This is a genomic window from Arcticibacterium sp. GJ41-1, assembly GCF_055808875.1.
This window is the reverse complement of sequence record NZ_CM147888.1, coordinates 5,223,358-5,281,028: the sequence shown is the minus strand read 5'-3', so window position 1 is coordinate 5,281,028 and position 57,671 is coordinate 5,223,358. Positions and strand designations below refer to the sequence as shown.

The window sequence follows — 57,671 nt, the reverse complement described above, 5'->3', positions numbered from 1 at the left end:
GGGCTGCACTTTTGTCGTAAGATTTTGCTTGTGGTAAATACAAAGGGTTTTCCCCTTCAATATCTCTACTACTAACATCGTTTCCTACGGTATATCCTGAAATTTGACCGGAGGTATTAATGAAAAGTGTCAATTCTGGCTCAGGAACATTCCATTTGGAATCTCTTCTAATTCGGATGTTTTCTCCATTACCTACCACACGGCCAGCAGTAGCTTTGAAAAACAACTCAGGTCTGTCGGCATCATAAACTCTGTCATAGAAGTCTCCTCCTCCAGAATCTTTTGATTCTTCCATTCTAGCCCTTTTGCTTCTTAAGTACGTAACTCCTGAAGCCCAGACTTCTTGATTTTGGATAGGGGCTAAATTATCTTCCGAGGCTACTTTTTTTAGTTCGGGAGAAGCTGTTAAGCTCTGAATCTCTTTTTGAAGCTCTTGGAATAAGTTATCTCTATTGATAAAAGAATCCCAGTTAGTATGTTTTGACGAATAATACTGACCTTCGTTTTCAATAATGAAGGCTTTGGTAGTTTTGTAAATTTTCATGCGATTAAGGGTTGAGTAATTTTAAGGTTGAAATTTAGGACATTTGTTCAAAAATAGCGTATATATTTAAAAGTAACTTCTTATTAAGTGTCAAACATACAAGTAATGATAAATATAACCTTAGTTAATGACGAAGATGAAATCATTGGCTACGATGAAAAAATAAAAGTTCATAGAGAGGGCAAACTGCATAGAGCGTTTTCTGTTCTTATTTTTAATAAGGAGGGTAAAATGCTGATTCACCAGAGAGCTTTTGGGAAATACCATTCTCCTGGATTATGGACAAATGCCTGCTGCGGACACCCAAATAAAGGAGAAGAAATTAAGCAAGCAGCCAATAGAAGGCTGGAAGAAGAAATGGGCTTTAACTGCGAAATAGACTATAAATTTACTTTTAGATATCACGCTGCATTTGATAATGGCTTAATAGAGCATGAGATTGACCATGTGTTTTTTGGTGAATACAATGACTCTTTTGTGGCTAACCCTGAAGAAGTGGCAAACTTTAAATGGGTAGATGTGGAAGAGGTAAAAGCTGACCTTCTTAAAAACGAAGGAAACTATACGGTTTGGTTTAAGGAGATTTTAGAGCGGATTTAATGAGTCAATTTGAGTCCGATGCTCTTGCTGTTTCGTATCTCCTTTATGTAAAAAAAACATGAGTTATGGCGTTTAAAAGTATAAATCCTTACAATAATGAAGAATTAGCATCTTTCCCAGAACACCGTGCTTCAGAACTAGATGCTATGCTAAAAAAAGCAGACGAGAGTTTTGCTGAATGGCGAACGAGGTCGTTTGCTGAAAGGGCTAAAGTTTTAAATAAGGCTGCGGCTTTGCTGATAGAAAATCTTGAAAAATATGCTGAAACCATTTCTTTAGAAATGGGCAAACCAATTTCAGAAGCTAAAGCTGAGGTGAAAAAGTGTGCTTGGGTTTGTGAGTATTATGCTGAAAATGGGGAAGCTTTTTTAAGTCCAAAGTCCATTAGTACAGATGCTCATGAGAGTTTTGTGACTTATGAGCCTATGGGTGCTATTTTGGCTATTATGCCTTGGAATTTCCCATTTTGGCAGGTGTTTAGATTTGCCGCACCTACGCTTATGGCGGGAAATGTTGGTTTGTTAAAACATGCTTCTAATGTTTTAGGCTCTGCCAAACATATAGCCGATATATTTTTAGAAGCAGGTGCTCCCGAAGGGGCTTTTCAGCATCTTTTGGTTTCTCATGATAGTATTGAGACACTTTTAGAAAATGATATAGTCAAAGCGGTTACACTGACCGGAAGCGAAAAAGCTGGTGCCTCGGTAGCGAGTTTGGCAGGAAAAAACATCAAGAAATCTCTTTTAGAACTGGGAGGAAGCAATGCCTTTGTGGTTTTAGAAGATGCCGATATTGACAAAGCCTTTGAAATAGGTGTGAAAGCACGTTTTATGAATACGGGTCAAAGCTGCATAGCCGCGAAACGTTTTATAGTGGTAGAAAAAGTCTATGACAAATTTGTAGATGGGTTTGTCGAAAAGGTAAAAGCCTTAAAGTCTGGCGACCCGATGTCGGATAGTTCTGAAATTGGTGTTTTGGCTAGAGAAGATTTAGCCGATATTTTGGCAGAACAAGTTGATAAATCTGTGGAGATGGGTGCTAAAGTGCTTATTGGTCAAAAACAAAAAGGAGCTTACTATGAGCCAACAGTTTTGACAGATATAAGTGCCGATATGCCGGTTTTTAAAGAAGAGACTTTTGGTCCAGTGGCTCCTATTATCAAAGTAAAAGATGCCAAAGAAGCTTTTGAAGTAGCGGCCAATACGGAATTTGGTTTAGGAATTAGTGTTTTTACCCAAGATTTGAAACAGGTAAAAGAGTATATCAATCTAGTGCCAGATGGAGCCTTTTTCGTGAACGATTTGGTTAAATCTGACCCACGGTTACCCTTTGGCGGTACCAAGAAATCTGGTTATGGGCGTGAGTTGGCAAAAGACGGCATGATGGAGTTTGTGAATGTGAAGACGGTTTATATTCAGAAGTAATTTCTCAAAAGAAAATATCATTCGCCAACCTAAAAGTATTGGCGTGTGCTTCTACAATATGTCTTATGGCAGGAGAATATCCGCCACCCATGCTAATGCAGAGGGGTAAGTTCAAATCTTGACATGTTTGCATTACAAAGCGGTCTCTTTCTTTGCAGCCTTCTATAGAGACAGAGAGTCTACCTAATTTATCGGTTTCCAAAATATCTACTCCAGAAAGATAGAAAACCATTTGCGGTTTTACTTGCTCTATAAGGTTTGGTAATGTGTCTTTAAGTGTACTGAGATAAAGTTCGTCTTTTGTGTGATCGGCTAGGCCAATATCTAAATCACTTTGCTCTTTTCTGACAGGATAATTTTTGGCTCCGTGCATACTGAAAGTGAACACACGTGGTTCAATTTCAAAAATTTTCGCGGTACCATTTCCTTGATGCACGTCTAAGTCTACAATCAGTATTTTATTGAAAACTCCTTCTTTAAGAAGGATGTTAGATGCTATGGCAATATCATTATAAATGCAAAAGCCTTCGCCATGGTCAGCAAAGCTGTGGTGGGTGCCACCTGCTATATTCATGGCCACGCCATGTTTAATAGCATATCTGGCACATTGAAGAGTGCCGTTTGCTATATACCTTCCTCTTTCAATGAGTTTAGAAGACATAGGGAAACCGATAGCTCTTATTTCTTTTCTTGAAAGATTTTGAGTCTTTAGTTTGTCAAGGTATTCGGCAGTATGCGTTAAGAGTATCTCCTCGTCATTAAGTGCTGTTGGGTGAAAAAAGTTTTCTTGACTAACAGTACCTTCATGCAGAAGCTGAGCCGGAATAAGCTCATACTTTTCCATAGGAAAACGATGACCGTCTGGCAGCTCATAAATGTAAATAGGCGAGTAGGCTATCTTTAGCATGGGGTGCAAAATTAGTAAAGGGTCGGTGTAGATGAAATTTATGAGATAAGGAATTGCCAGTTTATTTAACCGTTTTGTCATTTTAGTTTTAATAGAATTTCTAGTTTTCAAGGGTAAGTATAAAACTCTCAATTATCTTGAATCATTGTTGATTTCTCATTAACTAGAATCTTCTTTTCTATTTGAGGAAATGGTATTTTTTAAAATGCTTGTGGTAAAATATTTAAACATTAAGGTGAATTTTTTAATACAATGTTGAATCAACTTTTTGTAGATGAAATCTTAGAAAGGTTTCAAAGTATTGGTGTAAGTGATTCAAAAACTTATAAGGTAGGTGAAATTCTTTTTACTGTTGATTATTGTGGTTTTTGTGAGCAGGATAACTTTAGTAAAGCCATTAGCCATTTGATTTCAGATGAAACAAATGGTGAATATTGTATTTATGTTTCTGATATAGAGAATGGTGGCCTTAATTTACCAAAACCCAGTTGGGATTGGGATGAATTAGACCAAAATGGGTTTATACCGACGGTAGATAGCAGCAGGTTTATTGCCCGTTTTATGTCTTGGCAAAATTGTTTTTATTTAGTTGATTTGGTTGAGAGAAAAGCTTTTTTCTGGATTAAAGATTTTGGAGAAATGCCAGAGTGGGAGCGGAGTTTTCCTTTTCGGGATATTTTTCATCACGTCTTTAATAGCCTTGATGATTATGCTATAGTTCATGCTGCAGCTGTAGGGAATGGATTAGGTGGTGTACTTATGCCAGGAAGAGGAGGTTCAGGGAAGTCAACGGCAGCTTTATCATGTTTAGACTCAGATTTGCTATATGCAGGGGATGATTTAGTTTTAGTAAATTTTAAGACACAGTATATTTACAATCTCTATAATGTTGCTAAGCTCGAAGAGAGTCAGGTATCTCTTTTTCCTAGACTAAAACCACATATTTATAATGCAGAGGTACTTCCAAAAGAAAAGGCTCAGATTTTTTTAAATGATTTTTGGCCTGAAAAAATGGCAATCAAAATGCCTTTTTTGGGAGTGATACTTCCAAAGTATTTAGGAGAAGAGAATACATTTTTTAAAGAAAGTAATACTGCTAAAGCATTAATGGCACTTGCCCCAAGTAGTATGGCCTTGCTGAAAACAGATGTTTCCTATTTTAATAAGCTATCTCGTTTACTAAAGGGTAAGAAGGTTATAGAGCTCAGTACGGGAAAAGACTTAAAGCAAATTCCGAAAAAAATAGACATAATAATTAAGTTTTTAAATGATTAAAACAGACTTTTCAGTTTACGATAAGGGAGGGCATTTTCCTACAGAATCGCATGAACTACTGTTGAAGGCAGCTCTATTTCCAAGGGAAGAGGCTTTAATGTTTTTTCAAAAATGGTTGGTAAAAGAGAATTTGGATAACTTAAAGGCAGAGGAACCAAACTTTCTTTCTAAGTTTTTAGATCCTCTAGATATGGCGTGTCATAGGTTATTGCCATTAATTGTTCACAATTTAGGTATAGAAAACCATTCATATCTTAAAAAGCTAAAAGGCCATCAAAAGAATGTCTGGGTTAAAAATCAACGGATTTCCCTATCTGTAAAAGAGTTAATAAAAGCACTGAATGAGTATCAAATAGACCATATTGTTTTTAAAGGAATAAGCCTGGCAACCAATTACTATGATCGTATTGAGCATAGACCGATGAACGATGGAGATTTACTGATTCCCATGAAGGATAAAGAGCAGGTTCTTGAACTTATAGCGAAGTCTAAGTTGGGTGTTGATTTTAATGAAGCGGATATGCAAATACTTGACTTTGTACACGCCACTCATTTAGAAGGCAAGGGGAGGATGGATATAGACCTTCATTGGCATGTATTTAGTGAATATTCTCAAATAAGTAAGTCTTGTGATTTTATTTGGGAGAAAGCATGTGAATTTGAATGGGATGAGATAAACACAAAAAGGTTAGATACAACCCATGAGTTTTTTGTTGCCTTAGTTCATGGTAGAGACTTTGACCCAGTACCTCCTATAAGATGGGTGGCTGATTGTCTAATGATCTTAAGAAAAGATGTAGATGCTGTTGATTGGAGTGAATTTATAAGATTAAGTAAGTCGTTTTGTTATTCTCCGTTTATAAAAAAGGCTATCCCATATTTACAAGAACGTTTTAACGCTCAAATTCCTCAAGAAGTTTTAACTGAATTGGAAGGGTTAACACCGACATGGGATGAGATGTCTTATTATAACTCAATATCGTCTAATATTAGAGAAAAGGGCACTTTGGCAATGGTTTACTTAGGAACTAAGCGTAGGTTTATTTATTACCGAATGTTTTTAAAAGAAAGGTGGCCAAGTGTATGGGTCTATTTATTCAATTGGTATCTTACGAGGTGGAAAAGAGAACAAAAAAGAATAGTTTAAGTGGTAGATAGTAGTCTTTTTGTTATTGGGTTTTTAACAATATCCATTCATTTCTTGAGCACTTTGAGCCTTTCAGTAAAAATGGTTGGCATTGAAACAAAAAAAATGGCTGCCACTTATTCTGTTTATAATATTATCTTTCTTTTTACTCGTTTTGCAAACACACTTCAGGCTCCACTTTTATCTAAAACTGTGGAGTTGGAAATAATTGAGCAAAAATCCCCAAACGACTTTCTGTTTATTTTTCTTATTGCTCTTTCTTTTATTGGGGCATTTGCAGGTCTTTTTGCTATTAATTTTACAATTAATAGTATTTCAAGCGTAGTCCAAAAAGCACATCATCAAAATTCAATTACTAGAGTATTTAAGGAAATAAAGCTTGAAAGGATAAAGTTAATTTTTCGTTCATCTTTGGCTTCTGAAAAGGTTTTGAATCTCAAAAAGGGTTATAACCTTAAAGGTATGCCAATTAGTATGATTGGGGCTAACCTTGCTATTCAGGCTATTTTGACTGTAAGCGTACTTTCATGTTTATACGCGGGCTATTTAAATCCATCACTTCGAGGAACATGTATTTCATTAAATGGATTTATTGTAGGTTTTGCTACAGTATTGTCCATATTAATTACAGAACCTCATATCGGAATACTAGCAGACAAAGTAGCGTTTGAAGGAATGGATAAAAAATACTTTAAGAGGTATTTAAAGTGGGTTATTGTGGCTAGAGTGGCAGGAACAGGTTTAGGGGTATTTCTTTTAATACCTACAGCTCATGTAGTTGTTTTTCTAGCCGAAAACCTATTTTAATGGATTATTTTTTAAATAATCATATAGGGCATTTCCGACTTTGGCGTGGCCTTTAATATTTATATGGTTGTCTAAAAAAAAATGGTCTTCTTTCTTCAAAAGATGGCTTGTTCTTAGAATATCAATATTGGATAATCCAGAACTAATGATTTTTTTGTGAAGGATATTTTCAAAAGCTGGGTCTAACCTTTCATAGCTATTTGAAAGACTAATAACTAAAATTCTATTTTTAAATCGTTTTTGTATTATTTCTAAACCCTTAATGAATAAATCAGCATGTTCAGGCATGTCATTTGTTGCCACTTTAGGGAGGGAGAAGTTTTTAGAGAAAAGTCTTTTACCGATGGTTAAAAGGTATGCATGCAAGTACCTAAAAGGAGTGTAGTGACTTATTATTTCATTACCATTGACACGTAATAAATACTGAGCTTTGTTAAAAGAGGGTTTGAATGTTTCTCCTTTTGACATTCTGTCAAGCCAAGTATGATTTTCAAGATAGTCATTCATGCAATATTGGATAATTATCATTTTACAAGAGTCTAAATCTATCCTATCTAACAATAATGCTTCTCTAGCAGTACCGAAAGAGGAAACGCCTGCATTCAGCACCATCAATTTGCTTTTTCTTTCAAGTATTTCAGTGAACCTTTCAGAGCTTTCTACTCCCCAACCAGCAGTATAGGAATCTCCTAAAGCTATAATTTGAGGGTTTTTAAATGAGGCTTCATCATCTCTAGTGCCTAAACTATTAGTAGAAATTTTTGTTTTAAACTCTAGATTACTGAACATGGCAGTGGATGAGGGTTTAAACATGTATCCAATTATACTATCAAACTCACTAATTGTAGGTTCGTATTGCATAATACTTGCCATTTCATTATAAAACATATTCTGTAAAGGCAAGGAGGAAATTAGGGCTTCTTGATTTTTGGCTGAAAAATGTAGGTTGGCGAATAAAATGAATTCTATTAAGAAAAGTGTAACTAGGCCGTAAGTGCCCTTGAGGTTGATTATTTTAAATCCGTAAAAAAAAACAAGTAGCATGCCTAAAAAAAGGCAGATAGGATACAGGAGTCTTAGCCATCCACTGTATTGAAAAAACCAGTGGCTTTTAAAAGCGATTAAAAGCAATAAAATACACCCCACCAAGAAGAATGCGAAATACTCAAAGATTTTAGCTGTTATCTTCATTTGTCAGATTGATATTGACTAGTTTTTTTATATATCCAGAACTTAGATCAGAAAAATAAATTTCGCCTTTGTTGTTCGTGGCAAAGCATGAGATGTTTCCTGAATTTTCGGCAATTAATGTTTTTGTTAGATTATCTGTTGATAATGCCCAAATAGCACCTCTTACATAGTCTGCATATAACAAAAGACCATGTAAACTTGGTATTTCTTCGCCTCTGTAAACTGGGCCGCAGGTTATAGAAAAACCAGAAAGTCCATGTTCATACTCAAAAATTGGTGGAATTGTTTTGATTGAAGAAGAGCTCGTGTCTTGTCTATAAACGTGATTTCCTTCTTTTATACTCCATCCGTAGTTGCCACCTTTTATAACTAAATTTATTTCTTCAAAATTATCCTCACCTACATCACCGAGATACATTTTTCCTGTTAAGGGGTCTAATGTATATCTATAAGGATTCCTGAAGCCATAGGCATAGATTTCTTCTTTGTAGCCAAACTGGTTATCAGTAAAAGGATTATTATTTGGGATGCTATATTTAGAAGGGTTATTTAAGTCTGGTTTAATTCGGAGGAGCTTTCCTTGAAGTCTTCTTAAATCTTGACTGGATTGTTCACTGTCAAACCTTTTAGAGTCCCCTATTGAAATAAAGAGGTTTCCAGTACTATCTAGTTTTAAAGTGCCTCCACTATGGTATACAGGGTTTACTGTTAAGATATGGTTTTCCTTTTTAAATGCATTCTTCTTTTCAAAAGCGGAAATTTGAATAGTCTCTTTGTCAGAGTTATAGTGGAGGTATATTCTATCATGTGCGTTGTCAATTTCAAAGCCAATTAAGCCATTGTTCATATAGCTATTTATTTGACTTGAAATATCTATTATAAGTTTCTTAACTGGTGTCTTACTTTTAAGGCTAATAGAGAAGAGCCTTCCAGCTTTTTCAGCAACATATAATACCTCGTCTTCTTCGTTATTTATAATTTTCAAACAAGTTGGTTGATCAAATTTAATATTAGAGAAGATTGTTTGAAATGCTACAATAGACTCAGGGGTTTCAATTAGATCAGCTATTCCTTTGTGTATTTTTTGAATACTAATAGTTAATTGTCTATCAAGGAAATATCTTTTTTTATATGTTAGTAGGAGTATTAGTACTGTTACCATTACTCCAAGTGACCACTTATATATTTTTACTTTTTCTCTCACGATCAAGTTTGTTTTTTATCAGCATGGCAAAATCTTTTAGGTGCTCTTTTTTACTGGTCAAACTATTTGGATGGAGTCGTCTTTTATGAAACAGTTCGTCTTGTACTAAGTAAGGTATATTATGCTCTTTTAGCTTTGTAAACCAATCTATAAATTCACCAAAGACTAATGTAGTGTCAAATAACGAGGTCTTCTCGAATATAGAGCGGTGAACCAGCATGGTTGACCTCAATATACCTTTTTGTGGATTTGATATTAGTGCAATTTTACTTTTTTGTTCTTCTGTAAGTTCATCGCTCAAAAACTGTTCACTAAGCCCGAAAAATACTTTTACTATGGGGTTAGCTAATGCAAATTCGTATTGCTTTTCTAGTTTATTATTGGTCCATAAATCATCAGCATCAAGAAAGCAGAGCCAGTCGTTTTTTGATAAAGAAATGCCCTCGTTAACAGTAAAGGCCGGGCCTTTATTTTCTCTGTTTATTATCTTTATATGATTAGCATATCCATTTAATATTTGGAGGGTATTGTCAGTTGACCCATCATTTATTACTATTATTTCTGATGCTGATTGGCTTTGATTCAATACCGAATCTAAAGCTTGTCGAAGGTGTTTTTCGGCATTGAAAACAGGGATAATTACACTAATTGGTAGCATTTCTTCGGTCTAATTTCTTTTTTAAGAGTTTAATAGTATATGCATTTCTAAGCGATATGTTATTTGTGGAGTTGTTTTGATGTAGTCTATAATGTAAGCCAATCTCGTTTTCAATGTTTAGTAGAAGACCAGCCTCTTTGGCTCTTAAATACCAATCTATATCTTCTCCAAACAATAGTTGTTCATCAAAGTTTCCCACTTTATCAAAGGCGGATTTTCTAAACAAGCCAGCACCTAGATAAGCACTAAAAACAGGCTTCTCCTCTCGAATATTAATACCAAAAGGTAGCGTTCTTCCCCATACTAGGTCACTTTCTGGGTTATTCTCAAGATGGTTTAGTTGTCTTGAAATTTTATCATTAGGCCAGATGTCGTCTGCATCTAAAAAGCTGATGTATTTTCCTTTAGAGTGTTTAATTCCCCAATTTCTAGCGGACGAAGGGCCACCGTTTTCTTTAAAGAGAATAGAAATGTTATAATCAAAATTCTTGAGGACCTTAGGAGTTTGGTCTGTAGAGCCATCATCTATCACTAAAATTTCCGATTCTAGTGGGATATTCTTAATAACACTTTTAAGAGCCTCTTCAATGTATAAAGGAGAGTTATAAACTGGTATAATTACACTAAGAAGCATTGGTTTTTCTTCGTTGGTCTAGTGTGTGTTTTAATAATTTTAGAATTACTCCCTGGGTATATTCTTGGCTGCTTGTGGTATTGTTATCGTGCTGCCTATACGTTAGGGTAACACTGTCTACTTTTTGAATTTCTATTCCTTTTTGGTCAAGTCTATAAAACCATTCTACATCATCAGAAATCTCAGGGTTTTCTAATAAGTATCCGAGTTTTTCGAAAAGTTCCTTTTTGAAAACACAAGCACCTAGCAGTGTTGAAAATAGAATTCCTTCTTCATTTATTTGTGGCCATCGCTTTCTTGAGGCTTGAGTTTCGAACAAGTAATGAGTTTTGCCCATTACAGCTAGGTGTTCGGACTGGTTTATAACATCGTACAGCTGTTCAATAGCTGTTGGCAGGAAGTAATCATCTTGGTCTAAAAAGGTAATGTACTCCCCTTGAGCATGCTTTATTCCTAAATTTCTTGCGGCAGCTACCCCCTTTTTCGACTCAATAAAAAGTTTTATTTTATCCTCAAATTTGTCCGCAATTAATCTAGAGCCATCAGTAGAGCCATTATCTACAATAATCAATTCTAAGTCTCGAAAAGACTGCCTAAGCACACTATTGATAGCTTCTTCAATATATTTTTCTCCATTAAAAAGAGGGATTATAACGGAAACTTTTGGCGAACTTACTTTTTTAAAGGCCATCCTTCTTGAGGGTCTACATCATGAACAGGATCTAAAATGAGTAGTTCTTTCATGTCATCAAAAGTTTCAATTTCTGGTTTCAAAAATGGACTTTTAACTTCGGGAGAGGGAATATTAAACACAACTTCTTCTTCCGTTTCTAGAAGTAATTTGTGAGTAAGAAGTGCATCAATAAATTGTTCACTTTCTTTTAGAGCGTCTTGTTCACTAATATCAAAGTGTTTAGCTAGTGCTGAAGATATACTGGAGGCATTAGAGCCTTTGGTAAGAAACTGGAACATAAAAAAAGCGGTACCTCTTAGGCTATAATAGTGACCTTCAGGAAGGTTAACTACTACAAATTCATCAGTAAATTGTTCGAAAGCAATTCCCGATTTGGCTATAGTATAATTTTTGTTCATTCGATTAGATAGGTTCAAAGCAATATGCAATGATATGCATAATGTAGCTTAGATGAAACAGGAATGCACGTATAGGGGTGAAATTTGAAAACTTTTTAAAGAATAAATGGAAGTGCTAGACTTCTCCTAAATAATGTTCTTTGAGAAAATATTTTATTGAAGGGCTTAAGTTTAGCTATACTTAAAGCTTTCCGTAGCATTTAACAAAGTGACTTTGGAAATATTAAAGTAGATAATAATGGTCTCATAAAAATGGCAAAGCCCAATGGGCTTTGCCATAATATTTTACACCAACGGCATTTAACCCTAATTCAAAACCTTCACCTTAATATCTTTAAAAAAGGCGATGCTTTTTGGGTCGTGACCTTGTAGTGCGAAAGTTCCAGAACTTAGTCTTTTATTACCTCTATCTTCTGGAAGTACATCTGGCTCGGTATAGTCTACGGCTACTTTACCATCTATTTTGATGATGATTCTTTTTCCGTTTACTATCACGTGATACTCATACCATACATTGTCTTTGGCAAAATTCTCTTTTACGTCTTCCACAGCGTAAAGGCTACCCGTTTTTCGCCAATCGGTATGTGTTTGATTTACTTGTATTTCATATCCTTGAGAAGGCCATCCAGTAGCTTGGTAGGCTGTATGGATAAAAATCCCTGAATTAGAACCTAGTAAAGTTTTGGCTTTTAGCTTTAGCTCAAAATTCTTAAAATTATGATTTGCTACAGGCCCTTCATAAAACATGTGAGCTCTTTTTCCAGCTACTTTAATGGTGCCATCTTCAATCGAAAAGCAGCTAGGGTCGTCTTCATTGATATGCCAGCCATTAAACGTTTTTCCATCAAAAAGGGAAGTCCAACCTTTTTGGGCTAAGCTTAGATTGGTAATAAATAAAGTAAGTACAAATGATAAAAGTATTTTTTTCATGATTGAAGAATGGGTTGAATATAAAATGTACAAGTTACTACAATTTATGGAGGTCTTTAATTATATAAAAAAATACTGATTTTGAAGAGGAAACTGATGATTTCAATGTTATTTTAATTATGTATCAAACTGTAACGCCTTTTACAACCTCAAGGCGGAGATTTTTGACAAATGAATATCAAAAACCTTAATACCTACAATCAAAGCCAAGAGAAAGCATTTGAATGCCTCTGCAACCAACTTTTTAAAGCTTATCTGCTTGAGCGTTTAGGAGGTGATTTAGTGAAATTTAGAGTATTAAATGGAGCTGGAGGGGATGGAGGAATAGAGGCTTATGGGTTAGCTAAGAATGGTTCTGTTTATGGAATTCAGGCTAAGTGGTTTTTACAACCACTAAATGGCAACGAGTTTAAACAAATTAAAAAGTCTATAGAAACAGCTGTTGAAATAAGAAGTGAAATAGTAGATTACATTATTTGCATACCACATAATACTAGTTCAAAAAAGAATATCAAAAGTACCAAAGCTGGGAAGCCAATAAAGGACGAAGAGACGCGAATAGAAGAATTTAGGGACGATATAAAAAAGAGCTACCCAAGTATAAATATCATATGGTGGTTTGAAGATGGAATTTTGGAACAAATCCAGAAACCTGAGAACGAAGGGATTGCCAAGTATTGGTTTGAAAATGAGGTCATATCCATAAATTTATTAAAAGATAAATTCGAATTACAAAAGCAAGGCTGGCTTAAAGAAAAATATGTACCTCAACTGACCAAGGAGGGACAGATTTTTAAAGAATATGATGCTTTAGTATATGGTAAGATTATTAGAAACAAACACCTTAAGCATTTAAGACAGGTAATCGGAGACCTAAGAGACTCTATAGCTATTATAGATGCATTTAAATCGACTTCTGAAAAGAATTTCCTATATAAAAGACTTTGTGTAATACAAAAGAACTTTAATGAGTTTATTAAAGCCTTTCAGGTTTTGTTTTTGGAAGTTAAAAATGGGATCGAAACATTTCCTAAAATAGTTGCCAAGGAGGTGCCGCTCTGGAAGACTAAAACTTCTTTAGAAGAATTAAATCCGACGAATTTACAGTTGAATATTCTTCCAGAGTTAATACAAAGTTTGGATAGCATTCATAAACACGATTTAGAAAACTATCTGAAACGTTTTCAAACTCCGCGAAAATCGAAAAAGCTTTTGATTTCTGGAGGACCGGGGACCGGAAAAACTGCAGGTTTAGCTAAGATTACGGATTTTCACCTTTTGAATGGCTCAGCTGCCTTGATTATTAAGGCTAAAGGGGCTCGGGTTAAAAGCTGGCAGGCAATGCTCTCTGATGAGTTAAATTGTAGCAATTGGAGTATTTATGAGATATTAAACGCTTTAGAATCTACTGCTTTTAGAAATGATCATATGCGGATGAGTGGTTCACCTGATGAGCAAAACTTTGAAGACTCTAAAGTAATTATTTGTGTTGATGGTATTGAAGAGGATATTTTAAATCAGAAAGAATGGGAAGACAGAATAAATGAAACTCTTGTTTTATGCAAGAGGTATTCAAAGCTTAGATTTATTTTTAGTGCTCGTGGCACTTTTTATACAACTGGTCAGAGTAGGATCGAATTTGAGGACGATATAGTTCGAATTGGACTTGGAGATGTATCAGTAGCAGATGTGGCTCCATTATATTTTGAAGAATATAAAATTAGCATTGAATCTCTGGACCAAGTTAGTGGTTTGGATAGTCTTTTTGCACTTAAACTTTTCTGCGAGAAGTATAGGGATTCAAGTCTTTTGAGTTCTGATGAAATAGTTACGGCGAGTAATAAGCTTTTGGGAGACAAGTTAGAAGTGATGAATGAAGAATTCTTAAATCACTCATTGATTAAAGGTAAGCTGTCTAGCTGGAAGGAACCTTTATTAGATAGTCTGGATACTATTTGTAATAAGCTTTATGAATTAGATAAAGTATCCGAGGAAGAACTGAAAAGCATTATACTTCTGGGTGCAGATTATTTAAGCCCTAAAGAATGTGATATTTTGATAGAGAGCTTTGTTGAACACGGAGTACTTTATTGTGAAAAAAAGCTAAAAGAGGGTTCACCACTAAATCGTTTTGAAGTTTTCTATTCTATCTGTTATCAGTCACTTGTTGATTTAGTTCTGTCAAAAATGGTTGTTGAAGGTATTCTTTCGGGAAAATTAAGTGCAATACCTGAGAAATTCAATAACGCTTTACCAATTTCACCAAGGGATGCATTTGATATGGCTTTCGAATTTCGGTTTAGTTCAGATCTGAATACTGAGATTGTTAAAAATATTTCTTTGGAGGTTTTTAATAAAACAGGTAAGCTCATTGGTCAAAATGAATATCTTATTACAGGATTTTCTTCCAAACACATATTTGAGCTTCAAATGCATGTTTTAATTCATGGTGATAAAGAGAAGGTTGGAAAGTATCATGATGTTGTCTTATCTAAAATGAGTGTTGATACGTTTTCTTTAAATGATTTTCTCCAAAATCTAATCTTACCTTCTGTTCATGTAGAGGGAGCTTATTTTGGTGCGGAATTTCTTCACGATTATCTCCTGGCTTTTTCAAATTCATTTGAGAGAGATAAGATTTGGTCTGGTTTAGATCCAGAGGAGCTTTATTCGTTAAGTGAGAAAAAGAGAAATCAGTATGAAAGGTCAAATATTATAGAAACACTTAAAACAAGAGGTTTTGATGCATACGAAGCAGCTTCTTCACTTAGTGTTTCCTCTACTGATAAGCATAATCAAGGTCCACTGGTAATGGCATGGGCATTGTCAACAATTGACATGGAACTAAAGGAAGTGGCTTCAACATCCTTGGCCATTTGGGCTAGGGGTAATGTGGAAGAGTTTGTCCTCCTACTTGAAAAAATATTTTATTGTAAAGATCCATTGATTCAAGAAGGTTTAGCGGCTATAGCTCATAATATTGCGGGGTTTGTAGTAAAAGAAAGCGATATAAAGCTTTTGGCCAATTGGGGAATTGATAATGTCTTTAATGAGATAGGACAAAAGAATTACAACGTGGTGGTTAGAGCGGGCTTCCAAACTGTTGTTTTCAAAGCATTTTATTTGAATTTAATATCAAAAGAGGATTTTGAAAAAAGTAAACCTTCGAATACAGGTTCTAAGATTGAATTATTGGATTTAGATGAGGAGGATCAAAGTTTTGAGCTATTAGAAACGTACCCAATTGTACATGATTTGGAATACTACGTGTTACCAAAAGCATATGAAGGGTTTTTAGAATACCCCACTAATATCAACGGTAAGCGAAAGGATTCAGGTTCGGAGCAAGCACTCCAATTAATAAAACTGTATAGAGAAAGGTATAACAATTTTGAATTATCTACGAGCAATTGGGTACTTGCAGTGGCATTGGCATATATTAAAAATTTAGGTTTCGATAGAATGAAGGGTAATAGCAGTACAAATGCTACTCATGGACGGAAAAGTGAAGTATTTACCAAAGAGGAGAAATATACTTGGATTGCGGTACACTATATAAGAGGATATTTAGCTGAATACTTACCTGCAAACCTGTATGATGATGGTTATAAGTATGTTGATAGCTATCATCAAATTATTAATATAGATAATTTTGGGATTAGTTTTTTTAGTTTAGATGGCCAACTGGCGGCTTATAGAAGCCGAAATTCGAAATGGCATATCAAGGAAATGTTATCGCCTGAAATTAGAATGGAAGCTGATGTAATTGCTGAAATTGATAGAATTGTTAAGGAGGAGCCTAGTATTAATTTTGAGAATTGGTTGAAATCTTTTCAGTTTAAATTACGAGAGGGGAGTGAAAAAGATTGCTATTCTTTATTTCACTACATTAAGCTTAGTAACTCATCACAGACCATAAATACTTCAATTAATGCAAGGGCATTTTTACTTGACAAGAATAGAATAAGTGATGTGCTAAGTTTCTTTTCGGAAATAGAAAATTCTTGGTTGGATTCTTTCGATATTGATTCTCTAAAATCTTGGCCTTCAGAAGTTAAGGATTCGAACGTTTTTGATTTAACGTGGATGAATTGGATAGAGGACGAGGTAAGTAGCGTTTATCTCCCAACAAGATCAGGCGAAGGAGAACCTATGATTTATACCATAACGAAATCTAAAGATTATAATACGGGTGAATTTGTCATGATGCCATCAAAGTATATGAGAGATAAGCTTAAAATATCAAAAGTTGATCAATCGCTTACTTTTACTGATTTGAAAAACGATTTTGTTGCTAAAAATATTAGAATGAGTTCAAGAAATAGGGATGTAAACACTGAACATCAAGAAATCTTATTGGCAGCTTCTGATAGGCTGGAGAGGCTCTTAAAAGAGCAAGATTTAGAAATAGTCTGGTTAGTTTCGCACATAATTGGTAAAAACCCTCATAATATATCTTTAGAGGAAAGTTACTCCCAAAAAGTCAGGAAATATTTTGTTTATAGTGATGGCGTGGAATTTAAGGCATTAATGTTTTGGGATGAAACGTATTCTACTCGACGAGATAAAGAGTTTTCCTAGTAAAGGAGTAAGTAACTGTACATGATTTTATTTTTTAATATACAGGTATTAATCCCCCTTCAAACTCTCCACAGGATTTACCAAAGCCGCTTTAGCCGTTCTGAGACCTACGGTTAGCATGGTCATGACAAAAATGGTAAAACCTACGGCGGCAAATACCCAAAGCGATAAATCTGCTCGTAGCTCGTATTTGGAAAGCCAGTTTTTCATAAAGAAATAAGCCACTGGAAAAGCTACCAAACAACTTAAGCCAATCAAAATCACGAAATCTTTTGACATCAACTGTATCACGCTATTCACCGATGCTCCCAATAGTTTTCTGATACCAATCTCTTTGCTTCGCTGCTCTGCCATGAAAGACGAAAGACCGAAAATGCCTAAGAAACTTATGAAAATAGCCATGATTGAAAGTGCGGCAGCTAGTTTGGCCACTTGCTCTTCTCTCTTAAACTTTAGGCCAGTTACTTGACTTGCAAACTTGATATTCAAATCGCCATTTGGGCTGAAACCTCTTAAAACAGTTTCTACTCGGCTGATAGACTCCGAAACACTCAAATCTGGGTTCATTCGCATAGAAACGAAAGGCATATTACGTCGTCTTGCTGTAAAGATGGTTGGCTTCACTTTTTCAAAGGGAGACTCCATCACTAGGTTTTTACTTACTCCTATCACTGTAAAGTCCTTTTCTCGCCAATTTATAATTTGACCGACAGGGTTTTCAAAACCTATTTGAGCGGCAGCAGCTTCATTTAAAATCATAGCTTCCATGTCGGTACTAAACTCACGAGAGAAGTCTCTTCCTTCTAAAATATTCCATTGACTCACGGCTCCAAACTCTGGCGTAATGTCCAGTGTAATAAATTCTAGTTTTAACTCCGGGTTTTTACCTTGCCATTGAAAGCCTTTGTTAATATTCCACATATCTGTAATGGGACCAGAGCTTTCACACATTTCTAATACGCCACCAGATTTTATCAAATTCTCTCGCATGGCATCAAAATGCCCTTTTAAGTCTTCGGCACGTTTTTGAAAGTAAATTAGATTGTTTTGGTCGTAGCCCATGGGTCTGTTCTTGCCAAACTCTATCTGCTGGTAAACCAAAATAGTCCCGATAATTAGTGTAATGGAAATGCCAAACTGAAGCACCACAAGCCCTTTTCTAAAATAGGATTCACGCTTTTTGCCAAGCACTTTGCCTTTTAGGGTTTTGACAGGGTCAAAAGACGAAAGATAAAGAGCCGGATAGCTTCCCGAAAGCAGTCCTGTTAATATGAAGAAACCTAGCAGTAAGCTGATAAACCAAAGGTTTGTCCAAGGAATGCTGAGGGCGTTTGATGATAAATCATTAAAAGTAGGCAGGAGAAGTGCTGTAATGAGTAAAGAAGCTACAAGTGCCAGAAAAACCACCAAAAAAGTTTCTGTAAAAAACTGATAAACTAGCTGACTTCTAAAAGAACCTATGGCTTTTCTAAGGCCTATTTCTTTAGAACGTTTTGCGGAGCGAGCAGTGCTCAAATTCATGAAATTGATACTGGCTAAAAACAATATCAAAACGCCAACAATTCCGAATAGCCAAACATTTTTCAATCCTGTACCTACCGGCTCTCCATTCTTAAATTCTGGATACAGGTGCCATTTGGACATTGGGTATAAGAATAATTCTGGATTTGAAACGTCTGGATAAGCGTCGACAAGCGTTGTTTTAATTTTGGCCGATACGGCATCAAAATCGGCATTTTCTGCAATTTTGACATAGATAGGAAAAGCATTGGTCCACCAGTCGTCATGTGATTTTTTTACCCATTCTTCCATGTTTTCATACATTTCAAAAGAGCCGTAATAGGAAATGCTTTTATAAGTGGCGTTTTGTGGTAAGTCTTTAAAAACGCCTAAAATTTCGGCATCCACGTCTTCGTCTATTTTGACCAATTGACCTACGGCAGATTCCTCTCCAAATAAAGCTTCACTAGCAGATTTTGATATGTAAACAGCATTTGGAGGCAGTTTTCTTTGGGCGGAGCCTTCTATTAATTCTAAACCCATAACCTCAAAGCCACCCTCTTCCATAAAAAGACCTCTTCTGGTAATGGTCTTGTCATTTACTCGCAGTGAGCGTTCGCCACCGTAAGAAGAAACTACCACCTCGTCAAAATCATCAGGGAAAAGACTTCTTAGCTGAGCACCTAAAGGAACAGGGTTTGAGGCTTCGGTGGAAATTTGATTATTATAATGTCTGTTTTTCTGTAATAATGCTACGTGGTCATAAGAGGCATTATATTTATTGAAACTAAGTTCGTCTTGTAGCCAAAGTCCTATCAAAATAGCGATGGCCATTCCACTACCCAGCCCCAATACATTAAGGACGGTGTAAAGTTTGTTCTTAGTAAGGTTTCTCCAGGCGAGTTTAAGGTTGTTTTTTAGCATTAATTTTTTAGGATTACAGAGTTTGTTAATTAGGAAGCTCTATTCTTTTGACATTTTTTATTCTCTTCTTAAGCTTTCCACAGGGTTTACCAAGGCTGATTTAATGGCTTGATAAGACACCGTAAACAAGGCTACCAATATGGCTGCAAGTGCAGCAACAAGGAATATCCAAGCTTGCATTTCTTCTCTGTAAGGATAGTTTTCTAAAAATTTTTGTCCAGCAAAATAGGCCACAGGCAATGAGATGAAAAGAGAAACAAGCGTGAGTTTAAGAAAGTCTTTGGAAAGAAGGGTAACAATACTCATGACAGACGCTCCTATGGCTTTTCTAATGCCTATTTCTTTGTTTCTTCTTTCGGCAGAAAGCAAGGCAAGTCCGAAAAGACCGATGCAGGAAATGAAGATGGTTAACAAAGTACTGATAAAGGTTATTTGTTTCCATTTGGCTTCCGTTTCATAGGCCTTGATATTCTCTAGGTTTTTGAAACGATAAGAGTACGAATTTCTTGGAAATAGATTTTTATAAGTTGTCTCAATATGAGCTAAACTAGCCGATTCAGATTTTGGGGAAATTTTAATATTTGCCATACCAAAACCGTTTGGTTGCATTGTGAAAAGTTGTGGTCGAATTTTCTGATTTAGGCTAAGAAAATGATAGTCTTTTACGACACCCGCCACGGTGTATTGTTCATTATCGCTATACCAAAAGTTTACTGTTTGACCTAGAGGTTCTTCCCAACCAGCTTCTTTTACAAAAGTCTCATTTACCAAAACTTTGGTAGATGCATCGGCCGGAAACTCTGCTGAGAAATTTCGTCCTTCCTTAAGACCAAGTTTTAACATAGGAATATAGGCCTCATCAATAGTTTCATAGGCGAAATTTAGATTCTGTTCCCCATTTACTTTAGCCGATTTAAACCAACCACCGCTGTTTTTAGGAGCAACCTCTTTGATGTTTGCATTTTGAAGGAGTTTTTCTTTAAAAATATTGGCCTTTTCTTTGTCAATATTTTGACCAAAATTGACCTCAATTATGTCTTTGTCGTCATAGCCCAAGTCCTTGTTTACAAGAAAATTGAATTGATTATACACTGTTAGAGAAAGCACCATTAAAAAGCCAGCTAAAGAAAACTGAACCACTACCAGTGATTTTTGAAGATAGTTTTTCCCCGAAAGTTTGAATCGGTTATAAAGGGAGGTGACTGGGTTTTGAGCACTTAAAACCAAAGCAGGATAAAAACCAGCCAGCGTGGAGCTAAGCAGAAAAGTGAAAATGTAAATGGCAACAAGTTTGGCATCTAAAAGATAGTTGAAGGAAAGGGCTTTATTGGCCAGATTATTAAACGTTGGTAAGAATAGATTAACCAATAATATGGCGAGCACAAAAGCGAAAAATCCAATTAAATAGGACTCACCAAGAAGTTGATAAATAAGCTGTTTCCTGTCGCCACCCACTACTTTTCTAAGACCAATTTCCTTGGCTCTTTTGAGTGACTGTGAAATGGTTAGGTTGATGAAATTAATGCAGGCAATGAATAGTAGAAAAATAGCAATTCCTGATAAGAGATAAGATAACATGGGATTGCTACTGTCTTTAAGACCATTTTGTGCCACATAATCGGTGCTTAAATGCATCTCTCTTAAAGGCTGAAGGAGGTATTCCGTTTTGCCTTCATCGCCATACATTTCCAGCATTTCTTTGTACGCCTGTGCGGTTTCTTTTTCGTAGTAGGTGTGCATGGAGGCCTCTACTTCTTCTTTTTTGGAGTTTTCTTCTAAAACCACAAAAGTGTTAAGAAAGTAGGCAAACCACTCTTCATCCTGCGAATCTTCCGGTACATAGGGCGTCAGCATATCAAACTTTATGCTGGAGTTTTGCGGAGATTTTTTAGTAATTCCGGTGACGGTGAAGTATTCAAAATTTTCGCCATCTTTTATCTCCAAGGTTTCATTTAAAGCATTCTTCTTGCCGAAAAATTGTAAAGCCTTTTCTTCAGAAAGAATAATGGATTTAGGTTCTTTCAATGCCGTTTTGGCATCGCCATAAACTAGAGGAAAACTAAAAATAGAAAAGAAAGAAGGGTCGGCATTTAACATTTCAAAACCCTCTACATCATTGTTGTACTTTATATCACGATAGTCGCCTTTAACTCTTACATAATCCTTTATGCCAGGCACATTTGCCTGAAACATAGGGCCTTGCGGGTTTCCTGTGTTGCTATCAGAACCACCTTTACTCCCTTCTGGACTATACCAATCATTAACTACTCTAAATATCCTAGGTTCTTGGGCATGAAAACGGTCATAACTTAGCTCATCTTTAACATACAGCGTAATGAGCATCACCACGGCTAAGCCAAGCGACAATCCCAAAATATTGATAGAACTGAATATCTTATTTCTGATAAGGTTCCTCCAAGCGATTTTAAAATAATTCTTTATCATAATTGATGTTTTTTGCTAATTGTCAGTTCCAGCGAAGCCGAGAACTATTCACTCTTTAAGCTTTTCACAGGATTCATATTCGCAGCCTTTACGGCATGAAATGCCACCGTAAAAAAGGCAATTAGAATAGCCATAAGACCAGACAAAGTCAGCACTTTCCAGTCCACATCTACCCTATACGGAAATTTTTCTAGCCAAGAATTCATGGTATAATAAACAATGGGAGAGGCAATGCAAATAGCCACTACCACTAATACCAGAAAATCTTTGCTCATTAAACTCACTAAGGTATGAGTATCGGCACCCAAGACTTTTCTTACACCTATTTCTTTGGTTCTGTTTTTAATTACCATCAAAGCAATGGCAAAAAGCCCAATGCTAGAAAGAAGAATAGCGATGCTGGCGGCGGTCACAAATATCTTCGCAAACTTCTGTTCTTTTTTATACTGATTGTTGGTGTTTTCATTCAAAAATGAAGCTTGAAATTGAGCTTGCGGTGCGTAAGCTTGGTGTTTCTCTTCTAGCAGCTTCATGGTTTTTGCGGGGCTGTCGCCAAGCGTTCTTACCAACACATAGGAAATTCCGAAAGGTTTATTGAAAAACAAAGTTAATGGCTCTACCGTTTTATGAAGCGACTCAAAGTGGTAGTCTTTTACTATGCCGATGATGGTTTTGCCTTCGTCTAGGTCCAATCTTTTTCCAACCAAACCCTCTATTCCGCCAAGCTGTTTTGCCATGGCTTCATTTATAATGCAGGCCTCTGAGCTATCTGTGGCGTATTTTCTGTCAAAACCTCTACCAGCAATGAGGTCTAAACCCATGGTTTCTATATAGTCAAAATCTACATTGAGTCCGTTGGTTTGAATATTCTTGTCTTCTTGGGTGAAACCAAAAATGGAAGACATACTGCTGTTGTCTTTTCCTATTCCTAAGTTACCGTCAGAGCCAGAAATACTTTGAATTTGACTCTCGCCAGCAAGTGCATTTCTGTAGTAGTTTAATAAATTATAGCCGTCAATACTGTTTCCAACAGGAATACTGATGACGTGTTCCTTGTCAAAACCTAAAGGCTTGTTTTGTAAATGATTTATTTGATTCCAGATAACAAATGTGGCCGCTATCAAACCTATTGATATGGTAAATTGAACCACAATCAGGGAGTTTCTTAAGCCACCTTTTATCATGCTAGATTTTACCTTGCCTTTTAAAACGGCTACTGTTTCAAACTTTGAGACCATTAAGGCAGGATAGCCTCCGGCCAATGCCGTGATAAGCACAAAACTTAGTAAAACGGTTATCAATACACTTGCTTGGAGAAGTTGATTAAACGCTAAATGACCATTTAAGAGAGCATTTACTTCTGGAATTAGCACTAATGCGGCAGCCAATGCCAGTAAAAAAGCCATGCTGTAAGTTATAAGAGCTTCGCTCCAAAATTGCCAAATGAGCTGTTTTCTAGTAGCTCCTAAAGCTTTACGCATACCTACTTCTTTGGAGCGTTTGAAGGCTTTGGCTATAGAGAGGTTTATGAAATTTATGGACGATATGAGTATGACCAAAAAGGCAATGGCCAATAAAATATAAGGATAGTATGGGTCTGTAGGGTGGTTGCCAACTTCTTGGTCAAAATGAACTTCAGAAAAAGGTAATAAATTGGTGGTGATTATATCACCGTTTTTGTCACCAGCATAGCCTGATTCTTTGGCAAAGCTTATGTCTTCTTGGTAATATTTTTCGGTAAATGGTTTTAGTCTTTTTTCGAAGTCTGTGTAATTGATGCCTTTGGCCAATTGGATGTACAAGTCATGATTTTTCGAATTCCAGTTATCTTTTTCTGCTTTGTAGCCTGGGTAGGTTTCTATTCTTACTAAGTTCTGATTCTCAATGGAGGAGTTTTCTGGGGCATTTTGTGTGACACCATTGACCGTAAACGGTACGGAGCCCGCACCAAAGTTCACCATAACCGTTTCTCCTATTGGGTTCGCTTCGCCAAAAACACTTTTAGCGGTTTCTTGGGTTAAAACAATGTTGTTTAGCTGGCTTAATGCAGACTTTTTGCTGCCTTTTAGCATGTCAAAAGAAAACATTTCAAAATAGTCTTCGTCTACAAAATTGACATCTAAGTCAAAGTGTTTATCCCCTTTTTCAAGGTACATTCCGCCATCTAAAATTCTACTGGTATATTTTATTTCATCCGAGAACTCTGCCTTTAGAGCAGGTTGGTTTGGGTAGGGCATAGCCGTACTAAGTTCCGTCTTTTCTGGTCTATTTATTTTATGATATACTTTGTAGAGCTGTTCTTTATTGGCCTGAAAATTATCATACGAAAACTCAAAGTGAGCCGATAAAAAAAGAACAATGGCCACAAGAAACGCCACGGTTAAACCAAGCATATTGATACCAAAAAACATTTTATCGTTTTTGATATTTCTCCACGCTATTTTAAAATAATTCTTTATCATGATATTTGATTTTTCTTAAGGTTAATCATTGCTCAATGTGTCTGTAGGGTTAGCAATGGCAGATTTATAGGCAGAGGTAAAAACTAGGCAAACCGCAATACCTATGATGGAAAAAACAAGGGCAGCCATGTAAGCGTAGTTGATGCCATTATTAAACGTGAATAAGAAGTTGGTGAAAAAATAGCCCGCAAGCCAACCAAGTGGTAAGGCTATAACGGTAGCAATTAGTAGTAGCTTCACAAAACCCCAAGACATTAGAGCTGTTACTTGTGAAATAGTAGCTCCCATTACTTTTCTGATTCCAATTTCTTTGACTCTTTTTTGACTGGAATAGGTGAGGATACCCATTAGCCCCATTATTCCTATCAAAAAGATTACTCCACAAGCCCAAGCCATTACTTTCATGTCTTCTGATGGGTAATATCTTTCATAAAGGTCAGTACTTAGCCAAGAGCCAACGGCTTGGTCAAATGGGTAATAACTAGACCAAATTCCTGCAATTTCTTTTTCAAAACCTTTTTGATTTTCAACGCTACTAGTTTGTAAGCTGGCTATATGAAACATGCTTGGATTGAACTGCAGAATATTTGGCTGAATTTCAAATTGATAATTGAAATTGCAGAAGTCTTCTATTACACCATAGATTTGAACGTGCTGATTATCATTTAAGATTATTTGTTGGCCAATGGCGTCATTGATGTTTTCTATTTTTAGTCTTTTCAATGCATTTCTATTGACCAAAACAAAACTACTGGCAGAATCGGAATGGCTTTCAGGAATATTTTGCCCAGCAATAATTTCCAAGTGCATGTTCTCCACAAAATTATTATCAACAGCGTAATAATAAGCAAGGGTATTATCATCCTTTTCTTTTAGTTTAATGCCAGATTCTGCCGGAAGATTTCCGAAAGTTTGTGAGGTATATCCTATTTGTGAAACCTCCTTTAACTCGTTCAAATTCTTTTCAAGGTTTCGGTCAATTCCTTCTTTTAGTGTCAAATTATAAATACCAAGCCTATTAAAGTTGTCATTTTCATTTGCCATGTAATTAAACTGATTGTACATATGACCAATTTGAAAAACGAAGACAAGTGTTACCACAAACTGTATGACAGTGAGTACTTGTCTAAAGTTGAATTTCCCTAAGGAAGAAGGACCAATAGAGCCTTTCAGTATTTTAGCAGGGTCATATTTTGATAAGATTAATGCCGGAAATATTCCAGCCGCAGAGCCTAAGATGAGGGCAAAACAGAAGAATAATAGATAAACTAAATAGGTGTTGTCAACTTCCCAAGTTATCCATTGTACATGAATGTACTGCCTCATAATTCCAAGAATTAAAAGACCTAAACATAGAGATAAAAGAGAAATGATAATGGCTTCGGTAAGAAACTGGTAAATTAATTGAGACCTTTTTGCTCCCATTACTTTTCTGACGCCCACTTCTAGAGAGCGACTTAAGGACCTCGCTAAAGTTAGATTGGTATAATTAAAACCTGCAAGAAGTAGTATCATTAAGGGAATACTGAAATTGAAGTAGATATCCTGCATGTCTTCTACATAGGGGTTAAATTCCAGTTTTTGGATAGCTGGAGAGATGTCCGCAAAGTTTTGAAGATTGAAAGCCAAAGACTTTTGTGTGTCAGCTGAAAAAATATTATTGACTTCGGCTTCTAAGTTAGAAAGCGAATTTTGAATACTTTCCGGTTTTGAATTTGGAAAAAGTTTAATGAAGGTATGTGAATTCAGTTGGCCCCAACTTTTCCTTAAATCGCTAATAGGGTTTTGATTCTCATAAGTGGTCATGGATAGCATTATATCCGACTTAAATTGCGTTTTGGGTTTAAAAGGTTTTAGCACGCCAACTATTTTAAATTCGCCATGCGTGACATGTTCCAATGATTTGCCTACAGGATTGGCATCTCCAAAATACCATTCGGCCTTTTCATGGCTTAGCACAAGTGTGTTAGGCTCGGTTGGGTATACGCCACTTTCCAAAGGGAAGTTAAAGACTTGGAAGAATGAAGTATCAACAAAAATTGTGTTTACGCCGCTACTTTTTAGCGTATTACTGAGCTCCCAGCCAAAGTCACGTAATACATGTGTACTAACTTCAACGGCTGGATATTCATTCATTTTTTGAGCCAAAAGGAATGGAGAGGATGCGTAAGATTGTTTGCTTCCACCTTCAGAGGTCTCGTCAGTGATTATTCTGAAAATGCGGTCTCTGTCATGATGCCAATTATCAAATTCAAAAGAGCTTTGCAGCTGTAGTAAGGAGAGTAAGGCAAACGGAATTGCAATACCTAAACCCACAATATTTATGAATGAGAAAAACTTATATTTCAATAAGTTTCTGAAAGCTATTTTGAAATAATTTTTAATCATGATTAATGCTTTTGTAATGATTGCCAGTTCGAGCGAAGGCAGGAACTACTCACTCTTTAAAGATTCTACAGGATTAACCACAGCGGCTTTTATACTTTGATAGCTCACGGTCAAAATTGAAATGACAATGGCAGAGATTGCCGCTAGTGCATAAATCCAAATCGGAATATCAATTCTGTAGGAGAAGTCTTCAAGCCATTTGTTCATGATAAACCAGCCTAAAGGCAAGGCTATTAAAATAGCCACACCCACTAGCTTCAGAAAGTCGATGGTAAGTCGGTAGCTTATTTGACCTACGCTGGCTCCCATCACTTTTCTTACGCCTATTTCTTTGGTACGTTTTTCTGCGTTAAAGGCCGCTAAACCAAATAAGCCAAGGCAAGCGATTAATAGAGACAAAATGGTGAAAGTGAAAAAGATACTTCCCAAACGCTGCTCTGATTCATAAGTATTATTGAAAGAATCATCCATGAAATAATGATTAAAAGGCTGCCCAGGAGCCACAGCTTGCCATTTTTCTTCAATTTCGGCTATGGTGCTTTTAAAATCACCAGGTTTTAATCTTACGGTGAGTTTGTTCGCGTAGCTTCCGATATGCATGCTTAGTGCAGCAATGTCATCTTTAAAAGAGGAGAAATGAAAGTTTTTCACCACACCTATAATGGTAGAGTATTCTGGGTTTTCAATACCTACGCCAGTGGTCAGTCTTTTTCCAATGGCTTCTTCGGGACTTAGTCCCAAAATAGACAAAGCTGTTTCATTGACAACAATTCCGCTTGTATCTGTGCTAAAAGATTTGTCAAAAAAGCGTCCTGCCACCATCTCTAAGTTTAATGTTTTGGCATAATCGTGGTCTATTGCCCAGCTTTGCATCTGAACGGAATTGTTTTCTTCTCCAGAGCCTTCTAGTTCAAATCCATTATCACTTCTGTTTGATGGAGTAGGTAAAAAGCTACTTAGCGTGGCAGATTCTACTAAACCTAAGTTGGCAACTTGTTCTTTAAAAGACTCTACAGAAGTACCTGCAGCATAAACATCATCAATGATGAGCATCTGGTCTTTTTGGAAGCCTAAATCTTTGTTTTGAATATATTTTAACTGCTGAAATACGACCAAAGTACTTATGATTAAAAAGACAGAAATAGCAAATTGAAAAACAACCAGGGAATTTCTGATGTTTCCACCACCTATGTTCGTTTGTCCTCCGCCTTTTAATACTTTCACAGGTACAAATCTTGATAAAAAGAAAGCCGGATAGCTACCAGAGAAAAGACCAAGAAAGAGTGTTGTTAGAATTATGGTGAGCCAGAATAATGGATTGGCAAATGGGATGGTCATTTCTTTTCCCGCCAAATCGTTAAAGTAAGGCAAGGCTATAATGGCTACTATTAATGCCAGGAGTAAAGATAGAAATGAGATAAGTCCTGACTCTGTTAAGAACTGTCTAACTAAGCCAAATTTACTAGAACCGAGTGTCTTTCTTACGCCTACTTCTTTAGCTCTTTTTAAAGACTGGGCAGTAGATAGGTTCATGAAGTTTACACAAGCCAACGTCATCAGAAACAAGGCTATGAAAGAAAGAATATAAATGTTTTGCTTATCGGAGTTGGTGCTCATTTCAGCCACTCTGTTAGAGGCTAAGTGGAGGTCGGTTAAAGCTACCGTGCTGTATTTGATGTAATTTCCTTCGGCTTCAAATTGCTCTCGGTTTAGACCTGGCATAAAAGCGGCAGCCCAAGGCACCATGTATTTTTCAAAAATAATTTGAAGAGGCTCTTCAAAATCTGCAGCATTTACAGACGGAATTAATTTGATGAATGTATTGAAGTTATTACTTCCCCACTCTTGGCTTTTAGACTCTTCATAGCCCTCCATGGCCATAAAAACACTGTAGTTTCTTAAGAAAGAGTTTTTAGGTAAATCAGGAATTACGCCTGTTACTTTAAAGGTTTCTTCATTATTGATAAGGATACTTTTGCCTATGGCGGAGGTATTACCAAAGTATTTCTTTGCAGCGGTTTCACTTAAAATTGCAGTGTTTGGTTGTACAAGGGCAGTAGCCGCATCACCTTCTAATAAATCCAGACCAAAGAAACTTAAGAAGTTGGTATCAGCATAGGTGCTTTGTTCTTCTTTCTGATTTTCTGTGGTTTCGGGTCTCCTTACAAGCATACTTCCCCAAGTTCTAAATCTTGTGGTTTCTTCTACTTGGGAAAAATCGTTTTTTAAGGCTGCTGCCATTGGTGGTACAGCTACCGCAAACTCTTGTGCTTGTCCGCCAAATTTAATGTCAACATTTAAACGATGAATTCTGTCGGCATCGGCAAACATGTCATCAAAGCTTAGCTCATCATAAATGTAGAGGCCAATAAGTAGCCCACCAGCCATACCGATAGCTAAACCGAAAGTATTTAGGAAGGTGAAAAAAGGAGACTTTTTAAGGCTTCTCCATGCTATTTTAATATTGTTCTTTAACATGATTGGTCTGCGTTTAAATATGTGCTGTACAATTACATGTTTAATTTCACACACCGTGCCATGTCTATTAGTTTGCTGTTAATTAGTCTTTTATGTAAAGTGGCTAAAAGTTAAAATGTCCGAAAGCGAACATTTTGGTTTGCTTTCGGACAAGTTATGAAGTATAGAATTTATAATGCTTTTTGTCTTTTGAGAAAAAGAGCTCACTCGCTCTTTAAACTCTCCACAGGATTTACTAAGGCAGCTTTAATGGCCTGATAACTCACCGTTAAAATGGTGATTAAGATGATACCTATAAACGAGTAGATAAACACCGAATAATTGAGCTCAGCTTTATATGCATAGCCATCTAGCCATTTATTGATACCATACCAACTTAAGGGAAAAGCTATAAAAGCCGACACTAACGTTAATTTGACAAAATCGCTAGAAAGCATCAAAACGACTTTGCCCACCGAGGCTCCTAACACTTTTCTGATGCCTATTTCTTTCGCTCTTTGTTTAGCGTTAAACATGGCTAGTCCAAATAATCCTAAGCATGAAATAAGAATGGCTAATCCTGCGAAATAGCGAGAAAGTTTGGCTACTCGCTGTTCTGAGGCGTAGAGCATTTGATAATTATCATCCATAAAGGAGTAATTGAACGGGTAACCCGTGTTAAACTCATTGTAAAGGTCTTCGAGGTTTGCTATTGCCACGGCCTCTTTTCCTTTGGCAATTTTAAAGACAAATTGTGAAGTTCGTTCTGGAGAAAATCGGAAAATCATGGGTCTGATAGTCTCATGAATGGAGTTTGCGAAAAAGTCTTTTGTTACTCCTACAATGGTTTTTTCTTCGCCCCACATGTTAATTTTTTTCCCTATTGGGTTCTCTATTCCCATGGCTTTAATGGCGGTCTCATTAAATATTAGGTTTTCGTTTTCCGCTCCAAATTCACGAGAGAAGCTTCGGCCTTCTGCCATTTCTATGTTTAACGTTTCTATTAAGTCATAGTCTACGGTTTTGATGGCGTAAACCAGATTTACTTCAGGGTCGCGTCCTTGCCAGTCGAGTCCTGAGGTATTGGAGTTGTCGCCAGACTGAGCAATGGCCCCTTGAATAGCAGAGGCATTTATGATTTCTGGAAGCTCTTTGGCTCTGTTTAAAAATGCTTCCGACTTTTCCATTAAAGGCCCATCTCGCTCTATAAAGAGCACGTTTTCTCGGTCATAACCTAAGTTCATGTTTTGAATAAACTGTACCTGATTATATACCGCGAGCACGGCTACAATAAGAAAAAGCGATATGGAGAATTGAAAAACAACCAGCCCTTTTCTAGCCAAAAGTTCACTAAAAGAAGATTTTACTTTACCTTTTAAAATGCCAATGGTCGTGATTCCTGAAAGATAAAAAGCAGGATAGTAACCTGAAACTATACCTGTAATGACAGCTCCAAGAATAAGGTAAATAACCGTGAGGAGGTCTATGTCAAGAGCAATAGATTTGTCGGTGATTTCATTGAATTGTGGTAACAGTATCAAAACCAAAAACACAGCCACCACCAGAGCAAAAAGAACGGTCATGACAGATTCTGACAAAAACTGAATAATCAAACTTCCTCTGGAAGAGCCTACCGCTTTTTTAATACCAATTTCTTTTTCTCTTTTTGAGGCGGTAGCCGTGCTCAAATTCATGAAGTTGATACAGGCGATAATAAGAATGAAAATACCTATAACAGAGAAGAGTTTGACGTAATTAATCCGTCCACCGGCCTGAACTCCATTTTCATAATTGTTATACAGATAGGCATCTGAATAAGGTCTTACAAAAGCAGTAAAGCGGGTATCGTTGCTATAAGCATGTACAAAGTTTTTGATTTTGGCATTGAAAGCGTCAATATTAGTCCCTTCTTTTAATGTTAAAAAGGTGTTTGTGCCTTCGTTGCTCCATTCCTTGAAGTTTGGTACCATGTCAAAGAGGGTTCCTTTGGTAAGCACAAAATCAAATTTCATGGTGCTATTGGCTGGCACATCTTTCATGACGCCAGTAACTTTAGCTAATACACTCATGCCGAAAAAACTACAGTCAATGGTTTTACCCAAAACATCGGTAGAGTTAAACATCTTTTGGGCTAAACTTTCTGAGATTACCACCGATTCTTTTTGGTCAAAAACTTGCGAAGCATTCCCCTGAATAAGTGGATAAGTGAATATTTCAAAGAAAGGCTTGTCGGCAAAAATGGCTCCTGCCTTAACAATCTTATTGTCGGGCGTTTTTAGATTAAACTCATAGCCTTCATTTACTAGCGAAAAGAAAGTAGTTGCTTTTTCTACTTCTGGGAGGTCTTTAGCCATGGTTTCTGCCAGTAATCCTTGGGTGTCTGGATTTACAGAAATGTCGTTATTGGCTTCCTGAACTTCCATTACTTGATAAAGCTCCGTATCGTTTTCATGAAACTTATCTACGCTCAGTTCATCTTTTACCCATAGTCCAATGAGAATAAAACAGGCCAAACCAGTAGAAAGCCCAACGATGTTTATCGCAAAAGACCCTTTGCTTTTGAGGATATTCCTCCAGCCAATTTTGATGTAATTTTTAAACATAGTTTTAGCCTATCTAGCTTTTCTAATGGAGGTGTCGCCTAATGAAAGTCCCTTACTCACTTTTGGATTTCCGCTGTAAGTGATGTCAGCATCTCCTAAAGCATTTACTTTTAAATGGTTGGAAACATGAACATCAAATTCGGCATCGCCAAAGGCCATGATTTTTGTTTGATAATTAGCCATGCCCATGGTGTTTACTTCACAGTCGCCATAAACGGTAAAATCCATGTATTTTATACTTCCTGACTTAATTTTTAATGTATTGTCACCATAGATTTTACTTTCCAAAGAGAGAATGTCTACTTCGTTTATAAACAGCTCAGAGTCGCCATAGATATTAAGTTTAAAGTCTTCTGCACTTAATTTATCTTTAAATGTAATCTCTTGGTCACCTTTTAAAATTAGCTCTTCAATGTTTCTATAAGTTACCACCAAAGTAGCTTTAGTGCCATGATATGGATTGTGTTTGTCATTATCATTCCAGCCTTTGATAGATAGCTTTAATCTGTCGTTAGAAACGTCAATCAGTATTTTATCTCTGTCAATATTGGCATGTTCTATTTCCACGCTTTCTTGAGCACCTTGCTTAAATACTACTTCAATATTTGGATTGACCGTAAGCTTATCAAAATATCTAACTGATTTTTGAGCGAAGCTATTTCCTGTTCCTATTAATAAGAGAGCTCCGAGTGCAATTGCTTTTAAATTGTTTTTCATAATTGTTATAGCTTTTATTAATTCATTATTCTGTTTTCAAACTAACTACGGGGTTTACCAATGCCGCTCTGATAACCTTAAAAGAAACCGATACGGTGGCTATCAAAACCGTCAAAACTAAAGCTGCAATAAAGAGTTCGGCACCAATGGGTACTCTAAAGGTGAAATCTTGTAACCATGCTTTGCTAAGATACCAAGCCAGTGGGGCGGCAATGACAAAGGAAAGACCTATCAAAATGGTGAATTCTTTTCCAAAAATCCATAGGATGTTGGCCACGGAACCGCCTAAAACCTTTCTGACCCCAATTTCTTTGGTTTTTCGCTCTACCATAAAAGACACCAATCCGAATAAACCCATGGCTCCAATAAATATAGCAATACCAGTAAATAGCTGAATCAATGAAAGTAAGCGTTGCTCTGTTTCATAAAACTCTTTGATGTTTTCATCCAAAAACTCATAGGTAAAAACATTGTCAGGATAAGCTGAATTCCAAACTGTTTCTATGGCCTTTAAGCCATCGCTCATGTTGGCAGGGTTTAATTTCACCGCGTATGAGAATAGGACATCCTGATGTGAGCCTATTCCTACGGCAGATATGTCGCTATGCATACTTTGGTCATGAAAGTCTTTAATTACACCTACTATTGGAATGGCTTCTTCTCCAGCAACTTCCATGTATTTCCCAATGGCTTCATCAGGAGAAGCGAAGTTCATTTTCTTTAAGAAAGTTTGATTGACCAATATTTCATTCAGGGTGTCGGAGCGTCTAAGATTGCGACCAGCGACTAGTTCTAAACCAAAGGTTTTTAAATAATCTTCATCACCTGCTTTTACGTTCATTCGGAAATCTTCCTGCTCATCTTTTCCTTTAAATTTAACACTTGTACCCCAGTTACTATTGGAGGCTGGAGCGGTAAAGCAAATAGTACTGTTAAGAATGGAAGATTGATTTAATAGCCTTTCTTTGAAAGCTCTTTTATCTGCTGCTTCTTGCCCATTAGGGATGGGCAGTATTACTAGGGCTTCTTTGTTAAAACCAAGGTCTTTTTGTTGATTAAAACGCATTTGTTTTACTATCACCAGCATGCCAATAATTAAGACTTGCGATATCATAAACTGTGTTACAATAAGTGTCTTTCTAAGATTTAGGCCAGCAACATTTACATTATTCAGCTTTCCTTTAAGAGCCGTTACTGGCTCAAACTTACTGAGCAATATTCCTGGATAGGTGCCAGATACCAAGGATGCTAATGTAAAAACAAGAAAAACAAAAGCAATGAGTTTAGCATTTAGCATTTGAGCAGTGCCAATACTGGTGTCAAAAAGCTGATTTAGCTGTGGCAGCATCAACACGGCTAGCCCAAGAGCAATAACCGTAGCACTCAAGGCTATAATGGCTGTCTCCGTTAAAAACTGACCAAAAAGTTGACTTTTACGACTTCCCAAAGATTTACGAACACCCACTTCTTTAAGCCTGTTCATTACCTGTGCGGTGGCTAAATTGATAAAGTTTAGACAAGCAGATACCAACAAGAAAAGACCAATAATCCCTAAGACCCAAAGTGTTCTTTTAGGCATAGGGCCATTATAGTTTGCATTAAAATGCCAGTCGTTAATTGGCTGCATTTGATAAGTGTGAATATTGGAGCTTTCAGGCCTATATTTGGCAGGAAAAGGAGCCATGGCTTCCTCTATTTGCTCTGGATTTACACCTGGTTTAAGTTTTGCGAAGCACTGAAGACTAGAGGAAATTCCACCCCAAGAGTCGGCCGCTACATACCAGTTTTCATCCTTTTTTAAAGAAGCATATGAAACGAAAATGTCATTTTTCAAGAATGTGTTTTCAGGAATATCTTTAAGTATGGCAATGACGGTTACTAGGTCGGTATTGTCAATTTTTAGCGTTTGACCAATGGCTGCAGAGGCTTCACCAAAATACTTTTTAGCAACGCTTTCTGTCAAAAAAGCTTTGTTTGGTTCTTCAAACTCTTGGGTTAAAGAACCTTCTAGAAAAGGAAAATTGAAGATGTTGAAAAAATCAGATTCTGCGTAATAGATACCAGCATCCTCCATGATTTTCTTATTGTCGGCATAGGTGATTTGGGCATCGCCAAACTTGACTGTTCTTACTATACTTTCGTCAAAATCAAAGTCTTCTCTAAGCACAACTCCTAAAGCAGGAGGCACGGAAGATTGGTAGGAAATGACATCACGTTTTTGTTCGGTAACTATTCTATATATCCGGTCTGAATCGGTATGGAAAGAATCAAAGTCCAAATGGAAATTGATAAATGTGAAAAGTAAAATTCCAGAAGCAATACTCAGGGTCAACCCAAGAACATTGATAATACCGTAAGCCTTGTTTTTCTTAAGACTTCGGAGGGCTATTTTAAAGTAATTCTTTATCATAATAATTTATTTTTTTTCTCGAAGTGTCAGGTCGGGCGTAGTCGAGAACCTTAATTATTCACTTTTCAAACTGTCTACAGGATTTAAAAGAGCCGTTTTAACTCCTTGATAACTCACTGTTAGCAATGTGATTCCTAGGACCAAAATTCCTGCAAGTGCATACATCCACCAAGAAATGCTGATATGGTAGGCGAAGTCGCTTAGCCATTGATTTAGATAGTACCAGGATAGTGGAACGGCAATGACTAGAGCTATAAAAACCAGTTTAACAAAGTCTTTAGACATCAAATTGACCAGTCCTGCGGTACTGGCTCCAAGTACTTTTCTGATGCCTATTTCTTTGGTTCTTTGTTCCGCCATAAAAGCGGACAGGCCATAAATACCAAGGCATGAAATGAAAATGGCGAGTATGGCGAAAATATTAAATATCTGACCCATTTGCTGTTCACCATCATAAAGGTGCTCTAGGTCAGCATCTAAAAATGAATAGGTAAACGGAAACGCCGGATTTAAGTTGGCATGAATATCCTCTAATGCCGAAATGGTGTTTTGCGTTTGGTTTAGGGTAGTTTTAATGGCTAAATATTTGCCATATTTTTGTTCTCTTAGCACCAGAGGTTCTATATCGTATTGGAGAGGCTTAAAGTGAAAATCTTTCACTAATCCCACCACTATTCCGTCTGCCTCATTCCAGTTTAGCTTTTGACCAATTATCGTATTCTTATCATGCCCCATGAGCTTCATGAGGGTTTCGTTGACAATGAAGTTTTGATTGCTTTCTGCAAAATCATCACTAAAGCCTCTACCCGCTAAAATTTCTACATCAAAGAGTTTAATGAAATTAGCATCCATTCTCATATTTGGAACTACAAGACCGTCATTTTCATCTTTCCCGTCCCAAATAATATTTGTAGTACCCGTACTTAAGTTGGTCGGCAACTCATTAAATATACTGTGGTTTTCTAGCAGTGGATTTTGCTGCAATGCAGCTAATAAGGCTTCTTGTTTATCTCTTATTTCGCCATGAAAAGGAACTATTACGATGTTACTTTTATCGAAACCCAAGTTTTTGTTTTTTATAAAACTCAGCTGATTATAAATCACTGCAGTGCCTACTATTAATACCGCAGAAACGATAAACTGTGTAACCACTAAACTATTTCTAAATAGAAGATTACCGCCAGACATTTTTTTGCTACCTCGTAAAACTTTCACTGGGCTAAAACCCGATAAGTATAAGGCTGGATAGCTTCCTGAAAACAAACCTGTAACCAAAACCACCGCAAATAAGCTTAGCCAAAAGTTGGCATCAGAAACGTCTATACTTAGTGTTTTTCCTGCAATTTCATTAAAATAAGGAAGCGTAAGAAAGACAATAGCAATGGCGACCAATAAAGAGACTAAGGAAATCAAAATAGACTCACTGAGGAATTGACTGATAAGTTGGCCTCTTTCTGCACCAATAGCTTTGCGAAGCCCTACTTCTTTTGACCTTTTGGCGGAACGAGCCGTAGCCAAATTCATGAAGTTGATACATGCCACCACCAAAATAAATAAGGCAATAATGAAGAAAATATCCACATACTGCACATTCCCATGGCCAGCCACGTCAAGTTGTAAATCAGAGTATAAATGAATGTCTTCTAAAGGTTGTAATCTGTAATTGAATACAGTATTATCCATGTGCTTATGGCCAATATCGTTAATTTTAGAGGCTAAATCTGTTATGCCAGTTTCTGAAGAATTAACATTTTTATTTATTTTCAAATAAGAGTAGTAATTGAAATTCCCCCATCTTCTCTCTTTAAAATCGGGATTGCTTTCGGCTATAGAAGCCACAGAAGAGATGATATTGAACTTAAAGTGAGAGTTGGGAGGTAAGCCCTTTAAAACGCCAGAAACAACAACATTAGTTTGGTTATTGAGCTTAAGCGTCCTGCCCAGAGCTTCTTGGTTTCCAAAGTATTTTTGAGCAATTGACTCTGTCAAAACAATGGTATTAGGGGCTGTTAAAGCCGTGTTTTTATTTCCGCTTAAAAGAGGAAAGTCAAAAAAGCTAAGGAAGTTAGAATCTACATACATGAAATGCTCTTCTTCATGAACGGTGTTGTTTATATCAAAAAAGACGTTTTCGAATTTTGTGATTCTTACCATAGATTCTATTTCTGGTAACTCATCTGCCAAATGAACCGGCATACCGGCAGAAGAAACAGCGGTATAAAAGTCACTGGAGTTGACAATAAGGCGGTATGTTCTGTCCGAATCCTTATGGAAAGTATCATAGCTGACCTCGTTCTGAACCCATAGTAAGATTAGTATACTACAAGCCATCCCAACAGATAATCCTAGAATGTTTAAAAAGGAGAATGACTTACTTTTAATCAGATTTCTCCATGCTATTTTAAAGTAATTCTTAATCATAATTATTCTGATTTTAATGATTCTACTGGGTTAACTACCGCCGCTTTAATGCTCTGATAGCTTACTGTGGCTAGCGTGATAAAAAGTGCTCCAAAACCTGTTACTGCAAATGTCCACCAGGCGATGTCTGTTTTATAATCAAAAGAGCTAAGCCAATCAGTCATAAAATATGCTGAAAGAGGAGCGGCTATAAGCATAGAAATACATACCAATAGGATAAAATCTTTTGATAGCATAGCCCAAAGATTGGTTACTGTAGCACCTAAAACTTTTCTAACGCCAATTTCTTTTGACCGCTGCATGGCCATAAAACTTGCCAGACCGAATAGACCTAAACAGCTAATTAGAATGGCTAGCGAAGCAAAAATATTGATGAGCTTGCTCAGTCTTCTTAACATGTCAAATTTGGTGGCATACACCTCATCCACAAATTCATAGCTAAAAGGAGTTTCTGGGTCAAATTTTTGGAAAACACTTTCAATGCCTGCTAAAGACTTGTCAATGCTTTTGTCACCCGATAATTTTAAGTCAAAAAGCTGCATCCCAGAATTATCAACCAGATAAAACATTGGTTTTGATTGCTCGTAAGGCGAGTCAATAATCATGTTTTTAACTACACCAACTATCTCAAATGGTTCGCTGTCCCATCTTGTCATTTGACCGACTACATTGTCTTTGTTGAAAAGTGCTGCTGCGGCTTCATTGACAATAAAGGCTTTTCTTTCATCGTCAAAATCTTTGGAGAAATCGCGACCCTGAATTATTTCCCAATCGATAGTTTTTCCATAATCTTCAGAAATGTAAAAGAAAGGAACTTCTAAACTTTGCGATTTATCTCTTCCATCCCAGTCTATACCCGTGGTGGTACTTCCTAGGTAGGTAGGTGGAGTAGAAGAAGCTGCCATTTCTTCCACATGACCAGCATTCTTTAACTCTGTTTTTATCGCTTCAAAATTCTGATGTGTTTTTGGTGTAACTCTAATATAAATGAGGTTGTCTTGGCTATACCCGAGTGGTCTGTCTTTGGCAAAATTAATTTGCTGAAAAACGACTAATGTGCCTATGATGAGGGCAATACTTACGGTAAACTGAACCACCACGAGGGCTTTTCTTGGCAAAGCTGCAAACCGACTCGCTTTAAAAGTACCTTTCAAAACCTTAACAGGCTTAAAAGAGGATAAATACAAAGCAGGATAACTGCCAGATAGCAAGCCAACAAAAAGAGTAAAAGCTATCAGGATGCTCCAAAAGATAGGGTTAAGCCATTCAATTTTGATTTGTTTTCCTGCGATTTCATTAAAGCTAGGTAAGAGTGCAAAACATAAAACTACCGATATGATTAAGGCAAAAGTGGCTGTTAAAACTGATTCACTTAAATACTGAAAAACCAATTGATTTTGTTTGGAGCCAATGGCTTTTCTGATGCCTACTTCTTTCGCTTTTCGTTCTGACTGGGCAGTGCTCAAATTCATGAAGTTTATGCAAGCCAAAAACAAAACAAATAAACCAACAATACCAAAAAGCCAAACATACTCTATACTTCCACCAGCGTTAACTCCGTTTTCAAATTTTTCGTATAAATGCCATTTAGACATTGGGTGAAGGAAAACTTCTGGCTCTTGTAGGGCAAGTCTTTCGTTCAAATTACGAAGTCTGGTGTCTTTGATTTTTGCAGAAACCGTTTCTAAATCAGCATTTTTGGCCAATAAACCGTAAGTGAAAGCAAAGTTTGGTCGCCATGGGTCTTCCATAGTTTCTATCCACTCGGCTTCTCTTATTTGAAAAAGCTTCCATGGCATCACGTAAGCCAAATCTTTAAAAGTGGAGTTCTCAGGAAAGTCGCTATAAACGGCGGTAACTTTTACATCATATTTATCGTCAATGTTGATGACTTTATCCAGTGCACTTTCGTTTCCAAAGAGTGATTTGGCAACACGCTCCGAAAGCATAATGGAGTAAGGCTCTTTTAATGCGGCTTTGGTGCCGCCAATAAAATCAAAGCTTAAAATATCAGTTATTTCTTCTTCAATAAAACTACCCTGATTGAACGCCTTTTTGCTTCCAGACTTTAGCACTTCGTAACTGCCGGTAGACTGAGCAAGGTGCTCAAAATCGGAAGAATACAGTTTTCTGATTTCCGATGCCATAGGGTAGGGGTTCCATGGCTGCGTTTTCTTTTCGCCATTTCGTTTCATGTGCTGCATCACCTGAACGATACGGTCTTTTTTCTCATGTGAACCATCAAACGAAAGCTCATCATAAACCCATAAACCTATCAAAATGGCGACAGTCATGCCTAAAGCCAATCCACCAATATTTATGATAGAGAAGCCCTTGTTTTTAAGAAGGTTTCGCCAAGCGATTTTCAGGTAATTCTTTAACATAGTTGGGTTTGAGTTTATGAGTGCCATCTACTTGCACATTTAAATTCACACACCATGCCATGTCCTTTAATGTATTATTAATTAAGGTTTTATGAAAACTAGTTAAAAGCTAAAATGTCCGAAAGCGAACATTTCGGTTTGCTTTCGGACATGATGAGTTTTCTGTTTGATACGGTTCTTGCTAGTATTATCTCCTAGGTTTACTGGTAAACTCGCACATAATCTACCTCATATTTTATGGTCTTGGTTTCTGGTCTTGGCTCTCCGCCATTATTGCCACCAATGGCAAGGTTTAAAAGAAAATAATGTGGCTGTTTGAAAGGATTAAAACCGTCGGGATTTATGGTTTCAGAGAGTTTTACCTCATTGATAAGTTCACCGTCTATGAAAATTTTGATGTCGCTTTCTGTCCAGTCCATTCGCCAAATATGAAATTTGTTTATCCAGTCTGGGTCTTTGGCAAGAAAGTGTGTCAATGGAATTTTACGGTTATCCCATTTTGCTTTATAGGCTTGGTCTGTTCCCCATGCCATATTGCCAAGGATTGTGGCTTCGCCGTTAACGCGATATAATTCCATGATGTCAATTTCGCCATTTGAAGGCCATGGTTTCTCAACACCTAAAGTCCAAATGGCAGGCCATGAGCCCAAAGTACTGTCTAATTTTGCCCGAATAAGAAATGTACCAAACTGGAACTCCTTTTTATTTCTAGTATGGATGCTAGCCGAGGTGAAAGTGATTTCTGGTCTGCTGTAACGCCAATCTTTGCTGCCTTTTTGATAGGTTGGATTGTCTCTTTCTACGCTATTCGCAGTGATTTTTAGTATTCCATTTTCACAAATGGCATTCTCTTCCTGATACCACTGTAATTCATTGTTTCTTTTAAAACCTTCTTCAAAGCTCCAGTTTTCAGGATTGGGTTTTCCTTCAATTTTAAATTCATCATTCCAAACCAGCTTTTTGCCTTCAAAGGACGTGGGAACTGTATTTTGAGAAAAGCTTGAATAACAGAGAAGTAAGAGAAGGAGTATTTTGAAGGGCATTGTTTTTGAGTTTTACGTCTCAATTTAGTGACTATTTCTTACTCCGTCTTTAAACTTTCCACAGGATTCATTAGAGCGGCTTTGATAACTTGAATACTAATGGTGAGTAAGGTTAAACATAGGCAAGCAAGTCCTGCAATAGCCGCCATCCACCATTTTATGTCAATGCGGAAAGCGAAGTCGGCGAGCCATTGATTTAACAAATACCAGGTTATAGGAACGGCTATGGCGAGTCCAATGATGCTTAGTTTTACAAAGTCTGTTGATAATAAACTGACAATGGACGTGACGCTAGAACCCAAAACTTTTCTGATGCCAATCTCTTTTGTTCGGCTTTTGGCTACAAAGGCACTCATGGCAAAAAGTCCCATAAAGGCTAATAATACTATGATGGAAGAAAAGAAGTTTAAGAGTTTAAATCGAGACAAATCGGCTTGAAGGAAACGGTCAAACTGGGCATCCAAAACATTAAATTCTATTGGGCTTTCTGGGGCAAATGCATCATTAACTTCTTCAAGAGCAATTCTGGTTTTAGCCCAGTCGGGACTATTAATTTTGAGGGTGTAATAATCTATGGCATGAATGGGATTGTTCCAGTGGCTAATGATTAGCGGCTTTACAGAGGTTCGGAAGTCTTCCATTTGAAAGTCTTTTACCATGCCAGCAATTCTGACTTTAAAAACCTGAGCTAGCGTTTCTGTACTTCCTCCAAAATTGACCGCTGGTATATCAATGCTTTGACCGATAGGGTCATTTAAACCGAGGGCTTTTACGGCAGCTTCATTAATGAGTACTTTAGAACTGTCAGAATTCATTCCTGTAAAGTTTTGGCCTTGGCTAAGCTCTACTTGAAAGGTTTTCAGGAAGTCTTTATCTGCACCAATGAAAAGAGCATCTTCCGCGTTTTCTATGCTTTGACCATTTTTTAAGGCTTTCACAATAGGTATATTTTTCCATTCGCCAGGAACGCGTGAAGTCACGCTTACCGCTTCTACTTCTGGAATTCTTAAAAACTCCGTTTTTATGGCTTCAAACCTTTGGCGAAGCACAAAACTGTTCACATCAATGGTGGCCAAACCCTCCTTTTGGAAACCGGCCTCACGATTTTTTAGGAAGTCTAACTGCATGTTAAAAACAATGGAAGCCATCAAAAAGGAAATGACTGCCACAAACTGGAAAATGAGCATGAAACGTCTAAATTGAAGTTTAGAGGTTGATAGCTTATTTCGGAAAGAGTCATTTTTAATGACTAAAGAAAATGGATAAGCCACAGCTAAGAAACTAACGAATAGGGCTAGAGCCAAGGTAAAAAGAATACCTGATAGCGGGATTTCCGACAAATTTAAAGAGGTGTTAAAAAGGTTTTGAATGTAGGATTTACTTATAAAAAGTAGGAGAAATGCCAAAAACATGGAAACGCTGGTTAACAAGATAGATTCGGAAAGAAACTGCCAGAGCAGAGCCAATTTACCTGAACCCATTATTTGCCTAAGATTAATTTCTTTGGCTCGGTCCATAAAAGCGATATTTAGCAATCCTGCATAATTAAAAGATGCTACCAGAAGTATAATCAGACCTATCCAGAAGAAGAGTTTTACATATAATCCATTGCCTTTGGCATTGTTAATTTCGCCTTCTATCTCGTTTTGGTATAGGTGAATATCTTGAACTGCTTGCACTTTAAAAGTGCTTTTGAATACCTCAGAAGTGGGATAGTTTTTCTTTGTTAATGTTTCAATTTTCTTTTCTAGCTTGTTTAAATCTGCATTGGGAACGAGTTTGAAGTAGCTGATAAAATTTCTGTTTAGAAAATCAGAGGCAATGGCTTCATCCCACTCATTAAAAAACTTACGTGCTATTTGTTCCGTTATAAAAATGCCATTGGTGAGGTGCGAATTCTCTGGGAAATCATCTAAAACAGCCGCCACAGGAAATTTAGCACGGCCTATATTCAAGGTTTTTCCTAGAGCAGTTTCGACACCAAAATATTTCTCTTTGATGGTTTTGGTAAGTACAATACCATCAGAGTCGGGGTTTAAGGTTCCTTCTTGAAAAGGTAGATTAAAGACTTCGGTAAAATTATCGCCCATCACAATAATGGGTTCATGTGAGACTGTCTCAGGGTCGTTTCCTACATCTCTTCTGCCTATGCCTACCAGCTGTGTTTGTGAGAGCACTTCATCAAAAAGGCTTTCGGCATTGCGAGAAATGGCAGGAGCCAGTTGAGCCGATTCTCTGGTTTTGCCGTTTTCGTCGGTGACGGTTTCTAACAAACGAAATACCTGCTCCTGATTCTGGTCAAAAGAACGTTCGCGAAGTACGTAGGCATTGAGTAAAAAGAAACAATAAAAGCCAAATGTGAGGCCTATAATATTGATGAAAGCAAATTGTTTATGGCTTTTCAGATACCTGAAAGCTGTTTTTAAGTTTTTTTGAAACATGGTTGGGGTGTTTTGATGTTCGATGTTGAGATTCCGCTTGTTGGATTGTCAGTTCGAGCGAAGACGAGAATAGTCCATGTAGGAGCATCTCGGCTTTGCTCGATGTGACAGTGGCTACGTTCTATCTTACATTCAAATGGAGGTATTAAGCAAAGCAGTGGCTAGCTGTAGTTAACAGCACTTTTAAAATAATATCACAAATTTGGATGGCTTACTTTTCGTACTTTTTCAGAAGATTAATCATCTTCTTGTTATTTGAAGACCTTGCGTGAAACATGGCGTATTCGTCACCAGGGACATTCTGATATGGGTCTGCACCAGCTTCTAGTAGCAGTTCAGCTATTTCATAACGGTTATTTCTTACTGCATAAATTAGTGCTGTGCCATCTCCGCGGCTCTCTCGATTAACATCGGCACCATATTCTAAGAGTAAATGTGTAAGCTCAATATTTCCGCTGCGAGAAACAGCCATTAATGGGCTTTCATCCATTGAATAGTGGTATTCTGAGTCTCCGCCAGCTTCTAATATCATTTTACCTATTTCATAATTTCCTTTTCTGGCTGCTGCCACTAGGGGAGTACGTGGCTCACCATCTCCTGTATACGTACAGTCTGGGTTTTGACTTTTTAGGGTTTCCCTAACGTCTTCAATGTTTTCGCTTTTTACAGCTCTTAGTAAGTTTCTACAGCCTTTTGTACTGAAGACAAAGTCTCTAATGTTTTCAGGTTCTGAATCCGCATTTGTTACTGGAGAATTACTTGACTCATCATAGTTTTGAGCAATATCTTCCTGTGCAAAAGCTCCAAGAGGATTGTTAGTTAAGAGTAATATTCCAAATAGGAGTGGAGCTAAAAAGGCATATTTCCAATAACTCTGTTTGTTTGATTTTTTTGTATTCATTTTCATAATTCGTTGTTTTAATAATGACTGATTATAATTGGTTGTAATGGTCAAAGGGCGAGTGTAAGTGGCCACTTTGAGGAGGTTCATTTGATATGAATCTCGTTTCACCGCTTTTCTTTCTAGTAATTCATCGTCGGTTTGATATTCAATGTTTTTTTCCACCTCGTTCCTCCAAAACCAAACCAGCGGATTAAACCATAGAACTATCACAGCTAATTCTGAAAATAACAAATCGAAAGAATGGCGTTTGCTCACATGAATCTTCTCATGTTTTAAAATCTGCTCGTAGGTGTCAAAATCATAACTATCTGGATTTATGAAGATATAATTGAAAAAGGAGCAAGGCTCTTGTACCAAAGGTGTGTTAATAATAATAGCTTGTTCGTCTTCTATTTTATCATTGCTTTTCCAGACCTTATAAAGCACTGAAATGACCTGCGAAATGAAGTTTAAGAAGAAAATAGCAACTCCGAAATAATAAATGATTAGTAACCAATCTGCGAAAGTTCTTTCTGAATTTACAGTGGTATTAGGACTTAAAGCGTCTGTTTTACTTTCAAAAGTTGGAATCGTTTCGCTGTTTGTAATTGCGAGGTTTTCCTGAGGCTTTGACTCTACTTTCTCTATGATTTTGGAAACTAAACCTTGTTGGTTTACCATTTTTGGTAAACTGATAAATGGCAGTGTGAATGCAAATGCTAAACAAGCAATCAAGTAAAATCTATTGACAGAAAAGAAGCTCTCTTTTTCTAAAAATAGCTTGTAAAATACCAGTAGAACGGCTAGTATGAAGGAGGCTTTCAAGAGTAATGTTAGCATGATTTAGGCTTCTTTATTTTTGTTGATAACAGAAACCAATTCTTTAATCTCTTCTTCCGAAAGGTTTTCGCCTTTTGCAAAATGTGCTACCATTCTTGAGAATGAACCACCGAAGAATTTCTTTTTGATGTTCATTTCTCCTAAATGCTCTCTTCTATAATCTTCAAAAGGTACAGCTGCTGAATATTGGTGTGTGTTACCTATTTTTTCTGAATTCAGAAACCCCTTTTTGACCAGGATTTTCACAATAGTAGCCACTGAGTTATAATGTGGTTTAGGTTCTGGTAGCTCCTCTATAATATCTCTGATAAAAACGTCTCCTTGACGCCAAACAATCTGCATTATTTGGTCTTCTCTCTTCGCTAATTGTACCATAAATTGAATTATTGATACACAATACTACTAATTGATTAGTAGTATTCCTAATGAATTAGTATTTATCTACTAATTGGTTAGTAGTTTAAGGGTGAAAGCGATGTGTTGAGATAACTTTAAGTAATATGCTAAAACATCATTATTGTCTTAATGTCTAAGAGTTTAAGGTGAAAGGACCGGGTGTTTTGGGCTCCTTGTCTGACTGCTTGAATTCATGAAGTAAAATGCCGACTCCATAGGCTCATACCAATTTTAGTGAAAAATTTAGTAGACTTTTAGGTGCTGATAACTTAATTGTTCAACTAAAAAAAGCACTCACATGAAAAGAGTTTTACTAAGCCTTATTTTTTTTAACCTCGCTTTTTGCAATACTTTAAAATCCCAGTCGACTATTAATTTTGACGATAAGGGGACCGTAGTTGCAAACTCCAACAAGCAAGCTGTCATTGATAATTCTGCTGTACTTGAAGTGAGAAGTACAGATAAAGGAATGCTTCCGCCAAGAATGACTACTGTCCAAATTAATGCAATCCAAAATCCAGCGAATGGTTTAATGGCTTATGACACTGACTTAAATTGCCTTAAAACCTATAATGGTTTGAATTGGGATTGTGTAGGTGCGGATGTAGTTGCTAGTACACCATTAAGTTCTTCTTATGCTTATAAATCTGTTGCAGACAATTATGCTTATTCGCAATCTATAGCTGCTGATGGTTCAGGCAATACAGTCTCCGTTGGTTATTTTAGAGGAGCAATAACCTTTGGTAAAAGTGGAAACCAAATGACACTCACATCTCTTGGCGAATATGATGGTTATATTGTGAAACATGATAAAGATGGAAATTTAATTTGGGCAACACAGATTGGAGGTAGTTTGGATGATCAATTTATCCATGATGTCGCTTTAGATAATGCTGGGAATATTGCGGTAACAGGTTCTTTACAGAGGAGCACGACTTTTTATTCTACAAATGGAGGCTCATCTTCTCATTCAACAAGTTCCAATTATGAACAAATATTTATTGTAAAGTATAATCCTTCCGGTGTTCTTCAATGGTATAAAACGGCAGCGTCATCTGGGAATTACAATTGCAGGGGCAGGGGTGTTGCTTTTGATCAGGCCGGAAATGTTTTAGCCACTGGCCTCGTTCGTGGGACTGTATCCTTTGATGGTAATTCAGTTACTTCTATTACTAATACGGACGATATTTTTATTGCTAAGTTAAATGGTTCTAATGGTAACTACAGTTGGGTAAAAACAGATGGAGGAGGAAGCAATGAAGAATCTGGTTTTGAACTAGTTTGTGATAATACTAATAATGTATACGTGTTGGGGTATTATACTGGGACAGCAGAGTTTGGCGAAGGTGGAGGAGTGATTAGTCATACTTCTAGAGGTAATTATGACACTTTCGTTGCAAAATACAATACCAATGGAGTCTTAAGCTGGGTGAATACAGCAGGAAATGTCGAAGAGGAAAACATGGGAGGAATTGCTTATTCGCAAGCTGCAAATTGTATATATATATGTGGCAGCTATGAGCAAACAATTACTTTTGGAGCTGGCCTTGGTTCTAATCCATTATCTTCTGTTGGATCTAATTATTATAGAAATGGTTTCATCGCTAAATATGACTTAAGTGGTAATATTCAATGGACAGCCAAGCATGGAAATACAGGGGGCTATAATAACTATAGCAATGATGTAGCAGTAGATCCTTCGGGTAATGCTTATTTAGCCGGGACCATGCAATACAATTCTTATTTCTATTCCTCAAATGGCACCTCATACTATAGAAGAGGTGTAGACGAAAGAGAGCCCTTCCTTTCAAAGTATAATACAAGTGGCGATTTACAATGGGCTATTATTGCACCTGACGGAGAAGATGAGTTTGTTAGAGGCCTTTCTTTTAATAACGGTTCGGCATTTGTCTACGGTAATTTTTATGAAGCAATTAACTTCGGTTATCAGCAGTTGAGATCCTCAACAGATAGTTTTGTTGGAAACCTTTTCATTTGGAGATATAGTGAATAAAATTAGACAAGTTAAATTCACCTTAAAATATCTCAATGAAAACGATAAATGTAAGCCGAGCGGAAATTAGAACTGCAGATATTCTATATCTAAAAGCAGATATAAATTATACTAACTTTTATCTGAGGAATGGGAATAAACTAATGTCGAGCCTTACACTCAAGCGGTTTCAAGAACAATTATCTAGTCAAAGTTTTAAAAGGATAAACAGAGGTACACTTATTAACTCTGCGTACTTGAAATGTGTTGGAATAGACACAGTTACGCTAGTGGATAACACAGTCCTTAAGATATCACGAAGAAGAAAGAAATCTTTGTCTAAGTTATTTCTTCGTCTTGTATGATGTAGTATTCCAGAGAATCAGCTTTATAAAAGTAGAGGCTAGGTCTTAAACTAGCCTCTACGTATTAAATCACTTCCTACTCTTCCTTAAATCCAATGTTGTAGAAAGGTTTGAAGTGGTTTCTTCCATCGGAATGTTAACCGTTCTAGTTTCTCTTTTTTCTTCAAAGAATCGCCCAACTGCGGTGTATTCCTGAACAGTTTTTACACTGCCTTGGGTATGTCCTTCGCTGTAGAATCTGGTATGCCTCCTTGACTCAGCTTCCATGCTATTTACCGGCAAGGTGTCATAATTACGGCCACCTGGGTGAGCCACATGATACGTGAAACCTCCAATAGATTTATTATTCCAAGTATCTACTATATCAAAAAGTAGTGGGGTGTCCACACCTATGGTAGGGTGTAATGCGGAAGGTGGTGCCCATGCTTTATAACGTACGCCAGCTACAAATTGACCTTTTTGACCAGTAGCTCTCAGCGGTATCTTGGTTTCATTACATGCTAATATGTATCGGTCAGAATTCCAGCCGTTCACTTTCACTTGGACACGCTCTACAGACGAATCTACATACCTCGCGGTGCCTTGAGAAGTAACTTCTTCGCCTAAAACATTCCATGGTTCAATAGCCCATCTAAGCTCCAGAGAGATGTCACCAAACTGTGCTCTACCCAATACAGGGAATCTAAACTCAATGAAGGCATCAAACCAAGAAGGTTCGATTTTATAGCCAGACTCTTGAATCTCTGATAAGATTTGATTGAGGTCTTGCCTAACGTAATGCTCTAGCATAAACTGGTCATGGAGTTCAGTGCCCCACCTTACTAGTTTTTTCTCATAAGGGTTTTTCCAAAAACGTGCTATAAGTGTTCTGATAAGTAAGTTTTGAGCAAGACTCATATGAGCATGAGGTGGCATATCAAAGCCACGAAACTCTAAAATTCCCTGTCTTCCTGCCGCTCCATAAGGAGAGTATAATTTATCTATACAAAGTTCTGCTCTATGCGTATTACCCGTGACATCAATAAGCAAGTTTCTAAAGAGCCTATCCGATATCCATAATGGTGGGTTCTCTTCTTTTGGTACTTGACTAAAAGCTATTTCTAGTTCATAAAGTACATCATCTCTACCTTCATCCACTCTTGGGGCTTGGGATGTTGGTCCTATAAATGGCCCACTAAAGAGGTATGAAAGAGATGGGTGATGCTGCCAGTAAGTAATGATGCTTTGTAATAATTTTGGCTTTCTAAGCAGCGGGCTATCCTTTGGTGTAATTCCACCAATGGTTATGTGGTTTCCGCCACCAGTTCCCGTATGCCTTCCATCAATCATAAACTTCTCGGTACCAAGTCTTGATAGTTTAGCTTGTTCGTAAAGTTTGAGTGTGGTATTAACCAATTCTTTCCAAGAAGCAGATGGATGCGTATTTACCTCAATTACACCAGGGTCTGGCGTAACCATCAGTTTATGAAGCTTGCCTTCGCTAGATGGTTCGTAACCTTCTAAAATTACTGGCGTGTTAAGTTTATTTGCAACTAAGTGAATGGCAGCTACTATTTCTAGATAATGCTCAAGCAAATCTTGTGGAGGTAAGAATATTTGAATTCTTCCATCTTTTACTTCTAAACACATCGCTGTTTTAAAACAGATGTCTTCTCTTGTAGCTAATGCCTGGCTTTTTCCAGCTTTTAATTTAGCTTCATAATCTTCAAGATTTGGAAGCGGGGCAAAGGGGTCTCGTGGGTAAGTCTCTTCTTCCATGTTTTTCTCAGGAAGAGAGTTTAAAGGCAATCGGTAACCAATCGCAGAATTACCAGGTACTAAGAATAGGTTTTTCTTTCTGAAAGGCCACTTGCAACTTTCCCAGTGCTCATCTTTTCGGTTAAACCTTATAGGCAAAACATAACCAGAAGGCTCGTTTAAGCCTTTGGTAAGATTCTCTGTAAGCGTTCTTCGTTCTACGCTATCTTTTAAATTAAGCTTTAATGGGTCTTTGTCTAAAGGTAATTTATCTTCTTCCCAAGCAAAATAGAAGGCATCTTCATAAGCTGCAAGGATGGCCTTTTGGTCAATGTTTAATAGTTCTGCTAATTTTTCAAAAAACAGCTTTCCATCTTCCTTAGTACTAGTTCCTTTTTTTGCTGGTGAAGCTATCAAAGCAGAGTTTTCCCAAATAGGGAGTCCGTCTTTTCTCCAGAAACATCCGTATTGCCATCTTGGTAAAGATTCGCCAGGATAAAGTTTACCCTGACCAAAATGCAGCATTCCGTTTGGAGCAAAGCTCTCTCTAATTCTTAAGGTAAGCTCTTGTGCTAATTTTCTTTTGTGAGAGCCGTCGGCAGAAATATTCCATTCGGCACCTTCCATATCATCAATAGAAACAAAAGTCGGTTCTCCACCCATGGTAAGTCTAACATCCATGGCCTCTAAATCCTCATCAACTTTATCACCAAGGGCTAAAATATCTTGCCATTGTTCGTCAGAATAAGGTTTGGTAACTCTAGGCTCTTCATGAATTCTAATGACTTCATTTTTGAAAGTAAAGGTTGTTTCGCAAGCGTCTAATAAACCTGTAATAGGAGCAGCACTCCCAGGAGATGGTGTACATGATAAAGGAATATGCCCTTCTCCTGCAAAAAGACCTGAGGTTGCGTCTAAACCAACCCAGCCAGCACCCGGAATGAAAACCTCAGCCCAAGCGTGCAAATCTGTAAAGTCTGCTTCAGGACCAGAAGGGCCGTCTAATGATTTTTCGTCAGCAGTTAGCTGAACCAAGTAGCCAGAAACAAACCTTGCGGCAAGTCCTAAATGACGGAATATCTGAACCAAAACCCATGCACTATCACGGCAAGATCCTAAAGCTTTGCCTAAAGTGTCTTCACAGGTTTGAACACCTGCTTCTAGTCTGATGGTATAATTTACCTGATTATATAAAGCTTGATTTATGGCTACCAGAAAGTCGACTATCTGCATGGGCTCTTTTGGAACCTTGGTGTCAAGAAAGTCTTTAAGCAGTGGTCCGCCTTCCATTATCTCAAAATATGGACTTAGTTCTTTTTGAAGTTGGTCTTCATATTTAAAAGGAAACTTTTCTGCATATTCATCCACAAAAAAGTCAAATGGATTGATGACAATTAAATCAGCAATGACCTCTACATCTACATATAGATTCTTGATTTTGTCAGGAAACACTACTCGAGCCTGAAAGTTTCCAAAAGGATCTTGCTGCCAATTTATAAAATGATTTTCTGGCGAAATCTTTAAAGAGTAGGAATGAATGGGCGTTCTGGAATGAACGGCAGGCTTTAATCTTATGACCTGAGGAGACACATTGATAAACTTATCATAATCATAATGCATCTGATGACGAATGGCTACTCTTATGGACATATATTGTACTTTATTGATTTATGAATATGAGTATTTATTTCTTATAATTACTGTAATTAGCTTAAAATATACCTTCAAAGCAATTAAGTGATTAAACTGTGATGAAGGTCATGTTTGTCAAAAGCTTTTTTGTTGGTAAATTTCCAAGAATTTATTTCGTATCAAAAATGCTTCTTTTTGAGTTAAACTTCGTTTCTTAAGGTGATACATTTTTTTTAACTGTATTACTTTCGGATTTATTTGCATTTTCACTCGTTTTATACCTAAGTTGTCGAAATAATCATTTGCTTTTTTGTTAAATAGCAAATACTAGAATTCATTTATGTATGCAATTGACAAATAAATATTCGAAGGAGTGCAATTTTACGGAATATTTTCAAACATTATAATAGTATGATAGATTCTTATATCCCAGACCGCGACGTTTATGATGAAATGTTTGAATCCGATGGGAAGGTTAGAAAACATTACGAAATATTATCAAATCACTTTGATAATTATGACATCACAACTTTTGCCAAGCTGGCAAAAGAGGCGAAAGAGATCTTTTTTAACAAAGGAATTACCTTTGCTGTGTATTCTGAAACAATGCAGGCTACGGAAAGAATATTTCCGTTTGACCTAGTACCAAGATTGATTACTTCTTCAAAATGGGACAAATTAGAAGCTGGTATTTTGCAACGAAATTTGGCAATAAATCTTTTTTTGAAAGATGTTTATAATGAACAGCGGATTTTTAATGAGAAGGTTGTTCCTAGAGAATTAATCGAAAGCTCTGTCAATTTTCTTAAAGAGATGAAAGGTTTTGTTCCTCCTGGAGGAGTATACAACCATATTAATGGGAGTGATATCATTAGACATAGTGACGGTGAATATTATGTGCTAGAAGATAATGCAAGGTGCCCTTCTGGCGTAAGTTATGTTTATGCCAATAGAACAACGTTAAAAGAAACGTTTCCTCAATTATTCTCTGCAAATGAAACCAGGCAGGTAAATGATTATCCGTCTCACTTATTAGAGATGCTTCAATCCGTAACACCTGAAGGTCTGGACTGCGAACCTAGGTGTGTTGTGCTGACTCCAGGAGTTTTTAACTCAGCATATTACGAACATGCTTGGCTAGCTCAGTCGATGGGGATAGAGCTAGTAGAAGGTAGAGATTTATATGTTGAAAATGATAAAGTTTTTACGCGTACCATTAATGGACCGGCCCAGGTTCATGTAATTTATAGGCGTGTTGACGATGCGTTTCTTGACCCTGAGGTTTTTAGAAAAGATTCTGTTCTTGGCGTAAAAGGTTTAATGAGGGCTTATAGAGCTGGTAATGTCAATATTGTGAACGCTCCAGGAACTGGTGTGGCAGATGACAAAGCGGTGTATACCTATATGCCTGAAATTATAAAGTTCTATTTGGGTGAAGAAGCGAAGCTAAAGAATGTGCCAACTTATAGATGTGAGCTTGATGATGATTATAAATTTGTCATGGAAAATATCCCCAAATTGGTAATTAAGCCAGTCGATGAATCTGGTGGATATGGCATCTCAATAGGAAATACACTGAGTGCGGAAGAGATTAGTGAGGTTCAAAAAACAATTTCGGCAAATCGAAGAAAGTATATTGCTCAGCCTATAATGAGTCTTTCTATGGCTCCAACGTTTATTGAGGAGACTAAGACGATTGAACCACGATACCTAGATTTAAGAACGTTTTGTCTACTCGGAAAAGATAGTTCTTATGTTTTACCTGGTGGTTTGACTAGAGTGGCGTTAAAAAAAGGAAACCTTATTGTAAATTCTTCTCAGGGTGGTGGCTCGAAAGACACCTGGGTGATTAAATAAAATATTTATATGCTTTCAAGAATAGCAAACAATTTATACTGGGCTGGAAGAAATTTGGAAAGAATGGAGCACATTGCCCGTTTTGTGCCAGTAAATTATTTTGCAAGTTTAGATGGTCCAGCCGAGGTTGGTTTACAGTTTGTACTTCATGATATCAACTCCATGGCTGGAAATCTTTCGACCGAAGGGGAACTGGATCAACAAGAGGTTTTAAGGAATGTAGCTTTTGACATGTCAAATCCTTCCTCTATTATTTCTTGTGCCAATTTGCTTAGAGAAAACTTTAGAGGTACACAAGACTTTATTAGTACAGAGTTATGGGAGGCGGTTAATAGCCTTTATCATTATGTAGGAAGTTTTGATGAAAAAGAATATCTGAAATCTAGTATGAGTGAGTTCATGCTGAAAGTGCAAGACCAGGTAGTACTCTGCAAGGCTAGAATAGATAGTACGCTAATTCATGATCAAGGTTGGTCTATTCTTAAGATTGGTCTTTTATTAGAAAGAAGTTTTCAGATAACTAGAATTACGCAGCTTAAACTTAACGACGAAGCAGCACTCGAAGGGATTGATCCAATTCTTATTGATAATGAGTTTGGCAATCTTTTGAAAAGTTTAGAGGCTTTTGATATGAATAGGAAGTTTTACAAAAAGCCAGTTAAGAAAAGAAGAGCCTTGGAGTTTCTCATATTTAATGAAAAATTCCCAAGATCCTTAGCTTTTTGTTTGTTTGAGTTTAAAGATAGAATTAGTGATCTTTCTCTTGATAAAAAGGGGAAGAATAATTCTATTAAGCTTATTGCTAGAAATTTAAGAAATGAGCTTTTTTACTATCAAATGGAAGATATTGAAGGACGAGAGATGGAATATCTTAATGAAGTTCAAAATAAGGTAATAGAAATGAATGAAATATTGGTAACTAAATACTTTGCTTATAGCTAGTGAATTATAGTTTACTATTGTTTTTAAAAGTGAGAGCTCCATGCCAGGAGCTCTTTTTTTTATGGGCTTTTAATCCAAAAGAATCTCAGTGGCGTACATGCCACATACAAATTATGAATAACACGAATTATGAAAAAGCAAATTAAAACGTTAGCACTTATTTTAGCAGGAATGGCTGCAAGTACAATGGTAAACGCTCAGACTGTGATGGTTGGAGGTGAAGCGATGTACGCTCAAAGGAACATTGTTGAAAACGCGGTGAATTCAAAAGACCACACTACACTGGTGGCAGCTGTAAAAGCAGCAGGTCTTGTGGATGCATTAATGGGAGATGGGCCTTTAACGGTCTTTGCCCCAGTAAATTCAGCTTTTGATGCATTGCCAAAAGGAACAGTGGCTACTTTATTAAAGCCAGAAAATAAAGATATGCTAAGCTCAATTTTAACGTACCATGTGGTGGCAGGGAAAATTGACGCGGAAGAGCTAATGAAAATGATTAAGAAAGGTAAAGGAATGGCAACTATGAAAACTTTATCTGGAGCAACATTGACTTTTAAAATGAATGGCGAGCACAATGTGATGGTCATTGATGAAAAAGGTGGTGCGGCAAACATTAGTGTGTATGACGTGTATCAAAGCAATGGCGTAATTCACTCTATCGACAAGGTTTTATTACCTAGCTAAATTTGAAAGGTAAACTCCGGGTGATACGATAAGCCGGGAGTTTCAAAAGACAATTAATTACTTTAGTTTTATACATTACAATCTTCTAAACTGAATACATTTTGGCTACAAAAACAAACAGATATTCAGAAGATGAATTGGTAGGTGCTTTGAAAAAAAATCAGCGGCACGCATTCGAGTACTTGTACGATAATTATTCTTCTGCCCTTTTTGGGGTCATTTCAAGAATAATTCCCGATGAGGAAAAAGCTGCAGACCTATTACAAGAAGTCTTCATGAAAATATGGAAAAAAATAGGTGACTATGAGCCTAGTAAGGCTAAGCTCTATACCTGGATGATGAACATTGCTCGCAATGCGTCCATTGATCTTTACAGAAAAGAAAAGAATAAATATCACGTAGATATTGAAGATCAAATTGGATTAATTGACGAGAGTAAGCAAGGACAGATTTCCGTGAACACCATTGATTTACGGGGAATTGTAGATAAACTAAAACCAGAGAGAAAGGTTTTGTTAGACTTGGTTTACTTGCAGGGTTATACTCAGCAAGAAGCCGCCGAGAAGCTAGACATTCCATTAGGAACAGCAAAGTCTAGAATTAGGACAGCTTTACAGGATCTTAAACTCTATTATGCAGCATGAACATTAAAGAATTTATAGAATCATCAGGGATGCTGGAAGAGTTTGTTTTAGGACACCTTTCAGAGAAGGAAGCAGCAGGAATAGAATGCCTGGCTCAGACCTATCCCGAAATAAAACAGGAAATTGAAGTGTTAAATCTATCACTAGGAAAATATGCGGCAGTCTACGAGAAGGAGCCTCCAGCTTTTCTTAAGGACCAGATTTTCTCTCAAATGACTTTCGCAGAAGATGAGGAAGAAGTGGAGGAGGAGTCAATGCCTGAAACGTACGAAGAGCAAGCAGAAGTTGAAACAGTTATAGAAGAAGTGAAAATTATTCCCTTATGGAGTAAAATGGCTTTAGCAGCCTCGGTTCTTTTAGCAGCAGTTACAGCATGGGTGATTTCGGAGAATAATGAATTAAAAACCGAATCGTCAGCGTTAAGCCAAAAGGTAGAATCTTTAGAAGGTTCGTTTAACTCAAATAGCCAGTTGTTGGCAGAGTTTCAAAACCCTGTCAATAAGATTGTGAAACTGGCAGGAACAGAAGCAATACCAGACGCAGCAGTAACCGTGATGTGGAATCAGAAAGATAACTCTGTAGAACTCATGGTTAATAACCTTCCAAAAGCAGCGGAGGGTAAGCAGTATCAGCTTTGGATTATTGGAGAAAATGGTCCAGAAGATATGGGGATGCTTGATAATGATTTTGAAGGAAAGTTACTGTCTATGAAAACAGTGAACGGAACGCCTTCGGCATTTGCCATCACCTTAGAGAAAGAAGGTGGCGTACCAAGCCCTACTTTAGAGCAACTATATGTTATAGGAAACGTATAAAAGATTGTAGCCGGATATCGTTCATCCACACCATAATAGCCCCTCTGGGGCTTTTGGTGTTTTTATACATTGTGAAATAGAGTTGACTAAAAAGAGTTTGTAAATCAATCATTAATGGAGAAAGAGGGTCTTAATCATAAGGCCTTCTTTTTTTGGGTTTAGTCAGCTCATTTTTCTCTTGTATCGATTTACAAATACTATTAAGATTTTAGCATTACGTAATTTTAAAATAGATCTGGCATACCTAAGTTAGGTCATATTTCATTTTGAAATTATAGCCTACTCCCAATAGTTTTTTAAGGTGTGCTTAAATGTTTTTTCTTCCTTTTTTAGGTCTCAAAGAAAAGAATTTACCTCAGTTTTTCTTCTAACCTTATGAGCGTTGATGTTTTTGTTAGTGCTTTAGTCAACTTATAATTAGCGGTTTAAATTTTATTTAATTTATTTCGATCTAAATCAATCTCCCAACACGTAGCTACCCCGAATTTTAAATTAAAACAAAAACGAATTATGAAAAAGTTACAAAAAATTTGGGGAGTGGCAGCTCTTTTTGCTGTAGGAATCGGCATAGTTGCAGCTGACCATATTGACGCTCCAGGCGTACAAGGAACCACAGCAGACATCACGGATTTTTATGCATTCCAAGGTGAAAATACCTCTAACATGGTGTTTGTTGCAAACGTGCAAGGGCTTCTTAGTCCAGCAGCTACAGGTGCTGCGGCATTTGACGAGAATGTTATGATTGAATTTAACATTGACAACACAGGCGACAATGTAGAAGACCTAGTTATTCAGGCTATCCCGAGAGATGGTAAAATGTATTTCTTTGGTCCAGTAGCACCATCAGCTCCAGGAGTGAGTAGCATGGTTATGGAGTCTGCTCCTATGGCCTCTGTAGACATTACGGCTTACGGAAGTCAGGCGGAGGTAGCCACTGAAAACGGTATGACGGTTTTTGCAGGTCCTAGAGACGACCCTTTCTTTTTTGATTTTGGCAAGTACACGGAGATTATCGGTGGAACAGCTACGGCTTTTGATGCTGTAGGTACAGACACTTTTGCAGGCTCAAACGTGCTTTCAGTAGTGGTAGAACTTCCAAAATCAGTTTTAGGTGGCTCAGGTACTTTAGCTACTTGGGTAGAAGCCAAAAGAAAATAATTATTCAATTACAATAACATTACATCAAGATGAAAAAGATATTAAGAAATATAATGGGAATAGCTCTAATAGGGGCTTTAGGCTTAACCAGCTGTGATAAGGACGATGAAATGGTGGTAACACCACCAGCAGCAGGACCAGATTTTAGCGGAACATACATGACTGCCGACCAAATGGGGCGTCCTGCGATAAACACTGTTTTTGTGCCATCTGATATGAAAGATGACTTTAACGTGACTCCACCATCTGAGCAAGGTGCCAAGTATGCTTCAGCTTTTGCGGCAGGACTTATGGGACTTAGTCCAGCATATGCTAATGATGGCGACCAGAATGCATTAGGTTTAGATGCAGCTACATTTGGTTCTGTTTTAGCTACAGATGTTTTAACGGTTTCTACTACCGGACCTACTACATTTTATGACGGTACTAACGTTTTGACAGGAAGAAATCTTGCTGACGACGTAATTACAGTAGAGTTATTATTGATTTTTGGTGGAGAAGATTTTACAGAGAATCCAACATTGTCCGATGATAAC

General features: G+C 37.0%; 39 protein-coding genes (2 of these 39 only partly in view). 15 read left to right on the top strand and 24 right to left on the bottom strand.

What is annotated here, in order from left to right; all coding sequences use genetic code 11:
• Window positions 1–544, bottom strand: the 5' portion of a protein-coding gene (locus AC0L6O_RS21835; protein ID WP_473305364.1) for a fumarylacetoacetate hydrolase family protein. It extends 299 nt beyond the left edge of the window; the window shows 544 of its 843 coding nt (coding positions 1–544); the start codon lies at window positions 542–544; its stop codon lies off the left edge, out of view.
• Window positions 545–649: 105 nt separating this feature from the next.
• Here AC0L6O_RS21835 and idi point away from each other — a divergent pair, with 105 nt between their 5' ends.
• Entirely contained in the window at window positions 650–1,144 is a 495-nt protein-coding gene (gene idi, locus AC0L6O_RS21830) for an isopentenyl-diphosphate Delta-isomerase (protein ID WP_473305363.1), read from the top strand.
• Between the two features lie 65 nt (window positions 1,145–1,209).
• The gene (locus AC0L6O_RS21825; RefSeq protein ID WP_473305361.1) at window positions 1,210–2,568 is read left to right on the top strand and encodes an NAD-dependent succinate-semialdehyde dehydrogenase; all 1,359 of its coding nucleotides are present in this window, start codon (window positions 1,210–1,212) and stop codon (window positions 2,566–2,568) included.
• A 4-nt stretch (window positions 2,569–2,572) separates the two neighbouring features.
• Here the strand turns inward: AC0L6O_RS21825 and AC0L6O_RS21820 are convergent, their stop codons facing one another.
• The gene (locus AC0L6O_RS21820) at window positions 2,573–3,556 is read right to left on the bottom strand and encodes a histone deacetylase family protein (protein WP_473305359.1); all 984 of its coding nucleotides are present in this window, start codon (window positions 3,554–3,556) and stop codon (window positions 2,573–2,575) included.
• A gap of 171 nt (window positions 3,557–3,727) precedes the next feature.
• Between AC0L6O_RS21820 and AC0L6O_RS21815 the strand changes: the two genes are divergently transcribed.
• The 3 genes from AC0L6O_RS21815 to AC0L6O_RS21805 are packed head-to-tail and all read left to right on the top strand — an operon-like array spanning window position 3,728 to window position 6,704.
• Window positions 3,728–4,750, top strand: coding sequence for a phosphoenolpyruvate carboxykinase (ATP) (locus AC0L6O_RS21815; RefSeq protein WP_473305357.1), 1,023 nt, complete (start codon window positions 3,728–3,730; stop codon window positions 4,748–4,750).
• Window positions 4,743–5,897, top strand: a complete 1,155-nt coding sequence (locus AC0L6O_RS21810; RefSeq protein ID WP_473305355.1) for a nucleotidyltransferase family protein — start codon at window positions 4,743–4,745, stop codon at window positions 5,895–5,897. Before AC0L6O_RS21815 ends, AC0L6O_RS21810 begins: the two co-directional genes overlap by 8 nt.
• Complete coding sequence (locus AC0L6O_RS21805; RefSeq protein WP_473305353.1) at window positions 5,898–6,704, top strand: lipid II flippase family protein; 807 nt, start codon at window positions 5,898–5,900, stop codon at window positions 6,702–6,704.
• Here the strand turns inward: AC0L6O_RS21805 and AC0L6O_RS21800 are convergent.
• The 7 genes from AC0L6O_RS21800 to AC0L6O_RS21770 form a co-directional block, all read right to left on the bottom strand.
• A complete protein-coding gene (locus AC0L6O_RS21800) occupies window positions 6,696–7,895 on the bottom strand; it encodes an SGNH/GDSL hydrolase family protein (RefSeq protein WP_473305351.1) in 1,200 nt (399 codons plus the stop codon). The two genes, AC0L6O_RS21805 and AC0L6O_RS21800, sit on opposite strands and share 9 nt — an antisense overlap.
• The gene (locus AC0L6O_RS21795) at window positions 7,879–8,880 is read right to left on the bottom strand and encodes a PQQ-dependent sugar dehydrogenase (protein WP_473305349.1); all 1,002 of its coding nucleotides are present in this window, start codon (window positions 8,878–8,880) and stop codon (window positions 7,879–7,881) included. The genes AC0L6O_RS21800 and AC0L6O_RS21795 overlap by 17 nt, the downstream gene beginning before the upstream one ends.
• Window positions 8,881–9,073: 193 nt before the next feature.
• Window positions 9,074–9,757, bottom strand: coding sequence for a glycosyltransferase family 2 protein (locus tag AC0L6O_RS21790; RefSeq protein ID WP_473305347.1), 684 nt, complete (start codon window positions 9,755–9,757; stop codon window positions 9,074–9,076).
• The gene (locus AC0L6O_RS21785) at window positions 9,744–10,391 is read right to left on the bottom strand and encodes a glycosyltransferase family 2 protein (protein WP_473305346.1); all 648 of its coding nucleotides are present in this window, start codon (window positions 10,389–10,391) and stop codon (window positions 9,744–9,746) included. Before AC0L6O_RS21785 ends, AC0L6O_RS21790 begins: the two co-directional genes overlap by 14 nt.
• Window positions 10,381–11,082, bottom strand: coding sequence for a glycosyltransferase family 2 protein (locus tag AC0L6O_RS21780; RefSeq protein WP_473305345.1), 702 nt, complete (start codon window positions 11,080–11,082; stop codon window positions 10,381–10,383). The genes AC0L6O_RS21785 and AC0L6O_RS21780 overlap by 11 nt, the downstream gene beginning before the upstream one ends.
• Window positions 11,064–11,483, bottom strand: coding sequence for a PqqD family protein (locus AC0L6O_RS21775; protein WP_473305343.1), 420 nt, complete (start codon window positions 11,481–11,483; stop codon window positions 11,064–11,066). The genes AC0L6O_RS21780 and AC0L6O_RS21775 overlap by 19 nt, the downstream gene beginning before the upstream one ends.
• 306 nt (window positions 11,484–11,789) lie before the next feature.
• Window positions 11,790–12,413, bottom strand: a complete 624-nt coding sequence (locus AC0L6O_RS21770) for a 3-keto-disaccharide hydrolase (protein ID WP_473305342.1) — start codon at window positions 12,411–12,413, stop codon at window positions 11,790–11,792.
• A gap of 171 nt (window positions 12,414–12,584) precedes the next feature.
• On the opposite strand from AC0L6O_RS21770, the gene AC0L6O_RS21765 reads away from it, so the two are divergent.
• On the top strand, window positions 12,585–16,994 hold the full coding sequence (locus AC0L6O_RS21765) for a hypothetical protein (protein ID WP_473305340.1): 4,410 nt from the start codon (window positions 12,585–12,587) through the stop codon (window positions 16,992–16,994).
• 48 nt (window positions 16,995–17,042) lie between these two features.
• Here the strand turns inward: AC0L6O_RS21765 and AC0L6O_RS21760 are convergent, their stop codons facing one another.
• The 14 genes from AC0L6O_RS21760 to AC0L6O_RS21695 all read right to left on the bottom strand — a co-directional run bounded on the left by AC0L6O_RS21760 (window position 17,043) and on the right by AC0L6O_RS21695 (window position 45,287).
• On the bottom strand, window positions 17,043–19,418 hold the full coding sequence (locus AC0L6O_RS21760) for an ABC transporter permease (protein ID WP_473305339.1): 2,376 nt from the start codon (window positions 19,416–19,418) through the stop codon (window positions 17,043–17,045).
• Window positions 19,419–19,475: 57 nt separating this feature from the next.
• On the bottom strand, window positions 19,476–21,863 hold the full coding sequence (locus tag AC0L6O_RS21755; protein ID WP_473305338.1) for an ABC transporter permease: 2,388 nt from the start codon (window positions 21,861–21,863) through the stop codon (window positions 19,476–19,478).
• Between the two features lie 44 nt (window positions 21,864–21,907).
• On the bottom strand, window positions 21,908–24,325 hold the full coding sequence (locus AC0L6O_RS21750) for an ABC transporter permease (protein ID WP_473305336.1): 2,418 nt from the start codon (window positions 24,323–24,325) through the stop codon (window positions 21,908–21,910).
• A 21-nt stretch (window positions 24,326–24,346) separates the two neighbouring features.
• Window positions 24,347–26,713, bottom strand: a complete 2,367-nt coding sequence (locus AC0L6O_RS21745) for an ABC transporter permease (RefSeq protein WP_473305335.1) — start codon at window positions 26,711–26,713, stop codon at window positions 24,347–24,349.
• Window positions 26,714–26,758: 45 nt separating this feature from the next.
• Window positions 26,759–29,191, bottom strand: a complete 2,433-nt coding sequence (locus tag AC0L6O_RS21740) for an ABC transporter permease (RefSeq protein WP_473305334.1) — start codon at window positions 29,189–29,191, stop codon at window positions 26,759–26,761.
• Window positions 29,192–29,394: 203 nt separating this feature from the next.
• On the bottom strand, window positions 29,395–31,773 hold the full coding sequence (locus AC0L6O_RS21735; protein WP_473305332.1) for an ABC transporter permease: 2,379 nt from the start codon (window positions 31,771–31,773) through the stop codon (window positions 29,395–29,397).
• A 9-nt stretch (window positions 31,774–31,782) separates the two neighbouring features.
• Window positions 31,783–32,490: a head GIN domain-containing protein gene (locus AC0L6O_RS21730; RefSeq protein WP_473305330.1), complete on the bottom strand. Its 708-nt coding sequence runs from the start codon at window positions 32,488–32,490 to the stop codon at window positions 31,783–31,785.
• A 25-nt stretch (window positions 32,491–32,515) separates the two neighbouring features.
• Window positions 32,516–34,900: an ABC transporter permease gene (locus AC0L6O_RS21725; protein WP_473305329.1), complete on the bottom strand. Its 2,385-nt coding sequence runs from the start codon at window positions 34,898–34,900 to the stop codon at window positions 32,516–32,518.
• Window positions 34,901–34,954: 54 nt separating this feature from the next.
• Window positions 34,955–37,321 carry an ABC transporter permease gene (locus AC0L6O_RS21720; protein ID WP_473305328.1) on the bottom strand — a complete coding sequence of 789 codons (2,367 nt, stop codon included), beginning with the start codon at window positions 37,319–37,321 and terminating at the stop codon, window positions 34,955–34,957.
• Between the two features lie 2 nt (window positions 37,322–37,323).
• The gene (locus tag AC0L6O_RS21715; protein WP_473305326.1) at window positions 37,324–39,705 is read right to left on the bottom strand and encodes an ABC transporter permease; all 2,382 of its coding nucleotides are present in this window, start codon (window positions 39,703–39,705) and stop codon (window positions 37,324–37,326) included.
• A gap of 200 nt (window positions 39,706–39,905) precedes the next feature.
• Window positions 39,906–40,748 carry a glycoside hydrolase family 16 protein gene (locus tag AC0L6O_RS21710; RefSeq protein WP_473305325.1) on the bottom strand — a complete coding sequence of 281 codons (843 nt, stop codon included), beginning with the start codon at window positions 40,746–40,748 and terminating at the stop codon, window positions 39,906–39,908.
• A 38-nt stretch (window positions 40,749–40,786) separates the two neighbouring features.
• Window positions 40,787–43,189, bottom strand: a complete 2,403-nt coding sequence (locus AC0L6O_RS21705; protein WP_473305324.1) for an ABC transporter permease — start codon at window positions 43,187–43,189, stop codon at window positions 40,787–40,789.
• A gap of 211 nt (window positions 43,190–43,400) precedes the next feature.
• On the bottom strand, window positions 43,401–44,912 hold the full coding sequence (locus tag AC0L6O_RS21700; protein WP_473305322.1) for an ankyrin repeat domain-containing protein: 1,512 nt from the start codon (window positions 44,910–44,912) through the stop codon (window positions 43,401–43,403).
• Between the two features lie 3 nt (window positions 44,913–44,915).
• Complete coding sequence (locus AC0L6O_RS21695) at window positions 44,916–45,287, bottom strand: BlaI/MecI/CopY family transcriptional regulator (protein WP_473305321.1); 372 nt, start codon at window positions 45,285–45,287, stop codon at window positions 44,916–44,918.
• Window positions 45,288–45,606: 319 nt separating this feature from the next.
• On the opposite strand from AC0L6O_RS21695, the gene AC0L6O_RS21690 reads away from it, so the two are divergent.
• Both AC0L6O_RS21690 and AC0L6O_RS21685 read left to right on the top strand, forming a co-directional pair.
• Complete coding sequence (locus tag AC0L6O_RS21690; protein ID WP_473305320.1) at window positions 45,607–47,322, top strand: SBBP repeat-containing protein; 1,716 nt, start codon at window positions 45,607–45,609, stop codon at window positions 47,320–47,322.
• 35 nt (window positions 47,323–47,357) lie between these two features.
• Window positions 47,358–47,666: a LytR/AlgR family response regulator transcription factor gene (locus tag AC0L6O_RS21685; protein ID WP_473305318.1), complete on the top strand. Its 309-nt coding sequence runs from the start codon at window positions 47,358–47,360 to the stop codon at window positions 47,664–47,666.
• Window positions 47,667–47,735: 69 nt separating this feature from the next.
• Here AC0L6O_RS21685 and AC0L6O_RS21680 read toward each other — a convergent pair whose 3' ends face one another.
• A complete protein-coding gene (locus tag AC0L6O_RS21680) occupies window positions 47,736–51,053 on the bottom strand; it encodes a transglutaminase family protein (protein WP_473305317.1) in 3,318 nt (1,105 codons plus the stop codon).
• A gap of 393 nt (window positions 51,054–51,446) precedes the next feature.
• Here AC0L6O_RS21680 and AC0L6O_RS21675 point away from each other — a divergent pair, with 393 nt between their 5' ends.
• The 7 genes from AC0L6O_RS21675 to AC0L6O_RS21645 form a co-directional block, all read left to right on the top strand.
• A complete protein-coding gene (locus AC0L6O_RS21675; RefSeq protein ID WP_473305316.1) occupies window positions 51,447–52,892 on the top strand; it encodes a circularly permuted type 2 ATP-grasp protein in 1,446 nt (481 codons plus the stop codon).
• A gap of 9 nt (window positions 52,893–52,901) precedes the next feature.
• Window positions 52,902–53,834, top strand: a complete 933-nt coding sequence (locus AC0L6O_RS21670) for an alpha-E domain-containing protein (protein WP_111373394.1) — start codon at window positions 52,902–52,904, stop codon at window positions 53,832–53,834.
• A gap of 129 nt (window positions 53,835–53,963) precedes the next feature.
• Complete coding sequence (locus AC0L6O_RS21665; protein ID WP_473305314.1) at window positions 53,964–54,518, top strand: fasciclin domain-containing protein; 555 nt, start codon at window positions 53,964–53,966, stop codon at window positions 54,516–54,518.
• A gap of 101 nt (window positions 54,519–54,619) precedes the next feature.
• Window positions 54,620–55,162 carry an RNA polymerase sigma factor gene (locus AC0L6O_RS21660; protein ID WP_473305313.1) on the top strand — a complete coding sequence of 181 codons (543 nt, stop codon included), beginning with the start codon at window positions 54,620–54,622 and terminating at the stop codon, window positions 55,160–55,162.
• Entirely contained in the window at window positions 55,159–55,977 is an 819-nt protein-coding gene (locus AC0L6O_RS21655) for an anti-sigma factor (protein ID WP_473305311.1), read from the top strand. Before AC0L6O_RS21660 ends, AC0L6O_RS21655 begins: the two co-directional genes overlap by 4 nt.
• Window positions 55,978–56,487: 510 nt before the next feature.
• Window positions 56,488–57,135 (top strand): DUF4331 family protein, encoded by a 648-nt coding sequence (locus tag AC0L6O_RS21650; RefSeq protein WP_473305310.1) that lies wholly within the window; start codon window positions 56,488–56,490, stop codon window positions 57,133–57,135.
• A gap of 29 nt (window positions 57,136–57,164) precedes the next feature.
• Window positions 57,165–57,671, top strand: the 5' portion of a protein-coding gene (locus tag AC0L6O_RS21645) for a DUF4331 family protein (RefSeq protein ID WP_473305308.1). 60 nt of this gene lie beyond the right edge of the window; the window shows 507 of its 567 coding nt (coding positions 1–507); it begins with the start codon at window positions 57,165–57,167; the stop codon falls past the right edge of the window.

Excerpts from the sequence above, each read along its gene's own strand:
- AC0L6O_RS21800 (WP_473305351.1), bottom strand. The coding sequence starts at position 7,895 with ATGAAGATAACAGCTAAAATCTTTGAGTATTTCGCATTCTTCTTGGTG.
- AC0L6O_RS21755 (WP_473305338.1), bottom strand. The coding sequence starts at position 21,863 with ATGATAAAGAATTATTTTAAAATCGCTTGGAGGAACCTTATCAGAAAT.
- AC0L6O_RS21785 (WP_473305346.1), bottom strand. The coding sequence starts at position 10,391 with ATGCTTCTTAGTGTAATTATACCAGTTTATAACTCTCCTTTATACATT.
- AC0L6O_RS21675 (WP_473305316.1), top strand. The coding sequence starts at position 51,447 with ATGATAGATTCTTATATCCCAGACCGCGACGTTTATGATGAAATGTTT.
- AC0L6O_RS21655 (WP_473305311.1), top strand. The coding sequence starts at position 55,159 with ATGAACATTAAAGAATTTATAGAATCATCAGGGATGCTGGAAGAGTTT.
- AC0L6O_RS21730 (WP_473305330.1), bottom strand. The coding sequence starts at position 32,490 with ATGAAAAACAATTTAAAAGCAATTGCACTCGGAGCTCTCTTATTAATA.
- AC0L6O_RS21745 (WP_473305335.1), bottom strand. The coding sequence starts at position 26,713 with ATGATTAAAAATTATTTCAAAATAGCTTTCAGAAACTTATTGAAATAT.
- AC0L6O_RS21765 (WP_473305340.1), top strand. The coding sequence starts at position 12,585 with ATGAATATCAAAAACCTTAATACCTACAATCAAAGCCAAGAGAAAGCA.
- AC0L6O_RS21685 (WP_473305318.1), top strand. The coding sequence starts at position 47,358 with ATGAAAACGATAAATGTAAGCCGAGCGGAAATTAGAACTGCAGATATT.
- idi (WP_473305363.1), top strand. The coding sequence starts at position 650 with ATGATAAATATAACCTTAGTTAATGACGAAGATGAAATCATTGGCTAC.
- AC0L6O_RS21695 (WP_473305321.1), bottom strand. The coding sequence starts at position 45,287 with ATGGTACAATTAGCGAAGAGAGAAGACCAAATAATGCAGATTGTTTGG.
- AC0L6O_RS21775 (WP_473305343.1), bottom strand. The coding sequence starts at position 11,483 with ATGAACAAAAATTATACTATAGCCAAATCGGGAATTGCTTTCGAACAA.
- AC0L6O_RS21780 (WP_473305345.1), bottom strand. The coding sequence starts at position 11,082 with ATGGCCTTTAAAAAAGTAAGTTCGCCAAAAGTTTCCGTTATAATCCCT.
- AC0L6O_RS21725 (WP_473305329.1), bottom strand. The coding sequence starts at position 34,900 with ATGATAAAGAATTACTTTAAAATAGCCCTCCGAAGTCTTAAGAAAAAC.
- AC0L6O_RS21820 (WP_473305359.1), bottom strand. The coding sequence starts at position 3,556 with ATGACAAAACGGTTAAATAAACTGGCAATTCCTTATCTCATAAATTTC.
- AC0L6O_RS21665 (WP_473305314.1), top strand. The coding sequence starts at position 53,964 with ATGAAAAAGCAAATTAAAACGTTAGCACTTATTTTAGCAGGAATGGCT.
- AC0L6O_RS21735 (WP_473305332.1), bottom strand. The coding sequence starts at position 31,773 with ATGTTTAAAAATTACATCAAAATTGGCTGGAGGAATATCCTCAAAAGC.
- AC0L6O_RS21715 (WP_473305326.1), bottom strand. The coding sequence starts at position 39,705 with ATGTTAAAGAATTACCTGAAAATCGCTTGGCGAAACCTTCTTAAAAAC.
- AC0L6O_RS21700 (WP_473305322.1), bottom strand. The coding sequence starts at position 44,912 with ATGCTAACATTACTCTTGAAAGCCTCCTTCATACTAGCCGTTCTACTG.
- AC0L6O_RS21815 (WP_473305357.1), top strand. The coding sequence starts at position 3,728 with ATGTTGAATCAACTTTTTGTAGATGAAATCTTAGAAAGGTTTCAAAGT.
- AC0L6O_RS21650 (WP_473305310.1), top strand. The coding sequence starts at position 56,488 with ATGAAAAAGTTACAAAAAATTTGGGGAGTGGCAGCTCTTTTTGCTGTA.
- AC0L6O_RS21750 (WP_473305336.1), bottom strand. The coding sequence starts at position 24,325 with ATGATAAAGAATTATTTTAAAATAGCGTGGAGAAATATCAAAAACGAT.
- AC0L6O_RS21810 (WP_473305355.1), top strand. The coding sequence starts at position 4,743 with ATGATTAAAACAGACTTTTCAGTTTACGATAAGGGAGGGCATTTTCCT.
- AC0L6O_RS21770 (WP_473305342.1), bottom strand. The coding sequence starts at position 12,413 with ATGAAAAAAATACTTTTATCATTTGTACTTACTTTATTTATTACCAAT.
- AC0L6O_RS21825 (WP_473305361.1), top strand. The coding sequence starts at position 1,210 with ATGGCGTTTAAAAGTATAAATCCTTACAATAATGAAGAATTAGCATCT.
- AC0L6O_RS21740 (WP_473305334.1), bottom strand. The coding sequence starts at position 29,191 with ATGTTAAAGAACAATATTAAAATAGCATGGAGAAGCCTTAAAAAGTCT.
- AC0L6O_RS21760 (WP_473305339.1), bottom strand. The coding sequence starts at position 19,418 with ATGCTAAAAAACAACCTTAAACTCGCCTGGAGAAACCTTACTAAGAAC.
- AC0L6O_RS21790 (WP_473305347.1), bottom strand. The coding sequence starts at position 9,757 with ATGCTACCAATTAGTGTAATTATCCCTGTTTTCAATGCCGAAAAACAC.
- AC0L6O_RS21680 (WP_473305317.1), bottom strand. The coding sequence starts at position 51,053 with ATGTCCATAAGAGTAGCCATTCGTCATCAGATGCATTATGATTATGAT.
- AC0L6O_RS21705 (WP_473305324.1), bottom strand. The coding sequence starts at position 43,189 with ATGTTTCAAAAAAACTTAAAAACAGCTTTCAGGTATCTGAAAAGCCAT.
- AC0L6O_RS21670 (WP_111373394.1), top strand. The coding sequence starts at position 52,902 with ATGCTTTCAAGAATAGCAAACAATTTATACTGGGCTGGAAGAAATTTG.
- AC0L6O_RS21690 (WP_473305320.1), top strand. The coding sequence starts at position 45,607 with ATGAAAAGAGTTTTACTAAGCCTTATTTTTTTTAACCTCGCTTTTTGC.
- AC0L6O_RS21710 (WP_473305325.1), bottom strand. The coding sequence starts at position 40,748 with ATGCCCTTCAAAATACTCCTTCTCTTACTTCTCTGTTATTCAAGCTTT.
- AC0L6O_RS21720 (WP_473305328.1), bottom strand. The coding sequence starts at position 37,321 with ATGATTAAGAATTACTTTAAAATAGCATGGAGAAATCTGATTAAAAGT.